Origin of the sequence: Brevundimonas sp. LPMIX5, assembly GCF_003576505.1 — a bacterium.
GTDB classification, from domain to species: Bacteria; Pseudomonadota; Alphaproteobacteria; order Caulobacterales; family Caulobacteraceae; genus Brevundimonas; species Brevundimonas naejangsanensis.
Map to the genome: position 1 here is coordinate 222,472 of NZ_QWTZ01000010.1, position 47,333 is coordinate 269,804.

At 67.9% G+C, this 47,333-nt stretch carries 41 protein-coding genes and 1 tRNA gene (1 of these 42 running past the window's edge); 20 read left to right on the plus strand and 22 right to left on the minus strand.

The genetic code is table 11. From position 1 onward, the window contains the following. Window positions 1–15, plus strand: partial view of a DEAD/DEAH box helicase gene (locus D1604_RS10730; protein WP_373561212.1) — the 3' portion only. 1,491 nt of this gene lie to the left of the window's left edge; only the last 15 of its 1,506 coding nucleotides appear in the window; the start codon falls outside the window, past its left edge; it ends in the stop codon at window positions 13–15. A gap of 80 nt (window positions 16–95) precedes the next feature. Here D1604_RS10730 and D1604_RS10735 read toward each other — a convergent pair whose 3' ends face one another. Together D1604_RS10735 and D1604_RS10740 are read right to left on the minus strand one after the other, a co-directional pair. Beyond that, the gene (locus D1604_RS10735) at window positions 96–1,397 is read right to left on the minus strand and encodes an OmpP1/FadL family transporter (protein ID WP_119413270.1); all 1,302 of its coding nucleotides are present in this window, start codon (window positions 1,395–1,397) and stop codon (window positions 96–98) included. A 184-nt stretch (window positions 1,398–1,581) separates the two neighbouring features. Next, window positions 1,582–2,352, minus strand: coding sequence for a competence/damage-inducible protein A (locus D1604_RS10740; RefSeq protein WP_119413271.1), 771 nt, complete (start codon window positions 2,350–2,352; stop codon window positions 1,582–1,584). 151 nt (window positions 2,353–2,503) lie between these two features. Here D1604_RS10740 and map point away from each other — a divergent pair, with 151 nt between their 5' ends. The 5 genes from map to D1604_RS10765 are packed head-to-tail and all read left to right on the plus strand — an operon-like array spanning window position 2,504 to window position 5,847. Continuing rightward, window positions 2,504–3,325 carry a type I methionyl aminopeptidase gene (gene map / locus D1604_RS10745; RefSeq protein WP_024354241.1) on the plus strand — a complete coding sequence of 274 codons (822 nt, stop codon included), beginning with the start codon at window positions 2,504–2,506 and terminating at the stop codon, window positions 3,323–3,325. 26 nt (window positions 3,326–3,351) lie between these two features. Beyond that, window positions 3,352–4,095, plus strand: coding sequence for a RadC family protein (gene radC, locus D1604_RS10750; protein ID WP_024354240.1), 744 nt, complete (start codon window positions 3,352–3,354; stop codon window positions 4,093–4,095). After that, entirely contained in the window at window positions 4,092–4,658 is a 567-nt protein-coding gene (locus D1604_RS10755; RefSeq protein ID WP_119413272.1) for a GNAT family N-acetyltransferase, read from the plus strand. The genes radC and D1604_RS10755 overlap by 4 nt, the downstream gene beginning before the upstream one ends. Window positions 4,659–4,713: 55 nt before the next feature. Then, window positions 4,714–4,956: a BolA family protein gene (locus tag D1604_RS10760; RefSeq protein ID WP_024354238.1), complete on the plus strand. Its 243-nt coding sequence runs from the start codon at window positions 4,714–4,716 to the stop codon at window positions 4,954–4,956. A 3-nt stretch (window positions 4,957–4,959) separates the two neighbouring features. Continuing rightward, window positions 4,960–5,847: an aldo/keto reductase gene (locus tag D1604_RS10765; protein ID WP_119413273.1), complete on the plus strand. Its 888-nt coding sequence runs from the start codon at window positions 4,960–4,962 to the stop codon at window positions 5,845–5,847. 6 nt (window positions 5,848–5,853) lie between these two features. Here the strand turns inward: D1604_RS10765 and cysQ are convergent, their stop codons facing one another. After that, window positions 5,854–6,663 carry a 3'(2'),5'-bisphosphate nucleotidase CysQ gene (cysQ, locus tag D1604_RS10770; RefSeq protein ID WP_024354236.1) on the minus strand — a complete coding sequence of 270 codons (810 nt, stop codon included), beginning with the start codon at window positions 6,661–6,663 and terminating at the stop codon, window positions 5,854–5,856. A 77-nt stretch (window positions 6,664–6,740) separates the two neighbouring features. On the opposite strand from cysQ, the gene chpT reads away from it, so the two are divergent. The 3 genes from chpT (at window position 6,741) to D1604_RS10785 (ending at window position 8,731) form a co-directional block, all read left to right on the plus strand. Continuing rightward, window positions 6,741–7,460: a histidine phosphotransferase ChpT gene (gene chpT, locus D1604_RS10775; protein WP_119413310.1), complete on the plus strand. Its 720-nt coding sequence runs from the start codon at window positions 6,741–6,743 to the stop codon at window positions 7,458–7,460. A gap of 69 nt (window positions 7,461–7,529) precedes the next feature. After that, window positions 7,530–7,922 carry a response regulator gene (locus tag D1604_RS10780; protein WP_029673484.1) on the plus strand — a complete coding sequence of 131 codons (393 nt, stop codon included), beginning with the start codon at window positions 7,530–7,532 and terminating at the stop codon, window positions 7,920–7,922. After that, window positions 7,919–8,731 (plus strand): CheR family methyltransferase, encoded by an 813-nt coding sequence (locus tag D1604_RS10785; protein ID WP_119413274.1) that lies wholly within the window; start codon window positions 7,919–7,921, stop codon window positions 8,729–8,731. The genes D1604_RS10780 and D1604_RS10785 overlap by 4 nt, the downstream gene beginning before the upstream one ends. 16 nt (window positions 8,732–8,747) lie before the next feature. Here the strand turns inward: D1604_RS10785 and D1604_RS10790 are convergent, their stop codons facing one another. Then, window positions 8,748–10,151, minus strand: a complete 1,404-nt coding sequence (locus D1604_RS10790) for a metallophosphoesterase (RefSeq protein WP_119413275.1) — start codon at window positions 10,149–10,151, stop codon at window positions 8,748–8,750. 241 nt (window positions 10,152–10,392) lie between these two features. On the opposite strand from D1604_RS10790, the gene D1604_RS10795 reads away from it, so the two are divergent. The 3 genes from D1604_RS10795 (at window position 10,393) to D1604_RS10805 (ending at window position 15,718) form a co-directional block, all read left to right on the plus strand. After that, window positions 10,393–12,639, plus strand: coding sequence for a TonB-dependent receptor (locus D1604_RS10795; RefSeq protein ID WP_024354231.1), 2,247 nt, complete (start codon window positions 10,393–10,395; stop codon window positions 12,637–12,639). Between the two features lie 112 nt (window positions 12,640–12,751). Next, window positions 12,752–14,650 (plus strand): M20/M25/M40 family metallo-hydrolase, encoded by a 1,899-nt coding sequence (locus tag D1604_RS10800; RefSeq protein ID WP_119413276.1) that lies wholly within the window; start codon window positions 12,752–12,754, stop codon window positions 14,648–14,650. Between the two features lie 48 nt (window positions 14,651–14,698). Further along, entirely contained in the window at window positions 14,699–15,718 is a 1,020-nt protein-coding gene (locus D1604_RS10805) for an NAD-dependent epimerase (protein ID WP_119413277.1), read from the plus strand. Here D1604_RS10805 and D1604_RS10810 read toward each other — a convergent pair. Together D1604_RS10810 and D1604_RS10815 are read right to left on the minus strand one after the other, a co-directional pair. Further along, window positions 15,715–15,957, minus strand: a complete 243-nt coding sequence (locus D1604_RS10810) for a hypothetical protein (protein WP_024354228.1) — start codon at window positions 15,955–15,957, stop codon at window positions 15,715–15,717. The genes D1604_RS10805 and D1604_RS10810 overlap by 4 nt on opposite strands. A 104-nt stretch (window positions 15,958–16,061) precedes the next feature. Then, window positions 16,062–16,137, minus strand: a tRNA-Ala gene (locus tag D1604_RS10815). Between the two features lie 122 nt (window positions 16,138–16,259). Here D1604_RS10815 and D1604_RS10820 point away from each other — a divergent pair. The 5 genes from D1604_RS10820 to hisS all read left to right on the plus strand — a co-directional run bounded on the left by D1604_RS10820 (window position 16,260) and on the right by hisS (window position 20,997). Further along, window positions 16,260–16,565: a YggT family protein gene (locus tag D1604_RS10820; protein WP_003168329.1), complete on the plus strand. Its 306-nt coding sequence runs from the start codon at window positions 16,260–16,262 to the stop codon at window positions 16,563–16,565. 149 nt (window positions 16,566–16,714) lie between these two features. Further along, window positions 16,715–17,593, plus strand: a complete 879-nt coding sequence (locus D1604_RS10825; protein ID WP_024354227.1) for a 3-hydroxybutyryl-CoA dehydrogenase — start codon at window positions 16,715–16,717, stop codon at window positions 17,591–17,593. Then, window positions 17,593–18,159 carry a hypothetical protein gene (locus D1604_RS10830; RefSeq protein WP_024354226.1) on the plus strand — a complete coding sequence of 189 codons (567 nt, stop codon included), beginning with the start codon at window positions 17,593–17,595 and terminating at the stop codon, window positions 18,157–18,159. The genes D1604_RS10825 and D1604_RS10830 overlap by 1 nt, the downstream gene beginning before the upstream one ends. Before the next feature lie 62 nt (window positions 18,160–18,221). Further along, a complete protein-coding gene (locus D1604_RS10835; RefSeq protein WP_119413278.1) occupies window positions 18,222–19,442 on the plus strand; it encodes a DUF418 domain-containing protein in 1,221 nt (406 codons plus the stop codon). Window positions 19,443–19,512: 70 nt separating this feature from the next. Further along, the gene (hisS, locus tag D1604_RS10840; RefSeq protein ID WP_119413279.1) at window positions 19,513–20,997 is read left to right on the plus strand and encodes a histidine--tRNA ligase; all 1,485 of its coding nucleotides are present in this window, start codon (window positions 19,513–19,515) and stop codon (window positions 20,995–20,997) included. 354 nt (window positions 20,998–21,351) lie between these two features. Here hisS and D1604_RS10845 read toward each other — a convergent pair whose 3' ends face one another. Further along, on the minus strand, window positions 21,352–23,478 hold the full coding sequence (locus tag D1604_RS10845) for a M13 family metallopeptidase (protein ID WP_119413280.1): 2,127 nt from the start codon (window positions 23,476–23,478) through the stop codon (window positions 21,352–21,354). 485 nt (window positions 23,479–23,963) lie between these two features. On the opposite strand from D1604_RS10845, the gene D1604_RS10850 reads away from it, so the two are divergent. Together D1604_RS10850 and D1604_RS10855 are read left to right on the plus strand one after the other, a co-directional pair. Next, window positions 23,964–24,569, plus strand: coding sequence for a TetR/AcrR family transcriptional regulator (locus D1604_RS10850; protein ID WP_051130257.1), 606 nt, complete (start codon window positions 23,964–23,966; stop codon window positions 24,567–24,569). Between the two features lie 192 nt (window positions 24,570–24,761). Beyond that, the gene (locus D1604_RS10855) at window positions 24,762–27,206 is read left to right on the plus strand and encodes a membrane-bound PQQ-dependent dehydrogenase, glucose/quinate/shikimate family (RefSeq protein ID WP_119413281.1); all 2,445 of its coding nucleotides are present in this window, start codon (window positions 24,762–24,764) and stop codon (window positions 27,204–27,206) included. A gap of 103 nt (window positions 27,207–27,309) precedes the next feature. Here the strand turns inward: D1604_RS10855 and D1604_RS10860 are convergent, their stop codons facing one another. From D1604_RS10860 to D1604_RS10880, 5 genes are all read right to left on the minus strand, one after another. Further along, window positions 27,310–28,584, minus strand: coding sequence for a glutamate-5-semialdehyde dehydrogenase (locus tag D1604_RS10860; RefSeq protein ID WP_119413282.1), 1,275 nt, complete (start codon window positions 28,582–28,584; stop codon window positions 27,310–27,312). Further along, window positions 28,581–29,750, minus strand: a complete 1,170-nt coding sequence (proB, locus tag D1604_RS10865) for a glutamate 5-kinase (RefSeq protein ID WP_119413283.1) — start codon at window positions 29,748–29,750, stop codon at window positions 28,581–28,583. The genes D1604_RS10860 and proB overlap by 4 nt, the downstream gene beginning before the upstream one ends. Before the next feature lie 188 nt (window positions 29,751–29,938). Continuing rightward, window positions 29,939–31,378 (minus strand): efflux transporter outer membrane subunit, encoded by a 1,440-nt coding sequence (locus D1604_RS10870; RefSeq protein ID WP_119413284.1) that lies wholly within the window; start codon window positions 31,376–31,378, stop codon window positions 29,939–29,941. Then, window positions 31,379–34,648, minus strand: coding sequence for an efflux RND transporter permease subunit (locus D1604_RS10875; RefSeq protein WP_119413285.1), 3,270 nt, complete (start codon window positions 34,646–34,648; stop codon window positions 31,379–31,381). Between the two features lie 30 nt (window positions 34,649–34,678). Continuing rightward, on the minus strand, window positions 34,679–35,890 hold the full coding sequence (locus D1604_RS10880; protein ID WP_233552040.1) for an efflux RND transporter periplasmic adaptor subunit: 1,212 nt from the start codon (window positions 35,888–35,890) through the stop codon (window positions 34,679–34,681). A 138-nt stretch (window positions 35,891–36,028) separates the two neighbouring features. On the opposite strand from D1604_RS10880, the gene D1604_RS10885 reads away from it, so the two are divergent. Beyond that, on the plus strand, window positions 36,029–36,622 hold the full coding sequence (locus tag D1604_RS10885; RefSeq protein ID WP_024354215.1) for a TetR/AcrR family transcriptional regulator: 594 nt from the start codon (window positions 36,029–36,031) through the stop codon (window positions 36,620–36,622). Between the two features lie 56 nt (window positions 36,623–36,678). Here the strand turns inward: D1604_RS10885 and leuB are convergent, their stop codons facing one another. From leuB to D1604_RS15935, 10 genes are all read right to left on the minus strand, one after another. Next, on the minus strand, window positions 36,679–37,797 hold the full coding sequence (gene leuB, locus D1604_RS10890; RefSeq protein ID WP_024354214.1) for a 3-isopropylmalate dehydrogenase: 1,119 nt from the start codon (window positions 37,795–37,797) through the stop codon (window positions 36,679–36,681). After that, window positions 37,797–38,399, minus strand: a complete 603-nt coding sequence (gene leuD / locus D1604_RS10895) for a 3-isopropylmalate dehydratase small subunit (RefSeq protein WP_024354213.1) — start codon at window positions 38,397–38,399, stop codon at window positions 37,797–37,799. Before leuD ends, leuB begins: the two co-directional genes overlap by 1 nt. Next, window positions 38,399–39,847: a 3-isopropylmalate dehydratase large subunit gene (gene leuC / locus D1604_RS10900; RefSeq protein ID WP_119413287.1), complete on the minus strand. Its 1,449-nt coding sequence runs from the start codon at window positions 39,845–39,847 to the stop codon at window positions 38,399–38,401. Before leuC ends, leuD begins: the two co-directional genes overlap by 1 nt. Continuing rightward, window positions 39,834–40,808, minus strand: coding sequence for a branched-chain amino acid transaminase (locus tag D1604_RS10905; RefSeq protein ID WP_119413288.1), 975 nt, complete (start codon window positions 40,806–40,808; stop codon window positions 39,834–39,836). The genes leuC and D1604_RS10905 overlap by 14 nt, the downstream gene beginning before the upstream one ends. Continuing rightward, the gene (locus D1604_RS10910) at window positions 40,792–42,030 is read right to left on the minus strand and encodes a 2-isopropylmalate synthase (RefSeq protein ID WP_119413289.1); all 1,239 of its coding nucleotides are present in this window, start codon (window positions 42,028–42,030) and stop codon (window positions 40,792–40,794) included. Before D1604_RS10910 ends, D1604_RS10905 begins: the two co-directional genes overlap by 17 nt. After that, entirely contained in the window at window positions 42,030–42,281 is a 252-nt protein-coding gene (locus tag D1604_RS10915; protein ID WP_025976572.1) for an ACT domain-containing protein, read from the minus strand. Before D1604_RS10915 ends, D1604_RS10910 begins: the two co-directional genes overlap by 1 nt. Before the next feature lie 2 nt (window positions 42,282–42,283). Next, window positions 42,284–43,990, minus strand: a complete 1,707-nt coding sequence (ilvG, locus tag D1604_RS10920) for an acetolactate synthase 2 catalytic subunit (protein WP_119413290.1) — start codon at window positions 43,988–43,990, stop codon at window positions 42,284–42,286. A gap of 31 nt (window positions 43,991–44,021) precedes the next feature. Further along, window positions 44,022–45,035, minus strand: a complete 1,014-nt coding sequence (gene ilvC, locus D1604_RS10925; RefSeq protein ID WP_119413291.1) for a ketol-acid reductoisomerase — start codon at window positions 45,033–45,035, stop codon at window positions 44,022–44,024. 12 nt (window positions 45,036–45,047) lie between these two features. Beyond that, the gene (ilvD, locus tag D1604_RS10930; protein ID WP_119413292.1) at window positions 45,048–46,790 is read right to left on the minus strand and encodes a dihydroxy-acid dehydratase; all 1,743 of its coding nucleotides are present in this window, start codon (window positions 46,788–46,790) and stop codon (window positions 45,048–45,050) included. Window positions 46,791–46,894: 104 nt separating this feature from the next. Beyond that, complete coding sequence (locus D1604_RS15935; protein ID WP_233552041.1) at window positions 46,895–47,035, minus strand: hypothetical protein; 141 nt, start codon at window positions 47,033–47,035, stop codon at window positions 46,895–46,897. Window positions 47,036–47,333 lie beyond the last annotated feature (298 nt).

Genomic DNA, 47,333 nt, shown 5'->3' on the forward strand with positions numbered 1-47,333 from the left:
AGCGCCCAGGCTTGATCGCTACGATCAATGCAGAATGAAAAAACGGCGGCTCCTTTGCGGGAGCCGCCGTTTCCATATCCGCCGTCAGGCGAGGATCAGAAGGCCCAGCGGGCGCCGATCGAGGCCACCAGGGCCGAGCCTTCGGCCTCGCCGCGCAGGTGCGAGGTCACGGCCGCCGGGGTGCCGGCGTAGAAGGCGCGGTCGTCGTGGATCGTCGAGTCGCTGAAGGCGATGTAGGTCAGGCCCGCGTCGAAGGTGACGCCCTCGGTCACCTCGGTCGAGCCGCCGACCGAGAACAGCCAGCGGTCGGCGTCGGGGATGCGGGCCGTGCGCAGGCTGTCGCGGGTCGGGGTCGGGTCGTAGCCGACGCCGGCGCGCAGGGTGGTCTTGTCGCTGATGGCGTAGTCCAGGCCGATGGCGCCGGTGGTGACGTCCTTGTAGTTCTGATGGATGACGTCGCCGCCGTTCGGATATTCGACGGTGATGGCCTGGAACTCGGACCAGCCGATGCGGTTGACCTGAGCGTTCAGCGTCAGCTTGTCGTTGACGGCGTAACGCACCGAGGCCGAGGCGAACCACGGGGTGTTGAAGCTGGCCGTACCGCTGGTCGTGACGCTGTTGGGCGCCAGCGGGCCGGTCAGGACGATGGCCACGTCGCCGTCCAGTTCGTGCTCGATCTTGGAGCGGTAGGACAGGCCGAAGTCCCAGGGGCCCTTGTGGACCTGGGCCCCGACGTTCCAGCCGAAGTCCCAGCCATCGCCTTCCAGCGAGGAGGAGCCGTCCGGCAGCAGGGGCGAGACCGACGGCATGGCCGAGGTCAGCTTGGCCTTGACGTATTGCGCGTTCAGCCCGGCGCCGACGTCCAGCCAGTCGTTGACCTGATAGGCCAGGGTCAGGCTGGCGTCGCCCGAGCGCAGCTCCGAGGTCAGGGCGTCATAGCGGGCGAAGGAGCCCTGCTCGTACTTGGTGGTGAAGTTGTACGGGGCCGCCACCGAGACGCCCAGTGCGAAGCGATCGCCGATCGGTGTGGCGAAGGCGAAGTTCGGCACCAGGCCGCTTTCGATCGGGTCGACCTCGGTGTTGCGCGGGTTGACCACCGGCACGTCCACGCCGCCCGGATAGGTGACGTAGGAACCGGTGTTGCGCACCTCGGAATCGATCTTGATGGCGTGCAGGCCGAGGGAGAGTTCGCGACCGCTGCGGGCGATCGAGGCGGGGTTCCACCACAGCGAGCCGACGCCGCGATCGGCGGCCTCGCCGGAGAAGGCGCGTCCGGCGCCGCGCACGGACTGTTCCTGCAGATAGAAGGAGCCTGCGAAGGCCGGGGCCGCCACGCCCGTCATCAGGACGGTGGTCAGAGCCAGGCCGCCGAGGCGGGCCATGTTCCTGGGGGTCATTTACGCTTCACCTATGTCGTGGGCCGACCATTGAAAAAAGGCGGACGGCCTTGGTTCGGGGAGAGCCGCCACGCTGTTCACCACAGCGTCCGTGTCATGAAAGCGTTGCGTCCAAGGCTGGTGTCGGACGGCTTCCCGGCAAAAGCGTGGCCCAAAAGGCGCGCAATTTCACACCTTGGTGAGGTTACGTAGCGGCAATTATGATGCCCGAAGAACGCAGTTCGGCAGATAAATCATGTTCCGCTGCGTCAACTTCAGCTTGATCTCGACCTCGGATCACCAGCTGGGTTCCAACCTCGTCGGCGGTATGTCCGCTGCTGAAGCCGAAGGGATAGGAGCCGAAGGACAGGTGGGGGCGCGCCTCGGCGGCGGCGCGCAGGATGTCGGCCACGGCGCCCTCGCCGACACCGGTGACGCGAAGGGCGCGGCTGTGCACCGGGGCGCCGGTCTTCAGGCGCGGGGCCACGTCGTCCAGCATGGCCTCCATGATCTTGGGCACGCCCGCCATGACGAAGACGTTGTCGACCTGAAAGCCCGGCGCGTCGCTGACGGGATTGGCGATCAGGACGCCGCCTTCGGGCACGCGGGCCATGCGGCGCCGGGCGGCGTTGAACTCTCCGGGCGCATAGCGGCGCTCGAGGATGGCGAGCGCCTCAGGGTGTTCCTTCACCGGCACGCCGAAGGCGGCGCCGACCGCATCGGCGGTGATGTCGTCATGGGTCGGGCCGATGCCGCCGGTGGTGAAGACATAGTCGTGTGCTGCGCGCAGGGCGTTCAGGGCCGCGACGATGTGGCCCTGACGGTCGCCGACCACCCGCGCCTCCATCAGTTCGACGCCTAGCGGCGCCAGGAAACGCGCCAGGGTGTTCAGATTGCTGTCGCGGGTGCGGCCCGACAGGATCTCGTCGCCGATGATCAGGACGGCGGCGGTGGGAGAGGGCTGGGGCTGGGACATGGCGCCTAGATAGGAAACGAGGGCCCTTGCGTCAGCGGCGAACCCTGACGGGCTTGAGGTTTTGTGCTAGTCTGACCATCTGAAGTTCTGAAAGTCGTTTCTTCGCCCGGTCCGCCTGATTGCGGAGCGCGCGCCTCCCCGAAAGCCGAGCATGTACGAGACCCCTGACCTGGAAACCGACGTCTTCGTCCGCAGCCACGAGATTCGCATCTATGACGCGGAAGGGTTCGAGGGCATGCGCAAGGCGGGCCGTCTGGTCGCCGAGGCGCTGGACATGATCGGCGAGCACGTGAAGCCGGGCGTGACCACGGGCGAGCTGGACGATCTGGTGCGCGAGTTCACCCTGGACAACGGCGGCACGCCCGCCTGCCTGGGCTACAAGGGCTATACCAAGACGGTCTGCACCTCGATCAACCACGTCGTCTGCCACGGCATTCCCGGCGACAAGGTCCTGAAGGAAGGCGACATCGTCAACATCGACCACACGGTCATTGTCGACGGTTGGCACGGCGATTCGAGCCGCATGTATCCGGTCGGCGAGATCAACGCCCGCGCCAAGCGGTTGATCGACGTCACCTATGAGTCGCTGGACCTGGGTCTGGCCCAGATCAAGCCGGGGAACACCTTCGGCGACATCGGCTACGCCATCCAGAAGTTCGTCGAGGCCCAGCGCATGAGCGTGGTGCGCGACTTCTGCGGCCACGGCATCGGCCGGGTCTTCCACGACAGCCCCAACGTTCTGCACTACGGCCGTCGCGGCGAGGGCGCGGTGCTGAAGCCGGGCATGTTCTTCACGGTCGAGCCGATGGTGAACCTGGGCAAGCCTGCGGTGAAGGTGCTGTCGGACGGCTGGACCGCCGTGACCCGCGATAAATCGCTGTCGTCGCAATGCGAACACTCGATCGGCGTGACCGAGGACGGGCTGGAAATCTTCACCGCCTCGCCCAAGGGCCTGTTCCGCCCGAAATTCTGAGCTAGTCTCCCCCTCGGGGGGGGCTGATGCTCGATCAACCGCCAGAAAAATCGCCGGAACCACCGAAGGCCAGGCCGCACCACGCCGGGCATCGCGAGCGGCTGCGCGAACGCGCACGCACGGCGGGCATTCATCATCTGCCGGACTATGAGCTGCTGGAGCTGTTCCTGTTCCGCAGTCAGCCGCAGGGCGACGTCAAGCCGGTGGCCAAGGCCCTGCTGACCCGGTTCGGCTCGTTGGCGGCGGTGCTGGCGGCCTCGGTTGAGGATCTGATGACGGTCAAGGCCGAGGACTCGCGCGGTCGGGCCAAGGGGGTGGGCGCCGAGACGGCGCTGGACCTGGCGGCCCTGCATGAGGTCTCCCGCCGGGTGGCCAAGGAGGAGGCGAACCGGCGCACCGTCATCTCGTCATGGACGGCGTTGCTTGCCTATGTGCGGCTGTCGCTGCAGCACGAACCGCGCGAGCAGTTCCGCGTCCTCTATCTCGACAAGAAGAACCAGCTGATCCTCGACGAAATCCAGAACCGGGGCACGGTCGATCACGCCCCTGTCTATCCGCGCGAGGTGGTGCGTCGGGCGCTGGAGCTGTCGGCCAGCGCCATGATCATCGTCCACAACCACCCCTCGGGCGATCCGACGCCCAGCCGGGCGGACATCGACATGACCAAACAGGTGATCGAGGCGGCCCGCGCCCTCAGCCTTACCGTCCATGACCATCTGATCGTCGGCCGCGAAGGCGTGGCCAGCTTCAAGCAACTGGGACTGATGTGACTGTTCTTTCGACCGAGCGTTTGACGCTGACGCCCGTCGCCGTGGGCGACATGGATGACCTGACCGCCCTGTGGGCCGACGCCGACTTCACCCGCCACATCATGGGGCGCGGCCTGTCGGAGGAGGAGGTGTGGTTCCGCCTGCTGCGCGATGTCGGCCACTGGCAGGTCAAGGGCTACGGCAACTGGTCGATCCGCGAGACGGCGACGGGAGCCTATGTCGGCAGCGTCGGCGTGTTGGACTATCGTCGCGACATGGCGCCGCCGTTCGACGCGCCGGAGCTGGGCTGGGGCGTGGCGCCGGCCTTTCAGGGGCGCAGCATGGCGCGCGAGGCCCTGCAGGCGGCGCTGGGCTGGACCGACCAGCACAGATCGGAGCCGCGCACCGTCTGCATGATCTCGCCGGACAACGCCGCCTCCATTCGTCTGGCGGAACGGGTCGGCTACCGCCCCTATGGCCATGCCGATTACAAGGGCTCGGTCGTCACCCTGTTCGAGCGGCCCAAAGGCGGGCTGGTCGAGGCGGTCGGAGGGGCGGCTGACAGGACCGGCGGGGCCGGGTAAGCTTTACATTCTCGGGCCGGTTCGCCGGCCCGTCGCCTTCCGGAGTGCTTTCATCATGCCCATGTCCGCCGACGATCTTCGCGCCCATCTGACCGAGGCTTTCCCCGACGCGGACATCGCCATCGAGGATCTGGCCGGCGACGGCGACCACTATCGCGCCCGCATCGTGTCAGAGGCGTTTCGCGGTTTGAACCGGGTGCGCCAGCATCAGCTGGTCTACGCCGCGCTGAAGGGCAAGATGGGCGGCGAACTGCACGCCCTGGCGCTGGAGACCTCCGCCCCGGCCGAGGCGGGCTGATCGATGCGCTATCGCCCCTTCGGAACCTCGGGGGCGGCCGTCTCCAACCTGACTTTATGCCTGGGGGCGGATGCGACGGCGCGCGGCGCGGCGCATGTGCGTCAGATGATCTTCGCGGGCCTGGAGGCGGGCATCAACGCCTACCATTTCGACAGCGTCTACCCGGCGCTGTTGCAGGCGGCGGGCGAGGCCCTGGGCCATGTCGAGCGGCGTCTGATCATCGCCAGCGTGAACCTGGGCGCCGGGCGCGATTTTTCGCCGATCAGCCTGGGGCGTGAGATCGAGCAGGGGCTGCACGCCTCGGGGCTGGGCTGGTTCGATCTGGCCGTGCTGGACCGACCGGGCGAGAATGAACTGCCGCAGGCCGCGCTGACAGCGCTGAAGACGATCCGCAAGGCGGGCCGTGTGCGGATGCTGGGCGTGGCGGGCGATGAAGAGGTGAGCGACCTCTATGTCTCGACCGGGGCGTTCGACGCCCTGTTCACCCCCTTCCACGCCAATATCGAATGGCGGGTGCGCGCCCGGATGCGGGCCGCGCTGGAGCGGCAGATGAACCTGTTCGTCTACGGTTATTTTCCCGACAGCCTGTCCACCGAACGCAAGGCGGCGGAAGCCGGGGCGCCTAGAAAGCGCGGCCTGTTCGGCCTGGGCGGGCGGGGACCGGCGGAAGAAGCGCAGCGCGGCTCCTTCGCCTTCCTGCATCAGACGCGGGGCTGGACCGCCGAGGCTATCTGCCTGGCCTACGCCCTGACCGATCCGGGCGTGTCCAGCGCCCTGATCCGCCCGCGCGACCGCGCGGAGCTGGAGGCGCTGGCGGCGACGCCGGAGCGCGACCTGCCCGCAGGTCTGTCGGCTCAGATCGAGATGGCCCGCGTAGACGCCCAGGTCTGAGGCGCTTCAGGCGCCGATGGCCGAGAAGGGGCCGTTCAGGAAGCCGGGCTTGCCATAGGCCAGAGGGCGGCCGTCCTCGGCCAGGACGCGGCCGCCGGCCGCCTCCAGCACCGCCTGACCCGCAGCGGTGTCCCATTCGCAGGTCGGGCCGGTGCGGGGATAGGCGTCGTAGCGGCCCTCGGCGATCAGGCAGAACTTCAACGAGGAATCCATGCCCTGCCACAGACGGCAGCCGTTGCGTCCGGCCAGGCGCTCGGCGTCCTCGTCGCTGATGCTATGGCTGACCAGGGCGGTTGCGTCCTGCGGGCGTTCGCGCACCCGCGCCGGTTTCCAGGCTTCTCCAAAGGCGCGGCGCTGGGCCCCTTCGCCCCGCGCGACCGAGCGCCAGGTCAGGGCCAGGGCGGGCGCCGTCACCACGCCCGCGACCGGGGCGTCGGCTCGCACCAGAGCGATGTTGACGGTGTAGCTCTCGCGGCCCTGGATGAAGCCCTTGGTGCCGTCCAGCGGATCGATCAGCCAGAACCACTCGCCGACCGAGGGGGGCAGGCCGTCGGCGGCGGCGGCCTCTTCGGCGACAGCCTGAACCTGGGGCCAGCGGGCGGTCAGACGTTCAAGGATCAGCGCCTCGGCGGCGCGGTCGGCGGCGGTGACGGGGCTGTCGTCGGCCTTGATCTCGGCCGTCGTCCCGGCGCGCCAGTAGGGCAGGATCAACTGGGCCGCCTCTTCGGCGATGTCGGCCAGGGCTTCGGTCAGCCGTCCCGAGACGAGGTCGTCTTCAAGTTCGGCGAAGGCGGAGGGGGAAGCGGGGACGGTCATGCCGCACCCGATAACCCATGCGGCCGGTTTCAAGAACCGGCAAATCAGGCCACCTTGGCCTTAACCTTTTGCAAACCATGCCGCCGAACGCCGTGTCCGATCTGACTTCATCGCCTTCCATCGCCGACCTGCCTGTCGCCAGTCTGCCTGTCGCCAGTCTGCCTGTAGACGGCGCCGAACTGGCCGCATTCATCGCCGCCAAGCTGTGCCATGACTTCATCAGCCCGGCGGGCGCGGTCATGTCGGGGCTGGACCTGTTGGACGACCCGAGCGCTCAGGACATGCGCGATGATGCGCTGGGGCTGATCCGACAGAGCGCGGCCAAGATGGTGGCCCTGGTCCATTTCGCCCGTGTGGCCTTTGGCGCGGCCACCTCCAGCGAACAGTTTTCCGGCGCTGAACTGCACGGCCTGCTGACCGGCCTGACCGACGGCGGGCGGGCGACGCTGGATTGGCGCGTCGGCGAGGAGACCTTCACCAAGCTTCAGGCGCGCGCCCTGCTGAACCTGGCCTATCTGACGGTCGGCGCCCTGCCGATGGGCGGAGCGGCCACGGTCGCCGTGCGTCGCGAAGGCGGCCAGCTGATCCTGATCGGCTCGGCCGAAGGCGCGCGGGCGCGGCTCAAGGCAGAGGCCCTGACCGGACTGAAGGGCGAGCGTCTGACGGAGGGTCTGGCCGGGCAGTGGATTCAGCCCTACTGGCTGTGGCTGACGGCCTGCGACGCCGGGGGGCGGCTGGAGACCACGGTCGAGGACGGCCGCGTCGCCCTGATCGCCCGCCTGCCTCTAGCGGACTGAGCCAACCTTCCGTTAACCGGCGTCAGACCATTCTGACGTGAATATCGTCGTTATTCGCTTTTCGCGAGAATGAGTCCCGTGGACCCCAAGACCTGTCTGATCGTCGATGACAGCCGGATCATCCGCAAGGTGGCCCGTCGCATCCTCGAAGACCTTGCCTTTGAGGTGCAGGAAGCGGCTGACGGCGCCGAGGCGCTGGAGGTCTGCGTCGGCGCCATGCCGGACGTGGTGCTGTTGGACTGGCAGATGCCGATTATGGACGGGATGACCTTTCTGGGCCGCCTGCGCGCCCTGCCCGACGGGCGCGATCCCAAGGTGCTGTTCTGCTCGGTCGAGACGCGCGCCGACCGCATCGCCGAAGCCCTGTCCGCCGGGGCGGACGAATATGTTATGAAGCCGTTCGACGGCGACATCCTGCAGTCCAAGCTCGCCGAAGTGGGAGCGATTCAGTCGCCGTCATGACGCCGGAGGATTTTGAACGTCTTCAAGCTCTGCTGGCCTCGCGCGCGGGATACCGCCTGTCGCGAGAGCGGATGCAACTGGCCGAACATCGGCTGGGGCCGGTCGCGCGCCGTGAAGGCTATCACAACGTCGAGGCCATGCTGGCCAGCCTGTGGAGCCGCCCGGTCGCGTCGCTCGGTTGGGGGGTGATCGAGGCCCTGCTGAACGGCGAGACCTGGTTCCGGCGCGACCGGGCGACCTTTGAAGTGCTGGAGCGCGAACTCTTGCCCGCCCTGACGGCGGCGCGCGGCGGGCCGGTGCGGATCTGGTCGGCGGGCGCCGGTTCGGGTCAGGAAGCCTATTCGCTGGCCATCGCCGCCCTTGAGGCCGGGGCGCGGGTCGAGGTGCTGGCCACGGATCTGTCGCGTCAGGCGATCGAGAAGGCCCTGTCGGGCCTCTACAGCTCCTTCGAGATTCAGCGGGGGCTGTCGGCGCGGACCATGCTGCGCTGGTTCGAGCAGGTCGATGATCAGTGGCGAGCGCTGCCGGAACTGCGCGCAGCCATTACCTTCAAACGCGCCAATCTGCTGGACGAGCCGCGCGACGAGGGGCGTTTCGACATCATCTTCTGCCGTCATGTGCTCGGCGACATGACGCCTGAACGACGGCCTCGTCTGCTGGACGGGCTGGAGCGGCGGCTGGTTGATGACGGCTGCCTGTTCCTGGGCATGGACGAGCGCCCCGACGGCGACAGCGTCGCCTTCAGGCCCGTGGCGGGACGGCGCGGCCTCTATGTGAAGGCGCCCTCGGCCTATCGTCGGGCGGCCTGACGTTCAAGTATGACGCTCAGGCCCGCAACAGGCCCTGCGCCGCGACGGCCTTGACGCCGGGGCCGGGAACCTCGGTGAAATCCAGATCGGCGACGCCGAAATACTCCTGCTGGTTCAGGGCGCACCAGTCGGTGGTGACGATGCGGATCGTATCGCGCTTCTCGTCGCCCTGAACCGCGCCGTAGACGAAGTCGCCGGTGCGTCGCGCAAAGGGCATGACGCGGTCCTGATTGGCCAGGGCGGTCAGTTCGCTGAGGCGCGCGGCCGGAACCTCGGCGGCCATCAGCTTGCCGTCGAACCGCACGACGGCGTCGAAGGCGTAGCGGCTGACCGGCCCGGCGGGCAGGCCCGTTCCCAGCGTCGTATGGCCGATGAAGCCCGCCTGGGCTCCGGCGAAACGGGCGAAGGCGGCGGCCACGGCGCGGCCGGTGTCGCCCAGCGACAGGGCGGCGGGACTGATCCCAAGGATCGCGCGTTCCTGCGCGGTCAGATGCTGCTCCAGCGTCGTGCGGATCAGGGCGGCCAGAGCCGGGTCGGCGGGACCGTCCAGGGTAATGCTGCGTGACTGGGCCCGAACGCTTCCATCGCTGAGATAGTCGGCCGCCGTATAGGCGTTGTTCCACGATCCGGTGTGGGCGTAGAGGCCGCGGCCCAGCGGCTCCTGAAACAGCAGATGGTTGTGCCCGCCGATCATCAGGGCGCCGTCGGGAAGGGCGGACAGCATCCCCCGGTCGCCCGCCACCCCGGCGTGGCTCATCACCAGCGTCAGGTCGGCGCCGTCCAGCAGCCGCGGCAGATGGCTGCGCGCCCAGTCGGTCGGGTCGGGGATCGACAGCCAGTCGCGGCTGTCCTTCGGATAGGTGTTCAGCGAATTCGTGCCGAAGCCTATGATGCGCAGGCGCCGCTCGTCCAAGGCGATCTCGGTCGCGGCGGGGGCGTAGGGCTGACCGGTGCGCGCGTCGATGATGTTGCTGATGACGCTGATCCCCAGCCCGCGCATCCTCGCGACCACGTCGTGCAGGTCAGGCGTCAGATCGTTGTCGTGGTTGCCCAGATTGACCACCGTCGGCGCGATGGAGGGCAGGGCGGCCAGAAAGGCCCAGTCGATCGCGCCCTGCGACCGCACCGAGACGACATTGCCGTGCTCGAAGATGTCGCCGTCCAGAGCGATCAGGTGCGGAACCGGCTGGCTGCGGACCTCGGCGCGCAGGGCGGCCAGTACCTGGGCGCTGCGCTCATAGGCCGAATGCAGGTCGGACATGGCCAGAACGCGGGCCAGAACGCGGGCCAAAACTCGGGCGCGCGCGCGGCCGATAACCGGGGCGGACTTATCGCGGGCGAATGCGGGCGTTGCACAGATCAGGGGCAGGGCGGCGGCGCCCGCGAGGAAACGTCGGCGGGAGGGGGCGACGGGGGGCATGAGCGTCTCCTGCGGCGTTCAGCGAGGTTCGGGCGCAGCCGATCTGCTTTGCATGTCCTGCTGCGGCGCACAATGTCGCAACCTGGTCGGGAATGAATCGAACGCCGGTTTCCTTTGGCCTGTGGCTCTGTCGCGAAAGGTTCATGCGGGGCGGCGCTTCTGGGCTGGAAACAGTTGGGCTTCGGGCCTAGGGGCTGCGGCGAATTAACCCGCCCAAGATCATCAAGAAGGGGATATCTCGATGACGCGTCTCTCAGTTCTCGCCGCCTCCGCCAGCGGCCTGGCTCTGCTGCTTTCCACACCAGCTTTGGCCCAATCGTCCGATGCTCAGGCTGAGCAGGCCGCCGCTGTCGGCGACATCGTCGTCACCGCCCAGCGCCGTAGCGAAAGCATCCGCGACGTGCCCTTCGCCGTCACCGCCATGAACACCGAGACGCTGAACGCCGTGAACGCCGGCGGCGGCGACATCCTGCAGCTGTCGGGCCGGGTGCCCAGCCTGCAGGTCGAAAGCTCCAACGGCCGCTACGCCCCCCGCTTCTATATCCGCGGCCTGGGCAATGTGGACTTCGACTTCACCGCCTCTCAGCCGGTGTCGATGGTGATGGACGAACTGGTTCTGGAAAGCGTCTATCTGAAGGGTTTCCCCCTGTTCGACGTGAAGCAGCTGGAAGTGCTGCGCGGACCGCAGGGCACCCTGTTCGGCCGCAACACCCCGGCGGGCGTGATCAAGATCGACACCACCAAGCCGGGCGATGATTTCACCGGCTTCGGCTCGATCACCTACGGCAACTACGGCTCGACCCGGGCCGAGGCGGCTGTGACCCTGCCGGCGTCGGATACGCTGTCGGTCCGCGTCGCGGCCCTGTGGAACCACCGCGACGACTATATCAACAACGCCTATGACGCCCCCTTCGCCAAGAAGGACGGCAAGGACCTGGGCAATTTCGACGATGTGGCGGGCCGCATCCACGTCGCCTGGACCCCGACCGACCGCCTGTCGACCCTGCTGACCCTGCAGGCGCGCGACTATGTGGGCACCGGCACGATGAACCGCGCCAACGTCCTGACCAAGGGCTCGAACAAGCTGAACGACAACTTCGACCGCGAGACGGTCTGGTATGACGGCGGCCGCAACAACTTCCAGAAGCAGCAGACCACCTCCCAGTCGCTGCAGGTCGCCTATGATTTCGGCCCGGCGACCCTGACCGGCGTGGTCGGCTCCTTCCAGGGCTGGTCCCAGGGCGACGGCGACATCGACGGGGGCGTCTCGGCCGGCGCCCCGGCGGGCGCGGGTTACAAGACCCCGTTCCCGGTCGAGTCGGGCACCCTGTCCAGCGATCTGCTGCAGAACACCTATGAGCTGCGCCTGACCTCGAACGGGGCGGGCCGTCTGGGCTGGCAGGTGGGCGCCTTCTACTGGGACGAGCGCATCAACCTGGTGTCGGGCACGTTCGACGGCGTCGGCGGGATCATGCCGACCAAGGTCACCGACATCGTGCAGAAGTCGGACTCCTGGTCGGTCTTCGGCCAGGCCAACTATCAGGTCACGGACGCTCTGAAGCTGACCGGCGGCCTGCGCTATACCGACGACAGCCGCGACTATCACGGCCGCATCGTGGTCGGCACGCCCGCCAATGCAGAAGGCCAGGTCTCGGTCGGCGACGAGCAGGTCAGCTGGGACGTCAGCGCCCTGTATGAAGTCAACGACAGTCTGAACCTGTTCGCCCGGGTGGCCAGCGGCTATCGCGGTCCGTCGATCCAGGGCCGCAACCTGCCGGTGCTGACCACGGCGGATTCGGAAACGGTCATGTCCTATGAGACCGGCTTCAAGGCCCGCCTGTGGGACGGCCGCGCCCGTCTGAACGCCACGGCCTATCTGTATGACGTCAAGGACATGCAGTTCACGGCCATCGGCGGCATCGACAATTCCAACCGCCTGATCAACGCCGACAAGGGTCAGGGGTACGGTCTGGAGATCGACGGCGACGTCTATCTGGGCGCGGGCTTCACCCTGGCGGGCGGCGTGGCGTGGAACCACACCGAGATCAAGGACAAGGACCTGCTGGTCGCCATCTGCGGCAACCACCTGTGCACCATCACCGATCCCATGGTGAACGTCGGCGGCACGGATCGCGCCAACATCGACGGCAATCCCTTCCCGCAGGCGCCGGAATATTCGGCCAACCTGACCCTGTCCTACGTCCGCCCGATCGGCGACGATCAGGAACTGTTCGCCTCGACCGACTGGGTGATGCAGAAGGACTTCAACCTCTTCCTCTATGAGGCGGTCGAGTTCCGTCAGGCTGCCAACTTCGAAGGCGGCCTGCGCGCAGGCTGGCGCGACCTGAACCGGGGTCTGGAGGCGGCCGTCTATGTCCGCAACATCACGGACGAGGCCAATGTCATCGGCGCCATCGACTTCAACAACCTGACGGCCTTCGTCAACGAGCCGCGCATGTACGGCGTGGAGCTGTCGAAGCGCTTCTAAGCCTTCACCGGCTGACCAAACTTGAGGGCGGCGGCGGGAAGACCCGTCGTCGCCCTCTTGCCATCCGGCGTTCGCTTGGTCCTACTGCCGCTCGGATCGGGGAGGATCTCTCATGCGGCTGGCCCTGCTGTTCGGATCGCTGACGCTCGCCTTCTTGCTGGTGGTGTGGACCACTCAGACGCCGAAGCCCCGACCGGCGGACGCGCCCGCCGTCGCCTTCTCGGCCGGGCGGGCGATGATCGACATCCAACAGATCGCCCGCGCCCCGCACCCGGTCGGCTCGCCGGAACATGCGCGGGTCCGCGCCTATCTGAACGACCGCCTGACGCAGCTGGGGCTTCAGGTCAGCGAGCAGGCGGGACCGCTGTCGCCCGCCTCGGTCAAGCGGCTGGAGCGCGCAGGCGGCGATCCCGGCGCGGCGGACAATCAGGCGGTCAATCTGATCGGCGTCCTGCCGGGCAAGGATCGCGAGCAGCCCGCCGTCATGCTGATGGCCCATTACGACACTGTGGTCGGCTCGCCCGGCGCGGCCGACGATTCGGCCGGGGTCTCCGCCATTCTGGAGGCGGTGCGGGCGATCCAGGCGCGCGGCCCGGCCGAGCGCGACCTCGTCGTCCTGCTGACCGATGCGGAGGAACTGGGCCTGGACGGGGCGCGGGTCTTCTTCGGCGGCCATCCCTTGCGTGATCGCATCGGGGCGGTGGTCAACCTTGAGGCGCGCGGCGGCGGCGGCCGCGCCGCCATGTTCGAGACCGGCCGTGAGGCCGGGCCGACGGTCCAGCTGTTCCGCCGTGCGGCGGCCAAGGCCGACGGGGGGACCACCGCCACCTCCATCGCCGCCTTCATGTATGAGCGGATGCCCAACGGCACCGACTTCACCGTGCCCAAGGACCGGGGGATCGGCGGGCTGAACCTGGCCTTCATCGGCCGCCCTGACCAGTATCACGCCGCAAACGCCACGCCCGCCAATCTCGATCAGGGCGCGGTGCAGCACCTCGGTTCTCAGGCGCTGGAGGCGGCCGACGCCTTGCTGCGCGCGCCCAGCCTGCCGGGCCGGGACGAGAACCTGGTCTATGCCGATATCTTCGGCCGTTGGATGATCGCACATAAGCAGGCGACGGGCTGGGTCCTGCTGGCTCTGGCTGCGGCCTTGGGCGGTTTTGCGGCCTGGCGGGCGCGGCGAGGCGCTGGGCTGACGGCGAAACAGGTCGGTTTGGGCGCGCTGGACGGGCTGTGGTTCCTGACCGGCGGCGTCATCCTGCTGCAGGCGACGCGCCTGCTCGCCGGGCCGATGTCGAGCCGCGCCGCCTCGCCTGATGTCTATTACACCCTGCTGCGCCGTCTGCCGTGGATGGAGGCGGGGGCGGTCTTGGCGATTGTCGCCCTGGCGCTGCTTCTTCTGACCGGCGCGCGCCGGACGCGGCCGCGCGTGACGGGCGGGGCGCTCGCCGTCTTGACCGCCGTGGCCCTGATCGTCGGCGGGTTCAGCACCGTGCTGCTGGGGCTGGGCGTCGTCGCGGTCGGCCTGTCGCTATGGCCGGGCCAAGAACGGCCCCAGGACGAGCGGTCGGCCTGGGGCGGCTGGCTGGGTCTCATCGCTCTGGTCTTCGTCTTTGGCTGCGCCCTGCAGGGGGCGGCGCCCGAGGCGGCCCTGCTGTTCGTCTGGCCTGTGTTGCTGACTGCGACGACGGCGGCGCTGGCGGCGATGATCGACCCCAGCCTGACGCGGCCGCTCGGCCTCCTGCCGTCGGCCGTCACGACAGTGCTGGGCGGGGCCTGGCTGGCGGGGATCGGCCACTTCGTCTTCCTGGGCGTGGGGATGGACCTGCCGGGGGCCCTGGCCCTGGTCGCCCTGTTGGTCCTGCTGTTCGCCCGGCCTTTGGGGCCGGAGACAAGAACGGCGCGTCTGATGCTGTTCGCAGCGGCGGCCTGCCTGATCGCAGGCGTAGGACTGAATGTTTCGGCCCAGCTTCTGGCGCCCGCGCCCGCCGTGGCGGAAGCGCTGCCTTAAGGCGCCGACGCTGGCGTCCGACCGCGCGACCGTTTATCGCAGCCGATCATGAGCGATCCCGTCCTTGTCACCGGCTCCGCCGGCTTCATCGGCTTCCATACCGCCCGGCGTCTGCTGGAGCGGGGCGAACGCGTTATCGGGCTGGACAACCTCAACGCCTATTACGACCCGACGCTGAAGCAGGCCCGGCTGGCCCAGCTTCAGGCCTATTCGCACTACCGCCATCACACGCTGGATCTGGCCGACCGCGACGGCGTCGCCGCCCTGTTCGCCGAGCACCAGCCGCGCCGGGTGGTGCATCTCGCCGCCCAGGCGGGCGTTCGCTACAGCCTGGAAGCGCCCGAGACCTATGTCGATTCCAATGTCGTCGGCTTCCTCAGCATTCTAGAAGGTTGCCGCGCGGTCGGGGCCGCCAATCTGGTCTTCGCCTCGACCAGTTCGGTGTTCGGCGCCAACCGCGCCCTGCCCTTCTCGGTGCGACAGCCCGCGGATCATCCGCTGACCGTCTATGCGGCGACCAAGCTGGCCAATGAGGCCATGGCCCATTCCTACGCCCACCTGTTCGGCTTTCCGGCGACGGGGCTGCGGTTCTTCACCGTCTATGGCCCTTGGGGTCGGCCGGACATGGCCCTGTTCAAATTCACCCGCGCTATCCTGAAAGACGAGCCGATCGACGTCTATGGCGAGGGGCGGATGAGTCGCGACTTCACCTATGTCGACGACATCGTCACCGGCGTGGTGGCCGCCCTCGACCGTCCGGCCGCCATCGACCAGACATGGGACGCGACCGCGCCCAACCCGGCCACCAGCGGCGTCGCTCCCTGGCGTATCCTGAACCTGGGCGCGGGCCGCCCGGTGCCGCTGATGCGCTATATCGAGGTGCTAGAGACCAAGCTGGGCCGCAAGGCCAAGCTGAACCTCATGCCCATGCAGGACGGGGATGTAGCCGACACCGAAGCCGACGTGACCGACACCCTGACCGCCCTCGACTACGCTCCCTCGACCCCGGTGGAGGAGGGCGTCGCCCGATTCGTGGACTGGTACTGCAACTTCTACTGCGAAAACTAACCCTGGCCGCCAGGTGCGCAGTTCGAGCCGGCGGTTTCGGGCTTGCGACGTCCCATGGTCCAGTTGGCCATCATCCTGACCTTTGGGTTGGGCGCACACCAAATCTCGCCGCTCTCATTGATGGCGGTGACCCAGATCAGATTATGCTCCTGGCCATAATCGATAACGGCGAAGGCGTAGCCGGCCCCCTTGTCCTGAACGTGGATCGGAAGAGGCGGGTCGAGCTGGGTAAAGGTCATGGCGCGTCCTGTGGCCATGATGAACGCCCGGTTTTCCACTGGGTTGCCGCAGCGCCGTCAACCACTGGGCGTCGGCTATATCCGCCATCCATTGGGTCGGTGCCTGGTGGAGCCGAGGGGAGTCGAACCCCTGACCTCGTCATTGCGAACGACGCGCTCTACCAACTGAGCTACGGCCCCGACCGACAGGCAGGCGCGGGACATAGAAGCGTCCAGGGGGGCGTGTCAACGGGCCGCGCACGAATCCTTGGCGATCGGCGACCGGGCCGCTAGAAGCGGCGTGAACGAAGCAGGAGTTTCTTATGGGTTTCGCCCTTGTCTGGCTGGTGAACGCCGTCGTCACCCTGATGATCTGGTGCATCATCGCCTCGGCGATCCTGAGTTGGCTGTTCGCCTTCGACGTGGTCAATCCGCGCAACCGCCTCGTTGGACAGATCGCCTATGTGCTGGATACGGTGACGCGTCCGATCCTGGGGCCGATCCAAAGGGTGGTGCCGCCGCTGGGCGGCATCGACATCACGCCGATCATCGCCCTCCTGGCGTTGCAGTTCCTGAGCGTGTTGTTCAACCGGACGGTCGCGCCGATGCTGATCATGTCGCTGGGCTGAGGCTGAAGTTGAGGCGGGGACGTCGTTGAACCGGGGCCACGGGAACGGGGATTCGGCGTCCGGCGCCCATTTCCGCCCTTGCGCGGCGCGAACGGGCTCCTAAGGTGCCGACGACAGGTCACTGGCGGACCGTATACAATGCGTAATTCATGACTACCATCAGGACAGTCGCCGTCATCGGCGCCGGGCAAATGGGTTCGGGCATCGCTCAGGTGGTGGCCGCCGGCGGCTATGAGGTGAAGCTGTACGACATTGCACCGGGCCGGGTGACTCTGGCCTTGGGCGAGATCGCGGCCAGCCTGGCGCGGCGCGCGACGCGCGGCCTGTCGACCGAGGCGGAGGCCCAGGCCGCCCTTCAGCGCATCAGCGCCGTGGCGACTCTGGCCGAGGCGGCCAAGGCCGATCTGGTCATTGAGGCCGCGTCCGAGGAAGAGGCCGTCAAGAAGGGCGTCTTCACCGAGCTGACGCCGCTTCTGGGTCCGGATACGCTGCTGGCGTCCAATACCTCGTCGATCTCCATCACCCGGCTGGCCTCGGTGACGGATCGGCCCGAGCGTTTCATCGGCCTGCACTTCATGAAGCCGGCGCCGACGATGAAGCTGGTCGAACTGGTGCGCGGCATCGCCACCTCGGCCTCGACCTTCGAGACGGCGGTCGCCTTCGCCGAGAGCCTCGGCAAGATCACGACCGAGTCCGAGGACTTTCCGGCCTTCATCGTCAACCGCATCCTGGTGCCGATGATGAATGAGGCGGTCTATGTGCTGTACGAGGGCGTCGGCGACGTGGCCTCGATCGACAAGGCGCTGAAGCTGGGCGCCAACCACCCGATGGGGCCGCTGGAGCTGGCGGACTTCATGGGGCTGGACGTGGCCCTGGCCATCATGAACGTGCTGTACGAAGGGCTGGCCGACAGCAAATACCGGCCCTGTCCGCTGCTGGTGAAATATGTCGAGGCCGGCTGGCTGGGCAAGAAGAGCGGGCGCGGCTTCTACGACTATTCCGGCGAGACGCCGGTTCCGACCCGCTGATGGCCGGCGCCCTTCCCTCCCTGCCGGGCCTGAAGCGCGTGGCGCCGCGGCGCGGCGCGGGCGCCCTGGTTCCGGCCGCCCTGGCGGCGGCGGCCTGGCCTCCGGCGATCCTGACCCTGTTCATCTGGCCGCCCGAGAACTGGTGGTCGGGCGTAGACACGGACTGGCGGCTGGTGATGCTGGCGGTCGGACTGATCGCGGCGCCGGTCGGGCTGTGGCTGCTGCTGAACAGCCACGCCAGGACGGGCCGTCCATCGACGCGGTTGGGGGTGGTCTGCCGCTTCACCGTGTTCGGCGGCCTGCTGGCGGCGGCGATGCAGGCGATCATGGCTGTGATCATGGCGACCCTGGCGGGCGCTGCGTCGCAGAGCCTGGTTCAGGGGTTGGGGGCGATCGAGACGGCGCTGTTGATCTATGGCGTGGCGGGACTGCCTTTGGCCGTCATGGTGGGCGTCAGCTATGCGCTGTGGGGCGGCCTGTGCGTCGCCTGGCTGGGTTTTGTCCCGGCGCCTGTCGTCAAGAACCGCATGGGCGTGCTGCAGGAGCGGGACGTTACCGGAATTTAACGTGAACTGCGGCGGCGGTCCCGCCTAAGCCTCGAACTCTTCACGCAGGGATAGGGGCGAGCATGAGGGACCAGGTCGAGATGACCCAGCCGAAGCCGGTGGCGGCGGACCAGCGGATCGTCACGCTGGACGTGCTGCGCGGCGCCGCGGTGCTGGGCATTCTGGCGGTCAATGCGGCCGCCTTCGCCTTGCCGATGATGGCGATTGAGATGACCAGCGGCCAGTCGCCCTTTCCGGCGGGGCCGGATGCGTCGGGCGTGGCGCAATGGATCATCGCCGTCTTCTTCCGCCAGAAATTCGTCACCCTGTTCTCCATGCTGTTCGGCGTCTCGATCTTCCTGGTCGGCGGCGAGCGGGGCGATGAGGCGAAGGGGCGCGTCCTGCGTCGCCGCCTGCTGTTCCTGGCCCTGTTCGGCCTGATCCACGGCGCGGCCTTCTGGTACGGCGACATCCTGTTGCTCTACGCCTGGTCGGGCCTGTTCGTGATGATGATGCGGTCGATGCCCGCCAGGCGGCTGATCTGGATCGGAGCGGGGGCGACCGTCGCCCTGGCGACCTTGCAGGCCGGGCTGATGCTGCTGACGGCGCATTTCCCCGAGGCGATGAGCAGCGGCGGGGCTTCGGACGGGGCGGTGGCCGCGTCCATCGCCGCCTATCAGAGCGGCTGGGCCGGCTCGGCGCTCGAAAACCTGAAGGCTTGGGCGATCAGCCAGGGCATGAGCCTGCTGATGTATGTGTTTTCGACGGTTCCGCTGATGATGTTGGGGCTGGGCCTGTTCAAGGCGGGGTTCTTCCACGGCCGGATGTCGATGCGCGTCTATGGACTGTTGATGGCGGGCGGGGCTGTGGTGCTGGCCCTGCTGGGCGTGCTGGAATGGCTGGAGATTCAGGCTGGGGCCGAGGTCGAGGCGACCGGCGGTTGGGCGATGGCGGTCGGTTCCTATCCGCTGATCATCACCCTGGGCTATGCGTCGGCGCTGATCCTGGCGACGACGCGCGGGGTGGGCTGGCTGCGCAAGGCCCTGGCGCCTGTGGGGCGGATGGCCTTCACCAACTATCTGACCCAGACCCTGATCATGACGACAATCTTCTACATGCCGTGGGGACCGCGTCTGTTCGGCCAGGTCGACTATCCGATGCAGTGGGCCATCGTCGTCGGCGTCTGGGCGCTGCAACTGATCTGGTCGCCGCTGTGGCTGTCGAAGTTCACCATGGGGCCGTTCGAATGGCTGTGGCGGCGCCTGAGCTATGGTCGGGATCTGCCGCTGCGCCGCACGGCCTGAGGGCGGATGCGGGCGGCGCCCGACGGACTGTGAGTTGCGGCGGCCTATCTGATGGCTTAATCGCCGCCCCATGACCGACGAAGCCTCCAACCGCCCCGAAGCCCGTGCTCCCCGTGGGTTCGCCGACCGTCGCGGCCGCGACCTGACCGCCGAGCGCCGCATCGTCGCGCGCGTGTCCGAGGTCTATGAGCGCTGGGGCTTTGAGGCGCTGGAGACTCCGGCGTTCGAATACGCCGACGCTCTGGGCAAGTTCCTGCCGGACGCCGACCGTCCGAACGAGGGCGTCTTCGCGCTTCAGGACGATGACGATCAGTGGATGGCTCTGCGCTACGACCACACGGCGCCGTTGGCCCGTTTCGCCGCCCATAACTGGGAGATCTTGCCCAAGCCGTTCCGCCGCTACGCTTATGGGCCGGTGTGGCGTAATGAGAAGCCGGGGCCGGGCCGCTTCCGCGAGTTCTGGCAGTGCGACGCCGACACTGTCGGGTCGGACCGGCCCGAGGCCGACGCCGAAATCATCGCCATGGGCTGCGAAGGTCTGCGCGCGGCGGGTCTGGTGGCGGGGCAGGCGGTGATCCGCGTCTCCAACCGCAAGCTGTTCGACGGCCTGTTCGACGCGGGCGGGATCACGGATCCGATGCAGCGCCTGACCGCCCTGCGCGCGGTGGACAAATACGACCGCCTGGGCGTCGAGGGCGTGCGCCTGCTGCTGGGCGAGGGGCGTCTGGACGAGTCCGGCGACTACACCAAGGGCGCGAATCTGCCCGCCTCGGTGATCGGCGCGATCGAAGCCTTCCTGGCCTCGGCCGAGGCGCCGGGTCTCAGCCGTGCTGGCGTGCTGGACGCCGTATCGGGCGCGGCCCGTTCGGGTTTCTTGGGCGCCGCGGGCGAAGAGGCGCTCAAGGAACTGGCCGCCATCGACCGCGCCCTGACCGCCATGGGCGTTTCGCAGGACGACGTGCGCTTCGATCCGACCATCGTGCGCGGGTTGGAATACTACACCGGCGCGGTGTTCGAGGCCGAGCTGCTGCTGGACACCAAGGACGAAAAGGGTCGGGCCGTGCGCTTCGGCTCGATCGGCGGCGGCGGGCGCTATGACGATCTGGTGTCGCGCTTCACCGGCCAGTCGACCCCGGCGACGGGCTTCTCCTTCGGCGTGTCGCGCCTGGCCTCGGCCCTGCGCGCGGCCGGACGCGGCGCCGAGGACGCGACGCGCGGGCCGGTGGTGGCCATCGTCTTCTCTGAGGACGACATGCAGCACTATCTCGACGCCGTGTCCGAACTGCGGGCGGCGGGTATCGCCGCCGAGCTCTATCTGGGCCGGGCGGGCATGAAGGCGCAGATGAAATACGCCGACCGGCGCGGCGCCCCGGCCGCCGTCATCCTGGGCGGAGACGAGATCGCCGCCGGCCAGGTGACGATCAAGGATCTGGACGCCGGACGCGCCCGCGCCGCCGCCATCGCCGACAACGACGCCTGGAAGGCCGAACGTCCAGGGCAGCAGACCGTGGCGCGCGATCAGCTGGTGGCCGTGGTGCGCTCTATTATCGAATAGTCTTCGATAATATCCATGACGACGTCGTGACTTATCAGCGTTTAGTCATAAAAGCGTAGGCTTTCGGCGCTCGCTTGGTTGACGCGCCCCGGCCAATGGCGTCATTTGGTCTCACTCAAGAGGCGCAGCGGTAAGCCGCAGCGACATCTTGAAGGCGTTTCGGGGAGGAAACGTCCGCTCCTGAGAGAGCGTGAAGGCCCGCTGCGATGTATCCCCCGCAGCGGGCTTTTTCATGCCTGAAGCTCAACGACTATCGAAGAGTGTTCGAGAATGTGCGCGCTGCGGTGCGGCGTCCATGAAAAAAAGGGCCGGAGCGTCGCGGCTCTGGCCCTCTTCATTCAGCAGGCGGCGTCCTTACCAGATGCGGACGCGATCTTCTGGGGCCAGGTAGTATTTGTCGCCGGGCTTGACGCCGAAGGCCTCGTACCAGGCGTCGATATTGCGCACGGGGCCGATCACGCGGAACTCGGCCGGGCTGTGCGGATCGGTGGCGATCTGGTTCTTCAGCGCGTCCTCGCGGTACTTCGACTGCCAGACCTGCGCCCAGCCGTAGAAGAAGCGCTGGTCGCCCGTCACGCCGTCGATAACCGGCGCCGGCTGGCCGTTCAGCGACAGGTGATAGGCCTCCAGGCCCACCGCCGTGCCGGCGGCGTCGCCGATGTTCTCGCCCATCGTCAGGCCGCCGTTGACGTGGAAGCCGGGCAGGGGCTCGAACTCATCGTACTGGGCGCCCAGGCGGGTGGTCAGGGCCTTGAAGTTGGCCTTGTCCTCTTCGGTCCACCAGTTGCGCAGCACGCCGTCGCCGTCGGACTTGGAGCCCTGATCGTCGAAGCCGTGGCCGATCTCGTGGCCGATCACGCCGCCGATGCCGCCGTAGTTGACGGCCGGGTCCGCGTCCGGATCGAAGAAGGGCGGCTGCAGGATCGCCGCGGGGAAGACGATCTCGTTATTGGCCGAGTTATAATAGGCGTTCACCGTCTGCGGGGTCATGCCCCACTCGTCCTTGTCGACCGGCTGGTCGAGGCGCGACAGACGGTAGTTCCACTGGAACTGACCCATGCGCTGGCTGTTGCCGAACAGGTCGTCGGCCTTGATCTCCAACGCCGAATAGTCGCGCCACTTGTTCGGGTAGCCGATCTTGACGGTGAATTTCTGCAGCTTCTCCTGAGCCGCCGCCTTGGTCTCGGCGCCCATCCACGTCAGGTTGTCGATGCGGTGCGACAGGGCGGTGCGCAGATTGGCGACCAGTTCTTCCATCTTGGCCTTGGATTCGGCCGGGAAGTATTCGGCGACGTATAGACGGCCCGCCGCCTCGCCCAGGGCGCCCTCGGCGAAGCTGATGGCGCGCTTTTCACGGCTGCGCTGTTCGGGCTGGCCCGACAGGTCGCGCGAACGGAATTCCCACTGGGCGTCGGAGAAGCGTTTGGACAGGGCGCCCGCCGCATCGTCGGTGGTGTGGAAGGCCTGCCAGGCCTGCAGGGTCGCGACCGGCGTCTGGGCGAAGACGGCGGCGATCTTGGGCATGGCTGTGTTCTGCCGCACGATCAGGCGGTCGATCGAGCCCAGGCCGGCGGCGTTGAAATAGCCGTTCCAGTCGAAGCCCGGCGCGTCGGCGGCCAGGGTCTGGATCGAGTATTCATTATAGGTCTTGTCGCGGTCGCGGCTTTCCACCGGCGTCCAGTGGGCTTCGGCGATCTGGTCCTCAAGGGCGACGATGGCGGCGGCCGAACCGGCGGGATCGTTCCAGCCGATATTGGTCAGCATTCGCTCGACATAGGCCTGATACTTCTCCTTTTTGTCGGCGAAGCGGGCGTCCAGATAATAGTCGCGGTTGGGCAGCCCCAGGCCCGACTGGCCCGTAGCCACGACGTACCGGGTCGGGTTTTTCTGGTCGATCGTGATGCCGGTGCCGAAGAGAGACGACCCGACGCGGCCCTGGGTCTGGCCCATATAGGCGGCGATCTTCTCATGGGTGTCGGCGGCGCGGATGGCGGCCAGGAACGGCTGCAGCGGCTGGGCGTCCAGCGCCTCGATGCGCGCCTCGTCCATATAGGAACGGTAGGCGTCGGCGATCTTCTGCTCGTCGGAGCCAGCTGTCAGGTCAGAGCGGCCCGCCAGGCCTTGCACCAGTTCCTTCATCCGGTTGTCGGACAGTTCGCGCAGCAGGGCGAAGGAGCCGTAGGAGGTGCGGTCCGACGGGATGGTCAGCTTGTCGAAGGCGGCGCCGTTGGCGTAGCGGAAGAAGCTGTCGCCCGGCTTTACCGAGGTGTCGCGGCCCGTCAGGTCGAAGCCCCAGGTCCCGTATTTGGGCGCTTCGGTTCCCTGCCAGCCCGAAGCGCCGCCTGAGGCGTCCGGAGTCTGGAACAGTTCGAAGACGGTGCAGGCGTCGTCGATGCAGGCATGGTCGTGACCATCGCCCGCCAGGGCGGCGGCAGGCGCCAGAAGGGCGACAGCGGCTACGCCGACAAGCAGTTTCTTCATGGATGTTTCCTCGTTTTCAGCCCCTGGGGCCTCGGGCGCGAACCCTAGGCCGGAAGCGCGGAGCCCTGTCTTAAAAAAAATTCATCCAGAGAGCGAGGGGCAGGGTGAAGGCGGGACTGCAGCGGCGGAGGCCGGACACTTGCCGACGCTCCAGTAGAGGTCTGTAAGAGTAAAGTCTCGCTGGGATGAGGCCCGTCATTTGTAACATCGCGCCGCGGCTATTCGTATAATTGCGTAGTGTTCTTGATTGCCCGGCGAGGGCAGGGCAGAGATTTTTGCCAGCCGCGACCCATTTTGGTCATTGTTCGGTGATGAAAGTTCGCCCTTAGTTTCAGGGGCGCCCGTCGTCTTCAAAGTTCGGGCCGGGTCGAACGACGCGGTCTGGATTGGCGAGCGCGCCGCCCATTTAAGCCCAGAGCCACCTGTCTATGCGCGTGCCCTCCCCCTCTCTTGCTGAAACCGTCGAAAACGTTGCGCCTCCGCGGATGAATCGCCGCCAGGCGGCGAAGGTTCGTACGCGCCTCAAGGTGCTGGATGCGGCGCGGACCCTCTTCGCCGAGCGCGGCTATGACGCGGCGACGATCCGCGACATCGCCAAGGGCGCCGGAATGTCGACCGGCGCGGTCTTCGCCAACTTCCAGGATAAGGCCGAATTGTTCGAGACGGTCTTCTCCGAGGAAATGGAAGGCCTGCTGAACGACATGCGGACCGGCGCTGCGGGCGTTGAAGGCCGCGTCACGGATCGCCTGACCGCCGCTCTGACGGCCGGTTATCATCGCTCGCTGGGGCATCTGCCGCTGATGCAGGCGATGGTCGCGCGCTCCTGGTTCCAGCCGGAAGACGCCGATCAGCGCTCGCGCGCCTTCGTCGGTCCGCTGGTTCTGTGGATTCAGGACCTGCTTCAGGCGGCCGTGGGTGAAGGCGAGCTGCGCCAGGACATCGACCAGACCCTGCTGCCGCGCATGATCTGGGACACCTTCATCTCCAACTTCCGCTACGCCGCCTATGACGGCTGGGGCGTTGAGGAATTGACTCCTCATATGCGCAAGCAGCTGGACCTGATCCTGTCCAGCCAGATGGCGCGCCAGTAAGCCCAACGCTTTCTGATCCTCCTTAAGGGCCGCTTGCTTCGGGCGAGCGGCCCTTTTTGCATCCGTGGACTGACAGGCGCGCCAACGACGGCGTTGGGCGCGCCCTCATCTTCCTGTCGGCGCGACGGAACGTCGCGGCTGTTCGCGTGTTGCGTCCTTTCAAGGCCAAGCTGCGGGAACAGGAGGGGCGAGATGCCATCCATCGAGCGTGGGCGCGGATTCGGAAGCGTCCTGGTAAGGCTTCTGGGCATTGTCATCGCCCTGATCGGACTGACGCTGACCATAGGCGGGGGTCAGCTGATCATGCTGGGCGGATCGGCCTATTATCTGATCGTCGGCCTGTTGATGATCGTGTCGGGGGGGCTTCTGGCTCTGCTCAGACCCCTGGGCGCCTGGCTCTATGTCGCCATCTTCATCGGCACCGTCGTCTGGGCGCTGTGGGAGGTCGGGCTGAACGGCTGGGCCCTGGTGCCGCGTGTCGTGGCGCCGCTGGTGCTGCTGATCGCCGTGGTCTTCAGCCTTCCGGTGCTGAAGCGCGACGGAGGCGGCGGTCGACTGGTGCTCAGCGGACTGGCGGCCATCGTCGTTTTCGGCCTGATTTCCGGCGTGGTGGTGGCTCAGGCCAACAAGGCCAGGGTGTTGAGCCCCGTGCCCGGCGCGGCGAGCGGCGGCGCGGGCGACCCGGCGGTGCTGAAGGTCGGCGCCGACTGGCCCGCCTGGGGCGGTTCGGACAGCGCCCAGCGCTATTCGCCGCTGAACCAGATCACCAAGGACAATGTGAAGGGCTTGCAGCGCGCCTGGACCTTCCGCACCGGCGACTTGCCCGATGAACGCTGGGGGGCAGAGACGACCCCGCTGAAGGTCGGCGACACCCTCTATCTGTGCTCGGCCCGCAACCGGCTGTTCGCGGTCGATGCGGCGACGGGCAAGCAGAAGTGGACCTATGACCCCAAGGTCGCCGACGACCAGATTCCCTATACCGCCGCCTGCCGCGGCGTGACCTATTACGCCGCGCCCAATGTCGACGCGGCCCAGCCCTGCGCGACGCGCATCATAGAGGGCACGCTGGACGGACGCCTGGTGGCCGTGGACGCCCGCACGGGCGCGCCCTGCGCCGGGTTCGGAAGCAACGGCGAGGTCAGCATCAAGCACGGTATGGGCGACCCCTATCCGGGCATGGTGTCGATCACCTCGGCGCCGGTGATCGTGCGCGGGGTGGTGGTGACCGGCCATCAGGTGCTGGACGGTCAGAAACGCTGGAACGCCTCGGGCGTCATTCAGGGCTTCGACGCCATGACGGGCGAACTGCGCTTCGCCTGGGACATGATGCGTCCGGATATCACGACCCTGCCGCCCGAGGGCGAGACCTATACGCCCGGCACGCCGAACATGTGGACCACGGCGACAGCCGATGAGGCGCTCGGCCTGGTTTTCCTGCCGATGGGCAACTCCTCGGCGGACTACTATTCCGGACTGCGCCGTCCGGCGGAGAATGAATATTCGACCTCTCTGGTCGCGCTGGACGTGACCACGGGCAAGCCGCGCTGGCATTTCCAGACGGTGCGCAAGGACGTCTGGGACTATGACCTCGGCTCGCAGGCGACTCTGGTCGACATGCCGGTCAACGGGACCATGGTTCCGGCGGTGATCCTGCCGTCCAAACAGGGCGATCTCTACATTCTGGACCGCCGCACCGGCCAGCCGCTGCACAAGGTGGAGGAGCGCCGCGTGCCGCAGGGCGGCGTCGAGCCGTCGCAGCGCAGCCCGACCCAGCCCTTCTCGCTGTTCCACACGCTGAGAAAGGCCGACCTGACCGAGCGTGACATGTGGGGCATGTCGCCGATCGACCAGATGGTCTGCCGCATCCAGTTCCGTCAGGCGGCCTATGACGGCTACTTCACCCCGCCGACGGCGGACCGTTACTGGATCCAGTACCCGGGCTATAATGGCGGCTCGGACTGGGGCGGGGTGGCGGTCGATCCGGCGCGCGGCGTGATCGTGGCCAACTACAACGACATGCCCAATCACAACCGCCTGGTGCCTCGCGCCGAGGCCGACCGTCTGGGCTGGTTCCCGCGCGACGATCCCCGCTACATCGAGCGCGAGAAGGAGGCGGCCAACCGCGGCGGCAATCTGTCGAAGTCCAAGGCCGAGGGCGCGGGCGACCCGCAGATGGGCGTACCCTACGCCATCGACGTCAATGCGGGCTGGCGGGTCAAGTTTACCGGCCTGCTGTGCAAACAGCCCCCCTATGGCGGGATGCGGGCCATCGATCTGAAGAGCGGCCGCACCCTGTGGGATCGTCCGTTCGGCACGGCGCGCAAGAACGGACCGTTCGGCATCCCCTCCATGCTGCCGCTGGAGATCGGCACGCCGAACAACGGCGGCTCGGCGGTGACGGCGGGCGGGCTGATCTTCATCGCCGCCGCGACGGACGATCTGATCCGGGCCATCGACATCGAGACCGGCAAGACGGTGTGGTCGGACGTGCTTCCGGCAGGCGGTCAGGCCAATCCGATGATCTATGAGCAGAACGGCCGCCAGTATCTGGTCATCATGGCCGGCGGGCATCACTTCATGGAGACGCCGCGCGGGGACTATGTGATCGCTTATGCGCTCCCTGAAAGGGGCGCATAAGCACTCTTTTTGGGGGCCTATCGCCCTTCGGGCTGCTTGAGGCCCCGCTTGAGGTGAGGAAGGCCGGAGTTCGGGCTCCGGCCTTCTCTGCGTCGGCGATGGATCAGGGGCGCGTCTGGCCCTGGCCGCGCACCACATATTTGTAGGTGGTCAGCTGCTCCGCCCCGACTGGCCCGCGCGCATGCAGCTTTGAGGTCGAGATGCCGATTTCGCCGCCGAAGCCGAACTCTCCGCCGTCGGCGAACTGGGTCGAGGCGTTGATCAGGACGATGGCGCTGTCTACGCCCTCGGCGAAGCGTTCCGCCGCCTTTTCGTCGGTGGTGACGATGGCCTCGGTGTGGCCCGAGCCGTAAGCGCGGATGTGCGCGACCGCGTCGTCCACGCCTTCCACCACGCGCACCGACAGGACGGGGGCCAGGTATTCGGTGGTCCAGTCGGTCTCGACAGCCTGGGCCATGCCGGGGACCAGGGCGCAGGCTTCGGCGTCGCCGCGCAATTCGCATCCGGCGGCGATCAGGTCGGTGGCCACAGCGGGCAGCAGGCGCTCGGCCGCCGCGCGGTCGACCAGCAGGGTTTCGGTCGCGCCGCACACTGAGACGCGGCGCATCTTGGCGTTCAGGGTCACGCGGCGGGCGACGTCCAGATCGGCGGCGGCGTCCAGATAGGTGTGGCACAGGCCCTCAAGGTGGCCGAGCACGGGCGCCTTGGCTTCTGACTGGACGCGGGCGACCAGACTTTTGCCGCCGCGCGGGATGATCAGGTCGATGGCGCCGTTCAGGCCTGAGAGGATGGCGCCGACGGCCTCGCGGTCGGGGGCAGGGACGAGTTGGATGGCGTCGGCGGGCAGGCCCGCTTCGCTCACGGCGCGGGCGACGACGGCGGCGATGGCGCGCGAGGAGTCGAGGCAGTCCGAGCCGCAGCGCAGGATCGCCGCATTGCCCGAACGCAGGCACAGGGCGGCGGCGTCGGCGGTGACGTTCGGGCGGCTCTCATAGATGACGGCCAGCACGCCGATGGGGGTGCGGACGCGGGCGATGTCCAGACCGTTGGGCGGGGTCCAGCGGGCCATTTGGGCGCCGACGGGATCGGGCTGGGCGGCGATGGTCTCGACGGCGACGGCCATGCCCTCGACGCGGGCGGGATTCAGGGCCAGACGGTCGATCAGAGCCTCAGACAGGCCGCCTTCGCGGGCGCGGCTTACGTCGCGGGCGTTGGCGGACAGGATCTCGACCTCGGCGGCGCGCAAGCCGCTGGCGAGCCGATGGAGCGCGTCAGTACGGGCGTCCGGAGTCGTGGCGCGCAGGGCGTCGGCGGCGGCGCGGGCGCGGCGGCCCATGTCGATCATCATGTCCAGCATGGCGGCGTCGAGGTCGCTCATCGGTCCTCCAGAACCAGATCGTCGCGGTGGATGACGACCGAGGGGCCTCGGTAGCCCAGCAGGCCTTCGATCGCGTCGGAATGGCGGCCGCGGATCAGGGCGATCTCATCGGCGGCGTAGGACGCCAGACCGACGCCGATGCGCGCGCCGTCGGGGCCGGTCAGGCGCACGCTGTCGCCCTTGCCGAAGTCGCCGCTGACGGCGAAGACGCCGGAGGGCAGCAGGCTCTTCCCCGCACGCAGGGCGGCGACGGCCCCCGCATCCAGCGTCAGGGCGCCGCCGGGCGCCACGCTGCCCGCGATCCACTGTTTCCACGCGGCCAGAGGGGTGGCGGGCGCCAGGATCAGGCTGGCGCGGGCGCCGTCCAGCACCGCCCTCAACGGGTAGTCGGTCAGGCCCGAGGCGATGACGGTGGCGCAACCGGCCGAGGCGGCGATCTGGGCCGCCGCCAGCTTGGTCGCCATGCCGCCCGTGCCGACCCCGGCCTGTGTGTTGGCGCCTGACGCCATCGACAGCACTTCAGGCGTCAGACGCTCGATCAGCGGCAGGTGACGGGCGTCCGGATCGCGGCGCGGGTCAGCGGTGTAGAGGCCGTCCACATCGGACAGCAGGATCAGCAGGTCGGCCCGGCCGAGTTGCGCCGCGCGCGCGGCCAGGCGGTCGTTGTCGCCGTAGCGGATCTCTTCGGTGGCGACGGTGTCGTTCTCATTGACCACAGGGACGACGCCGTGGGCCAGCAGGGCCTCCAGCGTCGCGCGGCCGTTGAGCCAGCGGCGCCGCCGCTCGGTGTCGTCGCGGGTTAGCAGCACCTGTCCCGCCATCAGCCCGTGCGGGGCCAGGGCCTCTTCCCAGGCGTGCATCAGCAGGGACTGGCCCACGGCGGCGGCGGCCTGTTTGTCCTGAAGGCGGCTGGTAAACAGGTTCAGCCGTCCGCGCCCCAGAGCCACGGCGCCGGAGGAAACGACGATCGCCTCGCGCCCCTGTCGACGCAATGCGGCGATGTCCGCGGACAGGCTGGCCAGCCAGTCGGCGGCGACGGCGCGTCGATCGGCGTCGAACAGCAGGGACGAACCGATCTTGACCACCACCCGGCGCGCCTGGGCCAAGGCGGCGGCAGGCGAGGCGGCGGCCTCAAGGGCTTCGGGGAGGGCGGCGGAGGCGGTCACCCAGCCTCCCTATCGCAAGATCATCGATTGAGCCATGCTGCAGGCGATGATTGTTCAGTGTGATGGTGTTCTTTCAGCCCTAATCAGAAGAATATTCTTCTGGAGCATGAGCGGTCAGAAGAAGCGCCAAAGAAAACGCCCGGCGGGCGAACCAGCCGGGCGTCTCAGTTTCAGCTTGAGGCTGAAGGTCAGGCTTCGGGATCGGGAGCCTGTTCCCAACCGCCCGCCAGGGCCTTGAACAGGCCGATCTGGTAGGTGGTGACCTGGGCTTCCGAGGCGGCCAGGGCGGCGTCGGCGCCGGCCAGGGTCCGCTCGGCGTCCAGCACCGTCAGGAAGCTGTCGGCGCCCGCGTCGAAGCGCAGGCGCGACAGGCGCGCCGCCGTGGCCGCCTGATCCCGTGCTGTGCGCAGGGCCGTGCGGCGGTCCAGTTCGTTGGCGTAGGCGCTGAGCGCCGTCTCGGTCTCCTGCAGCGCCGTCAGCACGGTCTGGTCGAAGGTCGCCAGGGCGGCGTCCGACTGGGCGCCAGCCTGTTTGATCCGCGCCCGAGCCGCCCAGACGTTGGGGAAGGACCAGGAGATCAGCGGGCCGACGCTGAAGCGCATATTGGCGCTCTCGCCCAGATCCGAGGCGTCGAGCGCCGTCGAGCCCAGCGACCCGCCCAGACGGATGCTGGGATAAAGGCCGGCGGTGGCGACATTGACGCGGGCGGCGGCGGCCGACAGGCGGGCTTCCGCCTGACGCACGTCGGGACGACGCGCCAGAAGGGCGGCTCCGTCTCCGACCGGGATCGGCTGCGACAGTTGCGGCGGCGACTGGCAGGCGCGGGCCGCATCGCTGGCCTCGGCAGGGGTGCGGCCGGTCAGCGTGGCCAGGCGGAACAGGGCGCCGTCGCGCGCCGCCCGCAGGGGCGGTAGGCTGGCGCGAGTCTGTTCCAGCGCGGCGCGGGCGCGGGCCACGTCCAGACCGTTGCCGGCCCCCCCGTCCAGCAGGCGCTGGGTCAGGTCGACGGTCTGGGTCTGCAGGTCGATGGTCCGCTCGGCCACGGCGATCTGGGCGTTGGCTGAGCAGGTGTCGGCGTAGGCCCGGGCCGTTTCGGCGGCGACGGTCACCCGCACGACTTCAAGCGCGGCGGCGGCGGCGGCCACATCGCCCCGTGCGGCGCGGATGGAAGATTCCACCCGACCGAACAGGTCGATCTCATAGGCCACGTCCAGACCGACGTCATAGGTGTCGACTTCCGGCAGCTTGGCGCCGTTGGCCGTGGGTACGGTGTCGGTCGAGGCCCGGCTGCGGTTATAGGCGGCCGAGGCCGTGGTGGTCGGGAACCGGCCCGAGCGGGCTTCGGACAGCGAGGCCCGGACGGCGCGCAGATTGGCCGCGGCCGCCTCCAACTCGTTGTTCTCGGTCAGGGCCTGCTGGATCAGGCCGTCCAGCGTCGGGTCCTGATACAGCCGCCACCAGTCGTCGCGGGCCGCCTCGGTCGAAACCGAGGCGGATTGCGAGCCGATGAAGGCGCCCTGGCCTTCGGCCGGGATCGTCGGGAGCGGCGCCTTGGGACCCACCGCGCAGGCGGCGAGCAGGGCGGCCGACCCCGCGGCGGTCAGCAGAGTGCGGAGTTTGCCGTTCATTTACGCATCTCCCTGGCGCGGAGCGGCGGGAGCCGCTTCCGGGCCGTCGGGGTCAAAGGGGTCGTGCGGCGTGGAGCCGAAGCTGGTGGGGAGCTCGCGCTCCTTGCCCGGCGCCTTGGGCAGCTTGCCCGCCACCCAGCGACAGAGGACATAGAAGACCGGGGTGAAGATCAGACCGAAGAAGGTCACCCCCAGCATTCCATAGACGACCGCGATGCCCAGGGCGTTCTGCATCTCCGAGCCGGGGCCCGAGGCGATGGCCAGAGGCAGCACGCCGAAGATGAAGGCGAACGAGGTCATCAGGATCGGGCGCAGGCGCTGACGGGCGGCCTGAACAGCGGCCTGCCAGCGGTCGAGGCCTTCGTTGTCCTCGGCCTGTTTGGCGAACTCCACGATCAGGATGGCGTTCTTGGCCGCCAGCGCGATCAGGACCACCAGACCGACCTGGGTCAGGATATTGTTGTCCAGACCATGCAGGTTCACCCCCAGGATGGCCGCCAGGATACACATGGGCACGATCAGGATGACCGCCAGCGGCAGGGTGAAGGCCTCATAGTTGGCGGCCAGCACCAGGAAGACGAACACCACCGCCATCAGGAAGATGATGGTCGAGCCGCCGGCCGCCGCCTTCTCCTGGAGGGCCAGTTCGGTCCATTCGTAGCCGAAGCCCTCGGGCAGGGTCTTGGCGGCCAGTTCCTCCATCGCGGCGATGGCGTCGCCGGTAGACACGCCCGGCGCCGCTTCACCCTGTAGTTCCGAAGCCGGGAACAGGTTGTAGCGGACCACGCGCGCCGGGCCGGAATCGTCGGCCAGGGTCGCCACCGAACCGATCGGCACCATGCCGCCCGAGGCCGAACGGACCTTCAGGTTGGCGATGTCGGCCAGTTCGTCGCGATAGGCGGGCTCGGCCTGGGCGGTGACGCGGAAGGTGCGGCCCAGGAAGTTGAAGTCGTTGACGTAGGTCGAGCCGAGGTAGGTGCCCAGGGTGCTGAACACGGTCGACGGCTGGACCCCCATCAGCAGGGCCTTGTCGCGATCGACGCTGGCGGCGATGCGCGGCGAGCCGGTGTTGTAGAGGCTGAACACCTGCTGGACCTCGTCCGGCATCTGGGCGGCGGCGCCCATCATGGCGAAGGTCGCGCCCTCCAGAGCCTTGAAGCCCGAACCCGAACGGTCCTGGATCATCATCTTGAAGCCCGAGCCGGTGCCCAGGCCCTGAACGGGCGGGGGCGACAGCATGAAGATGCTGGCTTCCTCGATGACGCCGGTCGCGCCGCTGAGCGCGCCTGCCAGGGTCGAGGCCTCCAGCGCGGGCGTGGTGCGCTGGTCGTAGTCGTTCAGCTTGATGAACATGGTCGCGGCGTTGGACGACATGGAGAAGCTGGAGCCGTCCAGACCGGCGAAGGCGGTGACTTCCTGAACGCCATCGGCCTTGCGGACGATCTCGACAGCCTTGTTCATGGCCGCCTTGGTGCGTTCCAGCGAGGCGCCCGGCGGAAGCTGGACGACGCCGATCAGGATGCCCTGATCCTGGGCCGGGATGAAGCCGGTGGGCGTGTCGGCCATGCGCCAGCCGGTCAGGGCCAGCAGGGCGGCGTAGATGACCAGCATGACCGTGACCATGCGGATCAGTCGGGCGGTCATGCGGCCGTAGCGGTCCGACACCCAGTCGAAGCCTTCGTTGAACTTGGCCCCGGCCCAGCCGAGGTAATAGGTGATCGTGCCGATCAGGCCCGGCTTGCGGCTCTCGTCGTGGTCCTTGTGCGGCTTGAGCAGCAGGGCCGACAGGGCGGGAGACAGCGTCAGCGACACCAGCAGGGAGATCAGCGTCGCCGAGGCGATGGTGACCGCGAACTGGCGGAAGAAGATGCCGGGGATGCCGGGCACGAAGGCGGTCGGCACGAACACCGAGGTCAGCACCAGGGAGATGGCGACCAGGGCGCCGGACACTTCCTGCATCGACCGATAGGCGGCTTCTTTGGGCGTCAGCCCCTCGCGGATGTAGCGCTCGACGTTCTCGACCACGATGATGGCGTCGTCGACGACGATGCCGACGGCCAGAACCAGGGCGAACAGCGACAGGGAGTTGATCGAATAGCCCAGGGCCAGCTGCACCGCGAAGGTGCCGACCAGGGCGACCGGGATGGCCAGGATCGGGATAATGGCCGCGCGCCAGGTCTGCAGGAAGACCAGGATGACGATCATCACCAGGAAGACGGCTTCGATCAGCACGTGCTCAACGGCCGAGACCGAGGCGGCGACGTATTCCGTCGGGTTATAGGGGATGGCGTATTTCACGCCCGGCGGGAAGTCGGCCTTGATGGCGTCCAGCTCTGCGATGACCTTGTTGGCCGTCGACAGGGCGTTGGAGCCGGGCTGCTGGATGATGGCGACGCCGACGCCGCGCTGGCCGTTGAAATAGCCTTCGACGCCGTAGATTTCCGAGCCGAGTTCGACGCGGGCGATATCGCTGACGCGGGTCACGCGGCCCTGAGCGTCGGTCTTGAGCACCACCTTGCCGAATTCTTCCGGCGCCGCCAGACGGCCCTCGACCTGAACCGGCAGCTCGAAGGCGGCGGCGTTGGTCGGGAAGGGAGGCTGGCCGATCGACCCGCCTGCGGCCTGAACGTTCTGGGCCTGCAGGGCGGCGATGATCTCGGGCGCGGTCAGGTCGCGCGCGGCGGCCTTGGCCGGATCGATCCAGATCCGCATGGCGTAGTTGCCGCCGCCGAAGACCTGGACGCCGCCGACGCCGTCGATCCGCAGCAGGCGGTCGCGGATCGTCGACTGGGCCAGATTGCCCAGATAGTCGCTGTCGATGCCGGGATCGTCGGACGTCAGCGAGGCCAGCATCAGGAAGCCGGTCGACTCCTTGTTGACGACCACGCCGACCTGACGGACCTGCGCCGGCAGGCGCGGCTCGGCCAGGGCGACCCGGTTCTGAACCAGCACCTGGGCGGTGTCGAGGTCGGTGCCGGGCTGGAAGGTCACGGTCACGCTGACCCGGCCGTCCGAGGTGGACGACGAGGTCATGTAGAGCATGTTCTCGACGCCGTTGATCTCCTGTTCGAGCGGTGCGGCGACCGTTTCGGACAGGGTTTCAGCCGAGGCGCCGGCGTAGGAGGCGGTCACGCTGATCGTCGGCGGGGCGATGTCCGGATACTGCGCCAACGGCAGCATCGGCATGGCGAAGGCGCCGACCAGGGTGATGAAGACCGAGATCACGATCGCGAAGATCGGTCGGTCGATGAAGAAGCGGGAGATGTTCATGAATCAGGTTCCGGCCCGTGAGCCTCCTCCTCAGCCGGCGCTGGCGACGAAGGTGGCGGACGAGGCGACAGGGGCCGTGGTCACAGGCGCGTCGGCCTTGGCTTCCTCGGCCTTGATGGTCCCGTTCTGGGCGGTGACCTTCTGGCCCGGACGGGCGCGCTGAAGGCCGTTGATGATGACGCGGTCGTCCGGCGCCAGGCCCGTGCGCACGACACGCAGGCCGTTGGCGACCGGTCCCAGCTGGACCGGCTTGGCGCCGACCGTGCCGTCCTTGGCGACGACATAGACCACCTTGCGCGGACCATCGGTGACGACGGCGGCGTCCGGCACCAGCATGGCGGCGTAACCGCCCGAGCCGGCCAGCTGGGCGTGGCCGAACATGCCCGGCTTCAGGAAGCCGTCGGCGTTCTGCACCACGGCGCGGAGGCGGATGGTGCCTGAAGACGCGTCGATGGCGTTGTCGGTGAAGTCCAGCGTGCCGGTGCGATCATAGGCGGTCTCGTCCTGCAGGCGGATGCGGATCGGAGCCGACCCGTTGCGGGCGTCGCGCTGATATTTCAGGGCCAGGGCCTCGGAGCCGTCGAAGACGAAGTAGATCGGCGATGACGAGACGATGGTGGTCAGCACGTCGCCGGCGGACGAACCGCCGCCGATCAGGTTGCCCGGATCGACCCGACGGTCGGACACGCGGCCCGAGATGGGGGCGGTGACGCGGGTGAATTCCACGTCCAGCTGACGCGCGCGGATGGCGGCGTTGGCGGCGGCCATGGCGGCCTCGGCGGTCTGGACAGCGCCGCGCTTGGCGTCGACTTCGGCCTGGGACACGGCCTGAGAGGCCAACAGGCCTTCGGCGCGGGCCAGTTCGGTGCGGGCCAGAGTCAACTGGGCCTGGCCCTGGGCCAGCTGGGCGCGGGCCGAAGCCAAGGCGGCCTGGGCCGGGCGCGGATCCAGGGTGAACAGCAGTTGGCCCTGGCGTACGAAGTCGCCGTCCTTGAAGTGAACCGACTGGATGTAGCCGCCCACGCGGGCGCGCACGTCGACGGAGCGGGTCGCCTCGAAGCGGCCTGTGAACTCGTCCCAGTCGACAACCTGTTGCGACAGGGGCGTCGCCACCGTGACCGGAGGCGCGCCCTGGGCCGGCGCCTCCTGTCCCTTGGAACAGCCATAGAGGGCAGCCGCCATCATGACGGACGCGGCCGCGATCTTCACCGTGCGCATCGGCGCAATCTCCTTGGGAGTCATTTTATCCAAAGGACTGTGCGCTCATTGGGGAGGAGGCGTCCAGTCAACACCGGCTGACTTAAAGACGACGTCGGCGACGCTTGTCAACGCCTGATGACAAGGCCATATAGCCCGTAAGGTTTATTGGAGTGCGACCAATTGGTCCTTTGCGACGTTCCCCGGCCGCGTAACGCCAACGCCACCCGCCAGGCCATTCTGGAAGCGGCGCGCGAACGCTTTTGCGCGGAAAGCTATGATGATGTCGGCATGCGCGACGTGGCGCGCGACGTCGGCGTCGATGCGGCCCTGATCAGCCGCTACTTCGGTTCGAAGGAAGATCTGTTCGTGGCGGTCATGGACAGTTGCAAGAACGGCCGCGATCTGATGGACGGCTCGCGCGAGGATTTCGGCGAGCGCCTGGCGCGCGAGATCGTCTATGGCGACATGACCCCGTGCGAATATGAAGACGGCGGCGCCAAGATGCGCGGCCTGTTGATCCTGTTGCGTTCGATCGGTTCGACCAAGGCGATGGACGTTGTTCAGCGCACCTCCAACTCTCGTTTCTTCGAGCCCCTGACCCAGTGGATCGGCGGCGAGGACGCGCCGGTGCGGGCGCGCATGGCGGCAGGCCTGATCATGGGCATGGCGATCGGCCGCGAACTGTCCGACGGCTATTCAAGCCTGGACGAGGCCCAGAAGGCGTCTCTGGCCCAGCGCATGGCCCGCGCGCTTCAGGGCCTGATCGACGGCTGAATTAAGAAGAGGCGGACCAAGGGCCCGCCTCTCCATCGCTGTCTTGCTTAAAAGTCTCAGGCCCAGTGCATCGGCACATGGCGCGCCGCCGCCCAGTGGATGGCCCGGATGGCGTCGACGATGGCGCGGGTGGCCGAGACCGTGCCCAGCGCCCCGCCCAGATCGGCGGTGACGGCCCCCGAGGCCAGGACGGCCGCGACCGCCGCCTCGATGGAATCGGCCTCATCCTCCAACTGGAAGCTGTGACGCAGCATCATGGCCGCCGACAGCACCATGCCGACGGGGTTGGCCAGGTCCTGTCCGGCGATGTCCGGCGCCGAGCCGTGGATCGGTTCGAACAGGCCGGGGCCGTCGGCGCCCAGCGAGGCTGAAGGCAGCAGGCCGATGGAGCCGCCCAGCACTGAAATCTCGTCCGACAGGATGTCGCCGAACATGTTCTCGGTCAGGATGACGTCATAGTCGCGCGGCTTGCGGATCAGGTGCATGGCCATGGAGTCGACCAGGGCGTGCTCCAGGGTGATCTGCGGATATTCCTCGGCGTGGATGCGCGTCACGACCTCGCGCCACAGGCGGCTGGTCTCCATGACGTTGGCCTTGTCGACCGAGGTGACCTTTCCGCGGCGCTGTTCGGCGGCCTGGAAGGCGGCCCGGGCGACGCGCTCGATCTCCTCCACCGTATAGACGCACAGGTCCGAGGCCGAGGTTTCGGTGCGGGTGCGCTCGCCGAAATAGACGCCGCTGGTCAGTTCGCGGAAGACGATCAGATCGACGCCCTCGACGATCTCCTTCTTCAGCGGCGAGCGGTGGGCCAGCACCGGCGAGACCTGCAACGGACGCAGGTTGGCGTACAGGCCCATCGCCTTGCGGATGGCCAACAGACCCTGTTCGGGACGAACCGGGGCGCCGTCCCACTTGGGCCCGCCGACGGCGCCCAGCAGCACGGCGTCGGAGGCGATGCAGGCGGCCTTGGTCTCTTCGGGCAAGGATTCGCCGACCGCGTCGATGGCGGCGCCGCCGATCAGGTGTTCGGTGAAGTCGAACCGATGGCCGTAGATGTCGCCGATGCAGGTCAGCACTCGCTGGGCGGCCAGGGTCACCTCCGGCCCGACGCCGTCGCCGGGCAGGACGACGATATTGAAGGCGCGGGCGGCGGCGGGCGTGTCATGGGCGGTCATCAGGCGGTCTCCGGCTGATAGGTGTCTTGGCGCAGGCGTTCGTAGGAGGCGACATAGGGCAGCTTGGCCTGAAGCCAGCCGAGGGCGTCCACGCCGTCCAACAGGCACTGGCGGGCGAAGGACTCGACCTTGAACGGCACGGCGGGGACGTTGCCGCGCCGGATCTCGCCCGCCTCCAGGTCGATGGTCACCGGCTGCTCCGGGTGGGCGGCCAGATCGTCCCAGACGGCCTGATCAACGACGATGGGCAGAAAGCCGTTCTTCAGGGCGTTGGACGTGAAGATGTCGGCGATCTCGGTCGAGATCACCGCCCGGAAGCCATAGTCCAGCAGGGCCCAGGGCGCGTGCTCGCGCGAGGAGCCGCAGGCGAAGTTCGGCCCCGCCAGCAGGATGCGGTGCTCGGTCGGGTCGATGCGGTTCAGCACCGATTCCGGCTTGGGCGACCCATCGGCCTCATAGCGCCAGTCATAGAAGGCCTGGGCGCCCAGACCCTCGCGCGAGGTGGTGGTCAGGAAGCGCGCGGGGATGATCTGGTCGGTGTCGATATTGGCCTGGCTCAGGGTCAGGGTCTTCGACGTCAGGGTCTTGAAGGGCTCAGACATTATTCTGCTCCTACCGCCTCGCGCGCGGCGCTCGCCTGCTTGAGGACGGGGGCCTCCAGATAGACGCGCGGGTCGGTCAGCACCCCGGCCACGGCGCTGGCGGCGGCTGTGGCGGGGCTGGCCAGGATGGTGCGGGCGCCCTTGCCTTGACGGCCCTCGAAATTGCGGTTGGAGGTCGAGACGGCCAGTTGGCCGGGCGCGACGAAATCTCCGTTCATGGCGATGCACATGGAGCAGCCGGGGATGCGCCATTCGGCGCCCGCCTCGGTGAAGACCTTGTCCAGGCCTTCGGCTTCGGCGTCGCGGCGGACGGCCTCCGAACCCGGGACCACCAGCATCCGCACGCCCGGCTGGACCTTGCGGCCGCGCAGGACGTCGGCGGCGGCGCGCAGATCGGGCAGGCGGCCGTTGGTGCAACTGCCGATGAAGACCACATCGACCTTGTGGCCGGTGGTCGCCTCTCCGGCGGTGAAGCCCATGTAGTCGATGGCCTTCTGGTCCGAAGCCGAACGCGGCTGCGGCACGGGCGCGCCGACGGGGGCGCCGGCGTCGGGGGTGGTGCCCCAGGTGGCCATCGGGCGGATGGCGGCGCCGTCCAGCACGACCTCCTTGTCGAAGACCGCGCCGGGATCAGTGGCCAGAGCCAGCCAGTCGGCGGCGGCGGCTTCATAGTCGGCGGGGACGTGGCGACGGCCGCGCAGCCAGTCGATGGTCGTCTGGTCGGGGGCGATCATGCCGGCGCGGGCGCCCGCCTCGATGGACATGTTGCACAGGGTCATGCGCCCTTCCATGTCCAGCGCGCGCACGGCCTCGCCTGCATATTCGATGACGTAGCCGGTGCCGCCGCCGAAGCCGATGGCGGCGATGACGGCCAACGCCATGTCCTTGCCGGAGACGCCGGGGCGCAGGCGCCCGTTGATCGTCACGCGCATGGCCTTGGCCCGGCGTTGCAGCAGGCACTGGGTCGCCAGCACGTGACCGACTTCCGAGGTGCCGATGCCGAAAGCCAGCGCTCCGAAGGCGCCGTGGGTGGCGGTATGGCTGTCGCCGCAGACGACGGTCATGCCCGGCTGGGTCAGGCCCAGTTCCGGTCCCATGACGTGGACGACGCCGCGCTGGTCCGAGCCCCAGCCCGCCAGCTCGATCCCGTGGCGGGCGCAGTTGACCTCCAGCGTCTCGACCTGTCTGCGCGCCTGTTCGGTGATATAGGGCAGTGTCCCGTCCGGCCCGGCAGGCAGGGTGGGGGTCGAATGATCCAGGGTGGCGAAGGTGCGGTCGGGGCGGCGGACCTTCAGTCCGCGCGCCTCGATTTCGGAAAAGGCCTGAGGCGAGGTGACTTCGTGGACCAGATGCAGGTCCACATACATGACGCCGGGCGTCTCGGCGGTTTCCGGCACGACGACGTGCCGGTCCCACACCTTCTGATACAGGGTCTTAGGCCGGCTCATGCACGCGCTCCTGTGCGGCGGCGCCGGCGGTGGTCTCGCCGATCGGCTCCAGCCAGCCGAAACGGTCGGGCGTCGTGCCGTCGAACAGGCCGCGGAAGGCCTTGTTGACCGCCTTCGTCACCGGGCCGGGGCCGCCTGCACGGGTCATGATGCCGTCGATGGAGCGGACGGGCGTGATCTCGGCCGCCGTGCCGGTCATGAAGACCTCGTCGGCGACATAGAGGGCTTCGCGCGGCAGCACCTGCTCGCGCGCCTCATAGCCCAGGCCGCGCGCCAGCTTCATCACGCTGTCGCGGGTGATGCCCTGCAGGATGGAGGCGGCGGCAGGCGGGGTCATCAGCACTCCGTCCTTGACGATGAACAGGTTCTCGCCCGCGCCCTCCGACAGCAGGCCGTCGGCGCCCAGGGCGATGCCCTCGCCGAAGCCGCGCACGCGGGCCTCGCGCCCGATCAGATAGGAGGACAGATAGTTGCCGCCCGCCTTGGCTCCCGCCGGGACGGTGTTCGGGGCCACGCGGTTCCAGCTGGAGATGCAGGCGTCGACGCCTTTCTCCAGCGCCTCTTCGCCCAGATAGGCGCCCCAGGCGAAGGCCGAGATCATCACATCGCTGCGGATCGCCTCGGCCGAAGGGCTGACGCCCATGCCGCACTCGCCCAGGAAGGCCAGCGGCCGCAGATAGGCCGAACGCAGACCTTCGGCGCGCACCACGTCCTTGCAGGCCTGGACCAGCTCGTCCTCGGTGTAGGGCATGGGGAAGTGGTAGATGCGCGCGCTGTCGAACAGGCGCCGGATATGGTCGGTCAGGCGGAAGCCGCACGGGCCGTTCGGCGTGTCATAGACGCGGATGCCCTCGAACACCGAGGTGCCGTAGTGCAGGGCGTGGCTCATCACGTGGACGGTGGCGTTCTCCCACGCCGTCAGTTCGCCGTTGATCCAGATGTTCTTAGCCAGCGGCTGCATAGGTCTTGTCCTGTTGGGGGGCGGTGGCGGCGATGATGGCGGTCAGTTCGGCGTCGTTGATCTCGCCGATCTCGTCGGCGCGGCGCTTGAAGCCGGCGAAGACTTCGGCCAGGCGTTGGCCTTCCAGGGCGTGACCTAGAGCCTCGGCGCGCTTGCCGACGGCATGGCGGCCCGAGTGTTTGCCAAGCACGAAATAGCTGCCCTCGAACCCGACGTCCTCGGGGCGCATGATCTCGTAGGTGCGGCTGTCGGCCATCATGCCGTGCTGGTGGATGCCAGCTTCGTGGGCGAAGGCGTTCAGGCCGACGATGGCTTTGTTGCGGGCGATGACGCTCTCGGTCACTTCGCGCAGGGTCTCGGAAGAGCGGACCAGATGGCGGCTCTCGGCGGCGACGGTCACGCCATAGCGGTCGGCGCGGGTGCGCAGGGCCATGATGACCTCCTCGATCGAGGCGTTGCCGGCGCGTTCCCCGATGCCGTTGATGGCGCCTTCGATCTGGCGGGCGCCGCCTTCAACGGCGGCCAGGGAGTTGGCGACGGCCAGGCCCAGATCGTTGTGGGCGTGCGACGAGAAAATGATGTCGGCGTGGCGCGGGCGGATGATCCCGTCCAGATAGGCGAAGCGCTGGCGCGATTCCTCGGGCGTGGCGTAGCCGACGGTGTCGGGCACGTTCAGCGTCTGGGCGCCGGCGTCGGCGGCGGCCATCAGGGCCTCGGCCAGGAACTCCGGCTCGGTGCGGAAGGCGTCCTCGGCCGAGAACTCCACGTCGTCGAACATGGAGGCGGCGTATTCCACCGTGCGCGAGATGGTGGCCAGCACCTCATTGGTGCTCATGCGCAGCTTGGCCGAGCGGTGGATCGGGCTGGTGGCCAGGAAGACGTGACAGCGACGGTGCGATTTCGGCGCCGGGGCCAAGGCGCGGAAGGAGGCGTCGATGTCCTTTTCGTTGGCGCGCGACAGCGAGGCGAAGACCGGTCCCTCGATCTCGCCTGACACGCGACGGATGCATTCCTCGTCGCCCGGCGAGGCGGCGGCGAAGCCGGCCTCGATCACGTCCACGCCCAGGTCGCGCAGGACGTGGGCCATCTTCAGCTTGGACTCGGCCGACATGGAGAAGCCCGGCGCCTGTTCGCCGTCGCGCAGGGTGGTGTCGAAGATGATGACCCGGTTGGGATCGGCCGCAATCTCGGCGGTTCTGGATACTCGGTCTACTCGGGACATTACGCGGCCTCGGACTGGAAGGTTTGGGCCTGGATGCGCGCGACGCCGATCAGGCGGTCGATCTGGCGGCCCAGGGTGTCGATGGAGCGGGCGGCGTCGCGCCCGCGAACGGTCAGGGCGATGCGGCGCATCGCGCCTTCATCGGCCATGTTGATGCCGTCGATGTGGAAGCCGCGGCGCTCCACCAGGCCGATGAGACGCTGAAGCGAGCCGTCGGCCCGGTCGATCTGGATGTGAATGGTGTCGCTCATGCTCATGCGCCTTCCATCATTTCAGCGTTGCTCTTGCCTGGCGGCACCAGCGGCCAGACGTTTTCCTTGGGGTCGATGACGACGTGGGCCAGACAGGCGCCCTTGGCGGCCAGCAGGCGGGCCAGACCGGCCTCGACCTGATCGCGGCGGTCGATGCGGAAGGCCTCGACGCCGAAGGCTTCGGCCACCTTCACAAAGTCCGGATTGTCGGACAGGTCGATCTCGGAATAGTTCTCTTCGAAGAACAGCTCCTGCCACTGGCGCACCAGACCCAGGGAAGAATTGTCCAGCAGGACGATCTTCAGCGGCACGCCGTAGCGGCGCAGGGTGGCCAGCTCCTGAACATTCATCATGAAGCCGCCGTCGCCGGCGATGGTGACGACGACTGCATCGGGATCGGCCATCTGGGCGCCCAGACCGGCAGGCAGGCCGAAGCCCATCGCGCCCAGACCGCCCGAGGTGATGTGGGCTTCCGGCCGGGCGAAGCGGCAGTGCTGGGCGGCCCACATCTGATGCTGGCCGACATCGCAGGCGGCGACGAAGCGGTCGCCCGCCATTTCGGACAGCTGCTTCAGCAGGGCCGGGGCGTAGACGCCTTCGCCGGGCGCGTCATAGCGGGGGGCGTGACGCGCGGCCGCCGAGGCGCACCGGATGACCCACGGATCGATCGCTAGCGGGGCGGTCGCCAGGCGTTCGGTCAGGGCCTCGATGGCCGGGCGGATCTCCCCGCCGACGGCGACATGGGTCTCGCGCAGCTTGCCGATCTCCGAGGCGTCGGCGTCGAAGTGGACGACGCGGGCGTGGGGGGCGAACTCGGCCAGCTTGCCGGTGGCGCGGTCGTCGAAGCGGGCGCCCATGACGATCAGCAGGTCGGACGCCTGAACCGCCTCATTGGCCGCGCGCGTTCCGTGCATCCCCAGCATGCCCAGGAAGCCGGGCGCGTCGGTCGGCACCGTGCCCAGGGCGTTCAGGGTGGCGACGGCGGGAATGCCGGTGGTCTCGGCGAAGGCGCGCAGGGCCTCGGTCGCGCGGCCGATCTTCACCCCGCCGCCGATGTAGATCAGCGGGCGTTCAGCGGCGCGGATGAAGCGCTCGGCCTCGGCGATGGCATCAAGATCTGCCTCGGCCGTTTCATTGGGAATGTTGAAGCCGAAGGGGGCGACCGTTTCGGCGAATTGCACGTCCTTGGGCAGGTCGACCAGCACCGGGCCGGGGCGGCCCGAGGCGGCGATGTGGAAAGCCTGTTCGATGGCGGCCGGGATCTCGGCCGCGTCACGGACCAGGATGGAGTGTTTCACGATCGGCAGGGTGACGCCCAGGATGTCGATCTCCTGAAAGGCGTCGGTGCCCATGACCCCTTGGGGGACATTGCCGGTGATGCAGACCATCGGCGCCGAATCCATCATGGCGTTGGCGATGCCGGTGATCAGATTGGTGGCGCCGGGGCCCGAGGTCGCCATGCAGACCCCGACCCGGCCGCTCAGGCGCGCATAGGCGTCGGCGGCGAAGGCGGCGGCCTGTTCGTGACGGACCAGGATGTGCTTCAGCGACGAGCCGGTCAGGGCGTCGTAGATCGGCATGATGGCGCCGCCGGGGTAGCCGAACACCACCTCTACGCCCATCCGCTCCAGGCTGGAGACAAGCAGGCGCGCGCCGGTCATGACGGCCGGGGCGGGGGGTGTTTTCAGGGCGGGCGCGGCGGCGCTCATCGGGTCAGTCTCTCTTTATATATACAGAGGGTCAGGCGGCGGCCTGTTTGGCCGTCTGCAGCCAGGCCATGCGGTCGCGCAGACGGGCGCCGACCTGTTCGATCTGGCTGGAGCGGTCCTCGGTCAGCAGGGCCTCGTATTTCGGCTTGCCCGCCTCGTTCTCGGCGATCCATTCACGCGCGAACTGGCCGCTCTGGATCTCGTCCAGCACGGTCTTCATGCGGGCGCGGGTCTCGTCGGTGATGACGCGCGGACCCGAGGCCACGGCGCCCCATTTGGCCGTTTCCGAGATGAAGTGGTGCATCTTGGAGATGCCGCCCTCGTAGAACAGGTCCACGATCAGCTTCAGCTCGTGCAGGCACTCGAAATAGGCGATCTCGGGCTGATAGCCGGCCTCGACCAGGGTGTTGAAGCCCTGGATGACCAGTTCCTTGGCGCCGCCGCACAGAACGGCCTGTTCGCCGAACAGGTCGGTCTCGGTCTCTTCGCGGAACGAGGTCTCAAGCAGGCCGCCGGTCGCTCCGCCGATGCCCTTGGCGTAGCCCATGGCGCGATCGCGGGCCTTGCCGGTCGCATCCTTCTCGATGGCGAACAGGGAGGGGACGCCCCGACCGCGCGCGAACTCGCGACGCACCAGATCGCCCGGCCCCTTGGGCGCCACCAGGATGACGTCCATGTCGTCGCGCGGCGTGATGCGGTCGTAGATGATCGAGAAGCCGTGGGCGAACAGCAGTGCCGAGCCCGGCTTGGCGTTCGGCTCGATGACGTCGCGATAGATCTCGTTCTGGATCATGTCGGGCGTCAGGATGGCGATGATGTCGGCCCCGCGAACCGCTTCGGCGGGCTCGGCCGTGGCCAGGCCGTCCTCGGTGGCGTGCTTCCAGCCCGTGCCGCCGTGACGGACGCCGACGATCACGTCGTGGCCCGAATCCTTCAGGTTCTGGGCGTGGGCGCGACCCTGCGAGCCATAGCCGATGACGGCGATGCGCTGGCCGGCGATGGCGCCCGGCTTGATGTCTTCATTGGTGTAGATGGTGATGGCCATGGGAGGACGTCCTTAGGAAGCGGCGGTTTCGGTGGAGCGGGCGGCCAGATCGGCGGGGATCTGGGCCGGCGGCGGATTGGGAATGGTCACGGCCCCTTGCGAGGCGGAGGCGACGGCGGCGCGGTACTTTGCGAAAACGCCTTGCGCCGGGCGGATACGGTTGGGGGCGAAATCCGCCCGGCGCGCCTCCAGATCGACGAGCACGTCGATCCTTCGGTTGGTGACGTCGATGACGATCGGATCGCCATCGCGAATGAGAGCAATGGGGCCGCCCGCCGCCGCCTCGGGCGAGATGTGGCCGGCGACGAAGCCGTAGGAGGCGCCCGAGAAGCGGCCGTCGGTCAGCAGGGCGACGTTCTCGACCTTGCGGCCCTTCAGGGCGGCGGTGACCTGCAGCATCTCGCGCATGCCGGGCCCGCCCTTGGGCCCTTCGTAGCGGATGATGATGACGTCGCCTTCGCCGACCGAGCCGTCCTGCACCGCGTGGAAGGCGTCTTCCTCGCAATCGAACACGGCGGCGGGACCTTCGAAGCGATCGACCTTATGGCCGGTCAACTTGATGACGGCGCCCTCTGGCGCGACATCGCCATAGATGACGGCGTAGGAGCCGCGCGCCATGACCGGGGCGTCGAAGCTGGTCACGACCTGCTGGCCGGGCTGCTCCTGGGCGTCGCCCGCTTCGGCGAACAGACTGCGGCCCGAGACGGTCGGCACGTTGGCGATCTTGCCCGCCTCGGCCAGACGCTGGGCGACCAGACGCGTGCCGCCCGCCGCATACAGGTGCGAGGCCAGGAAACGGCCGCCCGGCTTCAGGTCGCAGATGACCGGCGCCTCGACGCAGGCCTGGTGGCAGTCCTCGACGCCGAAATCGACGCCTGCCTCGGCCGCGATGGCCGTCAGGTGCATGACGGCGTTGGTCGATCCGCCCGAGGCTGAGACGGCGATGGCCGCGTTCTTCAGGCTGGCCTTGGTGATGTATTTGCGCGCTGTATCTCCGGCAAATACGCGCTCGACGATCAGGCGGCCGCAGCGTTCGCCTTCCGCGCCCTTGGCCGGATCGACGGCGGGCACGTCATTGGCGCCCATGGGGCTGACGCCCATCATCGACAGGGCCATGGCCATGGTGTTGGCCGTGAACTGGCCGCCGCAAGCGCCGGCGCCGGGGCAGACCGCGCTCTCGACCGCCTTCAGGCCCGCATCGTCCAGCGAACCGGCGGCGTGGGCGCCGATGGCCTCGAACACTTCCTGAACTGAGACTTCCTTTGTCCCGATCACGCCGGGCAGGATGGTGCCGCCGTAATAGACCAGGCCGGGGATATCCATCCGGGCCAGAGCCATGGCTGCGGCGGGAATCGTCTTGTCGCAGCCGACGATGCAGACGACGCCGTCCAGCTGATGGCCCTCGATGGCCAGTTCGATGGAATCAGCGACGACTTCGCGACTGATCAGGGAGGCCTTCATCCCCGCCGTGCCCATCGAGATGCCGTCGGTGACGACGATGGTGTTGAAATCGACCGGATAGCCGCCCGCCGCAATGATCCCGGCGCGCACGTCCTTGGCCAGACGATCCAGATGCATGTTGCAAGGCGTGACGGTCGACCAGGTGTTGACGATGCCGATCATCGGCTTGTCGAAATCGGCGTCCTGCATCCCTGCGGCGCGCAGATAGGACCGCGCGGCCGCCCGGTTCGGGCCCTGGGTGACGGCCGAGGAGCGGCTGTTGGGTCGTTTCGTGCTGTCGGAAGGCTGCGTCATCGTAATCTTGGAAATTCTTGCCTGTCGGTGGTTGGGCGGGCACATGAAAAACCCCGCGTCCGGAGCCGGAGCGGGGTGAATGGGCGAAACTGGCTGGGTTCAGGTCAGGTCGCAGGCATCCACACCGCTTGGCTAAGCGGAATAAGAATTACCGAGAGAAGGAGTACGCCCAGCGACAGCATGCGCAGATCGGCCGCCGCTTGCGCGGGGCTCAGGATCGCAGCGATGGCGGCGCGGTGGGACAAGGAAGAGACCTTTCGAACTGGCGCTCTTATGCCTCGATCAATGTTGCGGCGCAACCGCTTGTGCGAGAAATGTAGAAGAAAGCACCCTCGTGAGGCCGTCGCGGGGCGCTAGGGCGATAAAATTCCTCGCTGACTTCATCTTTAGGGGCGAAAATTTCGTCGTTTCGCCCGTCCCGTCCGGCAAACAAGATCGCGCGTATATGCGCGAGGGCGCCGCAGTCGTGGCGCCGGCGACTCGAGTTCGTTGAGATTTTTGGACTTTTTGTGAAAAGCCCCTTGCCACCCGGAAGGCGCCGCC

Excerpts from the sequence above, each read along its gene's own strand:
- ilvD (WP_119413292.1), bottom strand. The coding sequence starts at position 46,790 with ATGACGCAGCCTTCCGACAGCACGAAACGACCCAACAGCCGCTCCTCG.
- leuD (WP_024354213.1), bottom strand. The coding sequence starts at position 38,399 with ATGTCTGAGCCCTTCAAGACCCTGACGTCGAAGACCCTGACCCTGAGC.
- D1604_RS10905 (WP_119413288.1), bottom strand. The coding sequence starts at position 40,808 with ATGCAGCCGCTGGCTAAGAACATCTGGATCAACGGCGAACTGACGGCG.
- D1604_RS10880 (WP_233552040.1), bottom strand. The coding sequence starts at position 35,890 with ATGACTCCCAAGGAGATTGCGCCGATGCGCACGGTGAAGATCGCGGCC.
- D1604_RS10870 (WP_119413284.1), bottom strand. The coding sequence starts at position 31,378 with ATGAACGGCAAACTCCGCACTCTGCTGACCGCCGCGGGGTCGGCCGCC.
- D1604_RS10800 (WP_119413276.1), top strand. The coding sequence starts at position 12,752 with ATGCGGCTGGCCCTGCTGTTCGGATCGCTGACGCTCGCCTTCTTGCTG.
- D1604_RS10845 (WP_119413280.1), bottom strand. The coding sequence starts at position 23,478 with ATGAAGAAACTGCTTGTCGGCGTAGCCGCTGTCGCCCTTCTGGCGCCT.
- D1604_RS10780 (WP_029673484.1), top strand. The coding sequence starts at position 7,530 with ATGAGTCCCGTGGACCCCAAGACCTGTCTGATCGTCGATGACAGCCGG.
- D1604_RS10875 (WP_119413285.1), bottom strand. The coding sequence starts at position 34,648 with ATGAACATCTCCCGCTTCTTCATCGACCGACCGATCTTCGCGATCGTG.
- D1604_RS10805 (WP_119413277.1), top strand. The coding sequence starts at position 14,699 with ATGAGCGATCCCGTCCTTGTCACCGGCTCCGCCGGCTTCATCGGCTTC.
- D1604_RS10850 (WP_051130257.1), top strand. The coding sequence starts at position 23,964 with ATGAATCGCCGCCAGGCGGCGAAGGTTCGTACGCGCCTCAAGGTGCTG.
- D1604_RS10760 (WP_024354238.1), top strand. The coding sequence starts at position 4,714 with ATGCCCATGTCCGCCGACGATCTTCGCGCCCATCTGACCGAGGCTTTC.
- chpT (WP_119413310.1), top strand. The coding sequence starts at position 6,741 with ATGCCGCCGAACGCCGTGTCCGATCTGACTTCATCGCCTTCCATCGCC.
- D1604_RS10855 (WP_119413281.1), top strand. The coding sequence starts at position 24,762 with ATGCCATCCATCGAGCGTGGGCGCGGATTCGGAAGCGTCCTGGTAAGG.
- D1604_RS10860 (WP_119413282.1), bottom strand. The coding sequence starts at position 28,584 with ATGAGCGACCTCGACGCCGCCATGCTGGACATGATGATCGACATGGGC.
- D1604_RS10790 (WP_119413275.1), bottom strand. The coding sequence starts at position 10,151 with ATGCCCCCCGTCGCCCCCTCCCGCCGACGTTTCCTCGCGGGCGCCGCC.
- D1604_RS10910 (WP_119413289.1), bottom strand. The coding sequence starts at position 42,030 with ATGTCCCGAGTAGACCGAGTATCCAGAACCGCCGAGATTGCGGCCGAT.
- D1604_RS10835 (WP_119413278.1), top strand. The coding sequence starts at position 18,222 with ATGAGGGACCAGGTCGAGATGACCCAGCCGAAGCCGGTGGCGGCGGAC.
- D1604_RS10825 (WP_024354227.1), top strand. The coding sequence starts at position 16,715 with ATGACTACCATCAGGACAGTCGCCGTCATCGGCGCCGGGCAAATGGGT.
- D1604_RS10735 (WP_119413270.1), bottom strand. The coding sequence starts at position 1,397 with ATGACCCCCAGGAACATGGCCCGCCTCGGCGGCCTGGCTCTGACCACC.
- D1604_RS10830 (WP_024354226.1), top strand. The coding sequence starts at position 17,593 with ATGGCCGGCGCCCTTCCCTCCCTGCCGGGCCTGAAGCGCGTGGCGCCG.
- cysQ (WP_024354236.1), bottom strand. The coding sequence starts at position 6,663 with ATGACCGTCCCCGCTTCCCCCTCCGCCTTCGCCGAACTTGAAGACGAC.
- map (WP_024354241.1), top strand. The coding sequence starts at position 2,504 with ATGTACGAGACCCCTGACCTGGAAACCGACGTCTTCGTCCGCAGCCAC.
- D1604_RS10810 (WP_024354228.1), bottom strand. The coding sequence starts at position 15,957 with ATGACCTTTACCCAGCTCGACCCGCCTCTTCCGATCCACGTTCAGGAC.
- ilvG (WP_119413290.1), bottom strand. The coding sequence starts at position 43,990 with ATGAGCGCCGCCGCGCCCGCCCTGAAAACACCCCCCGCCCCGGCCGTC.
- D1604_RS10765 (WP_119413273.1), top strand. The coding sequence starts at position 4,960 with ATGCGCTATCGCCCCTTCGGAACCTCGGGGGCGGCCGTCTCCAACCTG.
- leuC (WP_119413287.1), bottom strand. The coding sequence starts at position 39,847 with ATGAGCCGGCCTAAGACCCTGTATCAGAAGGTGTGGGACCGGCACGTC.
- hisS (WP_119413279.1), top strand. The coding sequence starts at position 19,513 with ATGACCGACGAAGCCTCCAACCGCCCCGAAGCCCGTGCTCCCCGTGGG.
- leuB (WP_024354214.1), bottom strand. The coding sequence starts at position 37,797 with ATGACCGCCCATGACACGCCCGCCGCCGCCCGCGCCTTCAATATCGTC.
- D1604_RS10795 (WP_024354231.1), top strand. The coding sequence starts at position 10,393 with ATGACGCGTCTCTCAGTTCTCGCCGCCTCCGCCAGCGGCCTGGCTCTG.
- D1604_RS10785 (WP_119413274.1), top strand. The coding sequence starts at position 7,919 with ATGACGCCGGAGGATTTTGAACGTCTTCAAGCTCTGCTGGCCTCGCGC.
- D1604_RS10915 (WP_025976572.1), bottom strand. The coding sequence starts at position 42,281 with ATGAGCGACACCATTCACATCCAGATCGACCGGGCCGACGGCTCGCTT.
- D1604_RS10740 (WP_119413271.1), bottom strand. The coding sequence starts at position 2,352 with ATGTCCCAGCCCCAGCCCTCTCCCACCGCCGCCGTCCTGATCATCGGC.
- radC (WP_024354240.1), top strand. The coding sequence starts at position 3,352 with ATGCTCGATCAACCGCCAGAAAAATCGCCGGAACCACCGAAGGCCAGG.
- D1604_RS10820 (WP_003168329.1), top strand. The coding sequence starts at position 16,260 with ATGGGTTTCGCCCTTGTCTGGCTGGTGAACGCCGTCGTCACCCTGATG.
- ilvC (WP_119413291.1), bottom strand. The coding sequence starts at position 45,035 with ATGGCCATCACCATCTACACCAATGAAGACATCAAGCCGGGCGCCATC.